This is a genomic window from uncultured Nitrosomonas sp., from assembly GCF_902826915.1.
Classification (GTDB): domain Bacteria; phylum Pseudomonadota; class Gammaproteobacteria; order Burkholderiales; family Nitrosomonadaceae; genus Nitrosomonas.
In genome coordinates this window covers 1-44,539 of the sequence record NZ_CADEGP010000017.1, presented here as the reverse complement: position 1 = coordinate 44,539, position 44,539 = coordinate 1, and the positions used below count along the sequence as shown (strand labels likewise).

The following is a 44,539-nucleotide window of genomic DNA, read 5'->3' as shown; positions in this document are numbered from 1 at the left end:
CGTTATCATCACCAATTGCTTTGACTGACTTCTTTGTCCGTCTAGGTTCAACCGTCTCTTCATCCGAGATCGATAATTTATGTTTAATAATCACCGCCCCAATCACAATTCTGGCATCTTTGGCTGGACGGCCTAGTCTTGAACATAACGTCTTATAGTAACTCTCGGACAATTCATCCCACGGTAGACAATCTCTCAGTTTTACCCAGCGATTATTGGGATCTAGAATCATGCCCGGCGGTGTATCAAATCCTTCGAGTGGCAGTTGCTTTTGGCTGATATAACGAATCATAGTGCACGGTTTTTGGTGTTAATTCACATATTTACGTGCACCATTTTACCAAATAATACAATATTGTTAAACTCAATCAGTTAGTTATGCTTTTTGAGTAAGCTCTAATTAGTGAGCACATCGCGCGCGAATAATCCATGAGCCACATTATCGGCTCATGGATTATTCGTAGTGTATTAGAACAGACTTGAGGATTAGTACAGATTGAGAACAATTGCAGCTTTCCAAAGCAATCACAATTGCTATTTAAGTAATTATGGCATTTTGATAGGATTCTCATTAACACCTCGATACAAATCAAAAATGATAATGTGCCCCTATCCCAATGTATTCCACATTATTTCTTAGAAACTGTCCACTTGGGGAATTCCCGTTAAAGTATTCCAGGAGTATCTGTAACTTCCGACCAAGCACTTGTAAATTATCGAATTCAACACCCACCCTTGCTGAAACATCAGTGTTCCAGTTATTTTCCTGAAAATTCTTGAAGTCAGCTGCAATGATAGGACGAGCAGGTGCAAAATCCAGGCGCCAAGGGCTGCGAAACTCAATGCCATATTGTGTCATCCACACTTTGAGCGAGGATGGCTCTTTATGAAATAAGCCGCCGCCTCCACCATATAAGCGTACTCCATAAGGAAATTCATAGGATAGCCTGAGATCAGCACCCTCATAACTTAAATTAATTCGTTCAAATGCAGAGTTTACTCGGCGCAGCAAGAATTCGTCACCCAGATGTGAGCTTTGATGATAAATCCGACCAAACGCTGAAAATTGCTTCGCACGTACGCTTGAATATGCTGAGGCAATAAAATCTGTATTAATGAGATCTGCAGATGGAGCACCTAAATTAAAATCACTAAAAACCCCGGCCTGAAGCCCGGCTTCCCACTGAACCAGTGAACGTCCAAAATTCCCGCGGTAGAATGGTATCGTTTCACCAAAGCTAACTGCACCAATGTCTCTTCCCTCAAAGTTATCATTTACGAAATGACGATAAGAAGCCGAAAAATGAGCCCAGCGAGGATCCGCCAATAATGGTTTAAATAAATGACCACTGGGCAACAAGCCTGTCGGCAACAATGTGGGATCAGTGTTCGTTATCGCTACCGTTTGATCAGCGAATTGCTGGATGGGCTGTGAAGGAGCTGTAGCAATTGGTAGTTCCGTTGTAATTTGCGCTATTTTAACCTGATTAACTCCGGGAATTTCCGATAGCATCTGCACCACGCGTGATTGATCAGAAATATTTAAACTATCTTCCGGCAAAATAATGACTCCATTTTGCACAATGAGAGATGAAATATCCAAATTCAATTTATACCGTAACATACTGGTTGCGTAGCCAGCAATATAGGCGTCATTCGGAGGTGTTGTCTGAGCTACAGCCGCATTAGACAGCATGATCCCAACCAAGGCGATGAATCGCAAACAAATCATTATTGTTGCTTTATTCAGGCAAAGCAACTTTGACAATCAGATTGTTTTCTACAGACTTCACATCTTTCTGGGAATAAGCCACTTCTTCTGCCCTATCAATGAGCTCCTGAGAATCAACCATGCCACTCAGTTGCACCGTTCCATTAACTGTGGTCACTATAATGTCGGATAGCTCAAGCAATGGATCATTCACAATTGCCGCCTGTACATTTGAAGTAATAACCGAGTCATCGAGGTACTGAATACTTTCTTCGACCTGATCCGCTATCGAATTACGTGCTTCGCTAACTTCTTTACCGACTTGCTCTGTAATTTGCTCCATTTTTTGTTCGGCATTCTCAACTGAGCGATCAATATTTTCTCCCATTTTCTCCGCTGTTCCCTCTTGCTCGCAACCTGCCAAACCAAAAAGAGCAACCAAACCAGCAGTAATAATAATTCTCTTAATTAAAATGTTTTGTTCGCTTTTATCTGCAATTATCATAAATTCTCCTTAATTTTTTATTTCAGCCTATCAGCTGCATTTATATTCTATTGAAATTATGGGTAGTTTATCAAGCACATATTAATTTGAATTCTAACGAGCGAATTAAAAGTGATCTGTTCGCTGTCGCACATAAGCATCAGTAATAATGATCAATCTATAATTTTTTAATTTGTACAGCACTTGTAAATCTAGTGTTGTCAAATCTAAAAGCAAAGTGGAGAATAAGTTTCAGGATCGGTAATCAAATGTCCAGATCTTAGGAAAGGTGCCATGTCAGTAAGTGACCTGATTTAATGAAACCGGACATTCCAGTTGATATAGGATCAGGGAATACCAGGCGGAGAAAGCTGATCAATTATTCCGGGGTAATGGGAAACTGACACCGGAGCAGAAAGAAATTCGACAGTTGAAGGCGCAAATCAAGCAGCTCAAACTGGAGAGGGAAATACTAAAGGAAGCGGCGGTCTTTTTCGTGAAAGAAACGAAGTGAAATATTCGTTCATCACCCAAAGGAAGAAGACCTACCCGGTTGGCTTGATGTGCCAACTGATGGGTGTAAGTCGTAGCGCCTACTATGATTATGTCCGGCGCACTGACAATTATTCTGAAAAACAATGTCACGAGGAAATACTTGAAACGGTTCGAGGCATAGCGAACTCCAGCAATCATAGCTACGGCAGCCGCAGAATCGTAAAAGCACTGAATGCGTTGGGTTATCCGGTTGGTCGCTGGAAAGCTCGAAGCCTGATGCGGGAAGCCGGCGTGCAGTTCAAACTTGAGAATGGCTATCTGGCAACACCAGTCGCAAGCAGAACTGATAGTACAGCAGGACTCACGGATCGCAATATGCCAGTAAAGAATACCGGCGGCTTCTGAAAATACATGGCTTTATGGGTGGCATGAGCCGTATTGGTGATTGTTTCGACAATGTTAATCAACATGCAAATTACCAGGGAAAGGGTGAAATTAACAATAAACAACCCCGTGGCAAGACCACGGGGAATCGCAAGTTCATTTGGTATCTGATCGAACCGAGAGCTCCGCAGAAAACTACTACATTAATATCACATCATATTGTTCTTGTGTGTAGGATTCCTCAATTTGCAAGCTTATGGGCTTGGCTATGAAGTCGCCCAACTGAGCCAAACTCTGAGATTCTTCGTCAAGAAACAAATCAATGACTTGTTGTGATGCCAGGATTCGAAATTCATTCGCATTAAACTGCCTCGATTCCCTAAGTAACTCACGAAGAATCTCGTAGCAGATGGTTTGTGCCGTCCTAACTTCGCCTCGTCCTTGGCAAGTTGGGCAAGTTTCACAAAGCACTTGCGTCAAACTTTCACGGGTACGCTTACGCGTCATTTCAACCAAACCCAGCGAACTGAATCCGCTAACAGTTATGCGCGTACGATCTTTTATCAATGCTTTGTTGAATTCAGACAGGACCGCATTTCTATGATCCTCAGATTCCATATCGATGAAGTCAATGATGATAATTCCGCCCAGATTACGCATACGCAATTGCCTAGCAATGACCTGCGCCGCCTCAAGATTAGTTTTAAACACAGTGTCGTCGAAATTACGCACACCAATAAAGCCACCGGTATTGACATCCATGGTGGTAAGCGCTTCAGTTTGGTCAATGATTAAATATCCACCAGATTTTAAATTAACTCGGTTCGCCAGAGATCTTTCAATTTCGTCTTCAACCGCACACAAATCAAATAATGGACGATCACCGGTATATAAAGTTATCCGCTCCGCAATACATGTCATGTAGCTTTGCGCAAACTTAACCAATCTTTGATAATTTTCACGTGAATCCACCAGAATACGGACTGTATCTTCATCAATAAAATCACGTAATACACGATGACTGAGATCCAAATCCTGATAAAGCAATACGGGCGCCAAGATAGTCACAGATTTTTGTTGAATGTCGCGCCATAGTCGATGCAAATATTCCAAGTCTGCACGGAGATCGTTCTCATCCGCAGTTTCTGCCATGGTTCGGATGATGTAGCCCCCTTTTTCATCCTCTGGTAGAATTTGCTGCAACTTCTCACGCAATAATTCACGTTCACTATCATCTTCAATACGCTGTGAAATACCAATATGGGATTCTTGCGGTAGATAAACCAATAAACGCCCAGCCAGACTTATTTGAGTAGAAAGACGTGCGCCTTTCGTGCTTATCGCATCCTTGATCACCTGAACCAAGATGCTATTACCTTCGTGAAGAAGCTTCTCGATCGGTCTTAAAGCATCATCTTCCGACCTGGAATCGCGAATATCCGCGACATGCAAAAAAGCCGCTCGGTCAAGACCAATATCTACAAATGCCGATTGCATACCGGGTAATACACGGCTCACACGACCGTTATAAATATTTCCTACGATGCCACGTCCACTAGTCCGCTCAATATGAAGCTCTTGCGTTACGCCTTGTTCGAGTATGGCCACCCTGGTTTCTTGTGGCGTAATATTGACTAGAATTTCGTTACTCATATCCGATACGTATTATTATTTTTGAAACCAAGCAATTGAGTTTTAAAACCAAAAATTAATACGGTATCCTTCACATAACATCCTAAGATAAATCTTTATCGAGACATTTAACAGGCCGTTAGAAAATGTTTTCGAAGCAGTTGAAGCAAGACAAAAACAGGTGGAAAAGCACAGTTTCTGCATAATAAAAGCATCTTAAGCCTGTTTTTAACACCACAGCAGCAATGTGCAGATAGGTTCGTTCTCAACGGCTTGTTAAACTAAACAACTTGTACACCCACTTCTTCAAGCAATTGTATAGTTTCGTACAGTGGAAGACCCATAATACCACTATAGCTACCTGATATCTCAGCAATAAATGCAGCTGCCACGCCCTGAATTGCATAAGCGCCTGCTTTGTCTAAAATATTATTATTTTCCAGATATCGACGTATTTCCTGCTCGCCAATTTCACGAAACCGCACAGTTGAAGTCGATAGTTTAACTTGAGTATTATCCTTGACTCCAACACCAATGGCTGTTAATACCTGATGTGATCGCCCGGATAAAGTTTTTAACATATCTTCCGCGTGCATTTTATCTTTGGGTTTCCCTAATATACAACCGTCAATCGTAACAATGGTATCCGCGACCAAAACAGGCAATACAGGTAATCGCCGTTGCAACAGCCTTTTCCAGCCTTCTGTAGCTTTAAATTGTGTAATCCGATAAATATAGTCAGTAGCCGCTTCATTTTCTAGCGACTGTTCATCGACATCAATAGCACGACCTAAGGTTTCACGCATCATCAGAAGGTTAAATCGCACGCCAACCTGTCTTAATAATTCACGTCTTCTAGGGCTTCTTGAGGCAAGATATATTTGGTTTTCAGGAAACATTTCAATCAATATGGTAATAATTAATAAACGCGGGATTCCAATATTATTAGCGGTCTATCTATGGTATCTGAAACGCGACAGAAAAGTGAATTTAGTGCATCTCTGCTTTTCAATCTCTGTGGTAAGGATGGTTTTTGAGAATGGATATTGCCCGATAGAGCTGCTCTGCCAATACTACCCGAACAAGTCCATGAGGTAAGGTAAACTCCGATACAGCAATCAATTCGTTAGTGGTATGTTTGATATCACTATGTAAGCCATCGGCTCCTCCAATAACAAAAGCAATCGCATCGCCATTATTCATCCATCCTTGCATTTCATTAGCAAATCGTTTTGTTGTCCATTGTTGACCGCCTTCATCCAAAACTTTGACGCGACAATGATGCGGCAAGACGGCACGAATCCTCTGGTACTCTGCCCACAGAAGTTGTTCGATTGGTTTTCCAACAGCACGTTTCTCCGGCTTTATTTCAATCAAATTTACCGAAATTTCCCGCGGTATGCGCTTGATATACTCAAGATAACCCGTATTGACCCAATCGGGCATCTTGTGCCCGACCGCGAGTATAAAACATTTCATAATTTAAAGAAATTGTGCATGATCGGGTAGAGACTAACCCCGCTCGGACCATAGTGCTTTCAAATTGTAATATTCACGCACGGCTGGCAACATAATATGCACGATCACATCACCCAAATCAACCAGCAGCCATTCGCCTGTCTGCTCCCCTTCCACACTGAAGACATTTCCTCCAGCAGCTTTAACCTTTTCTTGCACATTATTCGCCAACGATTTTGTCTGGCGCGTCGAATCCGCACTGGCAATAATGATGTGTTCAAACATCGAAGTTATTTTTGCAACGTTGATTACATCAATATCATGCGCTTTAATTTCCTCCAGCGCATCGGTAATGACCGTAATAAGCTTTTCAGAATTCATAAATCTCCGGTGTATAACCGATTGGATTGAATATAATCCGCAACATTCTCTGGCAACAAATAACGAATGCTTTTATTATTTTTTATCAATAATCGAATCTGCGATGCTGAAATTTCCAGCAAAGATGTCTGGGCGGTATAAATAAAACCATTGGGTTGTAATTCAAGATTACCGGCATACGTTACAGAACGAGATAAAAATTCTTTCCTTATCTCCGCCGATAAGGCTTTATCTTCGTTAATAGAAACATAGCCTGGGCGGGCAACTAAAATAATGTGACACAGCGTAAATAATTCCTGCCACTCCGCCCATTGATCTATCTTAACAAATGCGTCAATCCCTAAAATAAAACAAAGTGCCGCATTATCACCGAGCTCACGCCTGAATTCACGCAGCGACTGAATTGTTGTGCTCACACCGGGGCGGTTTACTTCGCGCTCGTCAAGAGAAAACTTAGTGTTATCTTGAATTGCCAAATGCACCATAGCTGAACGGTGACCTCTCGATGCGGCAGGAGCAACTCGCAACCTAGGCACACCGGAGGGAACAAAAAGAATCCGCTTCAGACCAGCATTATTGAGTAATTCTTCGGCGATACGCAAATGACCATAATGAATGGGATCAAATGTACCGCCATAGATCCCGATTACAGGAAATTTATCGCCAATTTCCATCCGTCTCAGTCTTTTAAAATTTAGGGTATATCATAGTAAAGCAAGCCGCATATCTGCCAACACTTCTGACAAGTGCGTGGTGAAACGCGCTGCAGTGGCACCATCAATGACGCGATGATCGTAGGAAAGTGACAAAGGCAGTATTAAACGTGGAACAAACTCGTGGTCTCGATATACCGGTTTAGTGTCAGCTCTTGAAATTCCTAAAATAGCGACTTCAGGTGCATTGATAATTGGTGTAAATGCTGTCCCACCAATCCCACCTAAACTCGATATAGTAAAACTGGCGCCCTGCATATCAGCGGGTTTTAATTTGCTCTCACGCGCCAATGCAGAAAGCTTAGTTAACTCTTCGGCAATCGCGATAATACCTTTTTTATCGACATCTTTAATCACAGGTACAACCAAACCATTACTGGTATCCACTGCAAAACCGACATGGTAGTAATGTTTGATGACTAAACTGACCTCACCGCCTGACTTATTATCGAGTGATGCGTTAAATTCTGGAAATTTCTTTAACGGTGTGATCAATGCTTTCATCAAAAATGCCAACAGAGTCAACTTCACTTTACTGCCATTCTGATTTGCGTTGGATTTTTTCCGCAACGCTTCCAAATCAGTAATATCGGCCTCATCAAACTGGGTTACATGCGGGATCATTACCCAATTCCGGTGCAAATTGGCACCAGAAATTTGTTTGATTCGTGTCAAGCTCTCTAATTCGATGGGCCCGTATTTAGCGAAATTTACTTCGGGCCATGGCAACAAATCAAGCACCGCGCCGGAACTCCCATTTCCAGGCTTTGATAATTCTGCCTTTACATAAGCCTGCACATCTTCTTTCAGGATACGATGCTTAGGACCGCTTCCTGCAATTAACTCCAGATTAACACCAAGCTCTCGGGCGAAGCGGCGAATTGATGGGCTGGCATGCGCCTTAGAAGAAACATTGTCCTTAGTCGATGCCTGTTGTAGCGCGTTTTTTTGCTCTCGCTGAACCTCGTCCGGTTTGACCTCAACTTCAGGCACAACTTCCTCGATATCCTGATGGGTGTTTTTTTTCGCTGCAGTTTGGAGCGGAGTTTCTGTTTCTGTTTCTGTTTCTGTTTCGCCAGAATATTCGATGGTTAAAATCGCTGTACCTTCCGATACCTTGTCTCCGGGTTTGACAAAAATTTCCTTGATCAAACCGGCGAAGGGTGATGGAATCTCGATGGTGGCCTTGTCGGATTCCAGTGTAATCAGCGAATCCTCTGCTTTAACAGCATCGCCCGCTTTAATTAGGATTTCAATAACAGGAACGTCTTTGAAATCTCCGATATCAGGAATAAAGACTTTTTTTAATTCAGCCACATGCTTTCCTCAAATTGCACCGCTAGAAAGAGATAATAATGCAAGGATTCGACTTAAACGATTAATGTTCTTTCGCGCCTTCACTTTAAACTCAGCTTATCGCGGGATTAGGTTTCTCAGGGTCAATGCCATATTTCTTTATGGCGTCCGCAACCTGTTTATTTGAAATTTTCTCTTCTTCCGATAGGGCTTTGAGCGCTGCAACGGTAATATAAAAACGATCCACTTCAAAAAAATGCCGTAATTTTTCACGCGTGTCAGAACGCCCAAAACCATCTGTTCCAAGAACACAATATCGTCCAGGAACAAATTCGCGAATTTGATCGGCATAAATCTTCATATAATCGGTTGCCGCAACAACAGGCCCTTTACGTCCTTTAAGGCAATTTTCTACATGAGACAATTTAGCCGGCTGCGTAGGGTGCAACATATTCCAACGCATAACACCCAGCGCCTCACGCCTTAGTTCATTGAAACTGGTGACACCCCAAATATCAGCATTAACATTATATTCCTGCTTGAGTATTTCGGCAGCTGCGATCACTTCGCGCAGTATAGCTCCCGCCCCTAATAACTGAACACGTGGCCCTTTGCTGCTTTTATTTCCTGGCTTGAACAAATACATACCCCGCAGAATATTTTTCTCAGCACCAACAGGCATTTCAGGATGCGAGTAGTTTTCATTCATTACTGTAATATAGTAATAAATATCCTCTTGCTCTTGACACATCCGGCGCAATCCATCCTGGATAATGACAGCCAGCTCATAGGCAAATGCCGGGTCATACGATACGCAATTAGGAATTGTTGACGCAACGATATGACTATGTCCATCTTCATGCTGCAACCCTTCACCGTTCAATGTCGTACGACCTGCTGTCCCACCCAGTAAAAAGCCGCGACAACGCATATCTCCGGCCGCCCAAGCTAAGTCACCAACACGCTGAAAGCCAAACATGGAATAAAAAATAAAAAATGGAATCATCTGAATTCCATGTGTACTATAAGATGTCGCAGCCGCGATCCAGGACGACATTGCGCCCGCTTCACAAATACCTTCTTGCAGGATCTGTCCATGCTTGTCTTCTTTATAATACATCAGTTGATCGGCATCTTGCGGCGTATACAATTGACCCACCGATGACCAGATCCCCAATTGTCGGAACATACCTTCCATACCAAAGGTGCGCGACTCATCGGCAACAATCGGGACGACATGCTTACCGATTTTTTTATCTTTGACCAAAATATTCAGAATACGCACATAAGCCATGGTCGTTGACGATTCATGCCCCTCTGCACTGGCTTTCAGTAATGATTCAAAAGTGGATAATGGCGGCACTTGTAATGATTGCGCCTTGGTTTTACGGCGATGAAAAGCACCTCCCAACACTTTACGTCGCTCTTCCATGTAAGTGAATTCTGGAGAATCTTTAGCAAACGTGAGATAAGGTATTTCGTCTATCTTGTCATCCGGAATATCCAAACCAAAACGATTACGGAAAGCTTTGAGTGACGTGGTTCCCATCTTTTTCTGCTGATGCGTAATGTTTTGCGCTTCCCCGGCTTCACCCATACCATACCCTTTAATAGTTTTAGCGAGTATTACGGTAGGTTGACCGGTATGTTTGACCGCCGCTGCATAAGCTGCATATACCTTATAGGGATCATGCCCACCCCGGTTTAACCGCCAAATATCATCATCCGACATATTGGCAACCATTTCCAATAATTCAGGGTATTTTCCAAAAAAGTGCTTACGCACGTATGCGCCGTCGCGCGACTTAAAGTTCTGATATTCTCCGTCCACGCATTCCATCATGCGTTTCTGCAATAAGCCTTTAGTATCCTTGGCTAATAAAGGATCCCAATAGGATCCCCAAATCACTTTGATCACATTCCAACCAGCACCCCGAAACGCACCTTCCAACTCCTGGATAATTTTGCCATTTCCTCGCACTGGCCCATCCAGACGCTGAAGATTACAGTTAACTACAAAAATGAGATTATCCAAATTCTCACGGGATGCCAATGAAATTGCACCGAGCGATTCAGGCTCGTCCATTTCACCATCACCCATGAATGCCCAGATTTTCCGTCCTTCGGTGTTAACCATTTCCCGGCTACCGAGGTATTTCATGAATCGTGCTTGATAAATCGCCATTAACGGGCCCAATCCCATTGAAACAGTTGGGAATTGCCAGAAAGTGGGCATTAGCCAAGGATGCGGATAAGAAGACAATCCATTTCCGCCGGCTTCTTGACGAAAATTATCCAGCTGTTCCTGACTTAATTCTCCAGACAGAAATGCATACGCATAAACACCTGGGGAGGAGTGCCCCTGCACATAAACTAAATCTCCGCCGTGAGTTTCACTCGGCGCATGCCAGAAGTGATTGTAACCGACATCGTAGAGCGTTGCGGCTGATGCAAAACTTGCTATATGTCCACCAACATTGGTTTCTTTATTGGCACGCAGCACCATCGCCATGGCATTCCAGCGAACATACGAGCGAACTCTGTGTTCGATCGCGTTATTGCCCGGTGAATGCGCTTCTTTGCCAGTCGGAATGGTGTTGATATAAGCAGTTCTAGCGCTATAAGGCAAATAAGCACCCGAGCGGCGTGCTTTTTCAATCAGCTTTTGCAGCAGAAAGTGAGCACGCTCCCCGCCAGCACTAACAATAACTGAATCCAGCGCATCCAGCCACTCCTGTGTTTCTTGCGGATCAATATCGGGTTGTAATTCCATTTCCAAGGACACTCATTAAAGGTTAATTGGCTTAAAATTACTTAATACTGGCCTGAGCACGTTCCGCAGCCAAGATGGTGTTACACAGCAGCATGGTAATTGTCATCGGCCCTACTCCGCCAGGAACTGGTGTAATGTAACTGACAATTTCTTTGACAGATTCAAAATCGACATCGCCGCAGAGCTTACCATCCGGCAATCGATTAATGCCCACATCCACAACTACAGCCCCTGGTTTTACCATTTTAGCAGTAATCATGCGCGGTTTCCCTGTTGCGACTACCAAAATATCAGCATTTTTAGTAAATTGCGACAAATCACGTGTTTTCGAAGTGCAGATAGTAACTGTAGCGCCTTGCTCTAATAGCATCAGTGCCATCGGTTTTCCAACAATATTGCTGCGCCCAACCACTACTGCGTGCTGACCTTCTATTGGAATATGGTTCTTTTCCAGCATTACCATCACCCCATAGGGAGTACAGGGTGAGAATGCGGTGTTTCCAGTAACTAATGCGCCAACGTTATAGAGATGGAAACCATCCACATCTTTCTCAGTGGCAATAGAGGTTATGACGCGATTATTTTCAAAATGCGCTGGGAGCGGCAATTGGACTAGAATACCGTGGATATGTGGATTTTCATTGAGCGATTGAATACACGCCAAGACTTCATCCTGTGCTGCATTCTCTGGAAAACTATGTACTTCAGAATAAATACCAATATCGCCACATGCTTTGATTTTATTTCTAACATAAATTGCGGATGCCGCATTATTGCCAACGATAATCACGGCCAGTCCTGGCTTTACGCCTAACTGAACAAGTTTGTCAGCACGAACTTTCCACTCAGCGCGCACCAATTCTGCTACTTTCTTGCCATCAAGAATATGAGTATCCATCTATTTGTCAGCAGCCAGTTGATCCATTACGGTGAATTTAATGCTATACATTGGAAAACATGAAGCATATTTATTGACAGTCATGCTTCAAAGTTAATTAACTTGTTTTGCTTTTTTAATTTTTGCACGATACATAAAGATGCCGATTAAGAATACCGGTATAACAAAAAGCGCTGCCGAAATAAGTCCTGCCGCAAGAATTGCAATCGTGCTATTTCCCGGCATAAACAAGGTTACAAACCAAATTACCAGAAAGGCTATTAACAAACCACCATAAAGCATTATTTTCCGACCGCGGTCATACAATCGCCAGAAGGCACCAGAGACTTGCGTATCGTCAACATAATGATCAAATACTTCAGCCAAGCTATTGTCGCCCATCTCAGATTCATAACCAATGGCTACTGCCAAGGCATTGTGATCATCTTCCAGTTTGGACATTTTTCTCAGAAAATCGACACGCTTGATCGCTTTCTGTTGAGGCAATTTGTCCTGAATTAGCATCGTTTGTAATGCTGCAAAAGCTAACTCACGTGCATCCTCGATGTTCCCTAAGTTTTCTGCAAATTTCCACATTGCACCGAACAAGTACAGTTGAATTGTCATTTCGTAAAATTCTGGCGCAAAGTCATAATTCTTGCTTGCTATTAGCTCAAGCTGTGTAGCCTTAACTTCTTTAGCATGTGCGATACATGCATCCACTGTCGAAACATCTGAAGTGATAATCTCTGATGCTAGCGTTTCCACAACTGGCTTATCAGCAGCGGTATTTTTCTCATTCATTTCATAACCTCGTACTTTTTTATTTTAATCAGAACATTGATGCATATTATATACCGGCTTACCCAAACAGGAAAAAAGATCATTCCGAATGCATTACCGATGCACAATTTGAACCTAATTCTCTGAAGATCACATTGGTTTTTGATTAGATTAAAGAAATAGATAAAAATTACTAAGCATATTCTTGAAGATTCAACCGCTGCCAAATAATCGAGGTTAGGTTGGCTGAATTTAATGTATAAAAATGTAACCCGGGCGCACCAGCTTTTAATAAGCGCTCGCAGAGATTCGTCACAACATCCAAACCGAATGCTTGGATTGACACGCTATCATCGCTATACCCCTCCAGTTTCTTGCGAATCCACCGGGGAATCTCAGCGCCACAAGTATCTGAAAATCTGACAAGCTGAGAGAATTTATTAATCGGCATAATTCCAGGTACTATCGGAATATCTAACCCCGCTGCCTCACAAGATTCAACGAAATGAAAATAGGCATCAGCGCTATAAAAATACTGAGTAATCGCCGAATTTGCACCAGTATCAATTTTACGCTTAAAATTCTCAAAATCCGTTTGCGCAGATCGAGCTTGCGGGTGGTATTCCGGGTACGCGGCCACCTCAATATGAAATGACGAGCCAAATTCTTTCCGAATAAAGGCGACTAGTTCACTGGCATAACGAAATTCTCCAGCTTGCGCCATTCCCGACGGCAAATCACCGCGTAGGGCAACAATGTGGCGGATGCCAATCTCAGAATATTTTTCTAGAATAGTTCGAATATTTTGCTGCGTTGAACCGATGCATGATAGATGCGGCGCAACCACATGCCCTTCCGATTGAATTTCAAGTACTGTTTCAAACGTCCGCTCGCGTGTTGATCCACCTGCACCAAAGGTTACCGAAAAAAATTTGGGATTAAATTGTGCCAGCTGCTGACGTGTAAGCCGCAATTTCTCGATACCTTGTGGAGTTTGTGGTGGAAAAAGCTCAAAACTGAAAGTTGGAGAAAATTTTTTTTGTGAGTCCATCAATGCAAGCCTATGAATTGTAATATTAACACTATTGACACTGATACTTATCACCCTGGTTTTGGGAGATCTTTATCAGCGAGAGGAACAATCAAACCAGAAAAAATTAATTGCTCCTCTGTTCAAATGATTAATATCGGTACATTTCAGGCTTATAAGGGCCATTCTTATCTAGGCCCAAATATTTTGCTTGTTCATCCGTCAGTTCTGTAAGTTTCACTCCAAGCTTACCTATATGCAATCGCGCAACTTTTTCATCCAGTCGTTTCGGTAATACATAGACACTCTTTTGGTAATTCGCGCCATTCTGCCACAACTCCATTTGCGCCAATACCTGATTAGTAAATGAACTGGACATAACAAAAGAGGGATGTCCCGTGCCGCATCCCAGATTGACCAATCTACCCTGCGCCAGCACAATAATACGCCGCCCCGTTGGGAAAATAACATGATCAACTTGCGGCTTGATATTCTCCCATTCATATTTCTGAATAGAAGCGATATCGATTTCCGAATCAAAATGGCCAATATTGCAGATTATCGCCTGATCCTTCATTTTCAACATATGATCATGCGTGATTACGCGCAAATTACCCGTTGCAGTCACAAAAATATCCGCCTGATCACAAGCATCGTTCATCGTAACAACGCGATAGCCTTCCATTGCTGCTTGTAATGCGCAAATAGGATCAATCTCGGTAATCCACACCGTTGCTCCCAAACCACGTAACGACTGAGCGCAACCTTTACCGACATCTCCATAACCGCAAACCACAGCAATTTTTCCGGCAATCATTACATCTGTTGCCCGCTTGATGCCATCAACCAACGATTCTCTACAACCATAAAGATTATCAAACTTTGACTTGGTGACAGAATCGTTTACATTAAATGCTGGAAACGGCAGCGTTCCGTTTTTATGCATTTCGTATAATCGGTGCACCCCAGTCGTGGTTTCTTCTGTTACACCTCGTATCCTAGCAAGATTCGTTGAATACCAGTTTGACCGTGAAGCCAACTTATTTTTAATCGAAGCAAACAAAGCAGTTTCTTCTTCGTTGCCCGGATTTGCGATCACCGCAGGATCTCTCTCAGCTTTAGCGCCCAGAATGAGCAATAGTGTGGCATCGCCACCATCATCCAAGATCATATTGGCGCCATGTGATAGCCCATCAACCGACCACTCAAAGATCTGATGAGCATATTCCCAATAATCACTCAGAGATTCACCCTTATAGGCAAAAACTGGAATATTTTGGGCAGCAATAGCTGCAGCTGCATGATCCTGAGTAGAAAAAATATTACAGGACGCCCAACGTACTTCTGCACCTAACGCCACTAATGTTTCAATTAATACAGCAGTCTGGATTGTCATATGCAGAGAACCTGCAATGCATGCACCTGCCAGTGGTTTCTGATTTGCATACTCATTGCGCAATGCCATTAAACCTGGCATTTCCGTCTCGGCGATCGCAATTTCTTTACGTCCCCACTCTGCCAATGAGATATCAGCAATCTTATAGTCAGTAAAGAAGCTACCGTCGGGATTAAGCACAGCGTTCATAATTATCTCCTCAAAGTATGAACGAGCGCCGTTGTAACTGTACCCGCCATGATGAGCCTCACGGAACAAGCCGTTGCAGCGCTCCTCACCACAGGGGAAGAATTGATTAAGTCTTATTAATAAAAAAGAAAAATGAGAATATAACTAAAACTTATAACCCAGCATCGATACGTAATTGCGCAGCCTTATCCGTGGCCTCCCAAGTAAACTCAGGGAGTTCACGCCCAAAATGCCCATACGCCGCAGTCTTCGCGTAGATTGGGCGTAGTAGATGAAGCGCATGAATTATAGCCCGAGGACGCAAATCAAAATGCTTTTCTATCAATTGCCCAATCTTTTCATCAGCTATCTTGCCAGTACCAAATGTATTGACCATTAGCGAAACGGGCCGTGCAACACCGATAGCATAGGCAACTTGCACTTCACATTTACTGGCAATTCCAGCAGCCACAATATTCTTTGCGACATAACGCCCAGCATAAGTTGCTGACCGATCAACTTTGGATGGATCTTTTCCAGAAAAAGCACCGCCACCGTGATGTGCCGAACCACCATAACTATCAACAATGATTTTTCGCCCGGTTAATCCACAATCACCCATCGGACCACCAACAACAAAACGCCCGGTTGGATTGACCAAATACTTAGTGTGATTACTGATCAATTCAGACGGCAACGCAGGTTTAATAATTTCTTCAATCACCGCTTCAGTCAATGTTTGGCGCGAAACATCCGGATCATGCTGAGTTGAAATTACGACAGTCTCAATACTTTTTGGTTTATCGTTTTGGTATCGTACCGACACTTGCGATTTGGCATCCGGACGCAACCAAGCCAATTGTCCCTTCTTTCTTAGCTCAGCTTGACGTTCAACTAAGCGATGCGCATAAAAAATAGGCATCGGCATTAACTGCGGCGTTTCGTTGCAAGCAAATCCAAACATCAAACCCTGATCACCTGCACCTTGCTCCATTTCTTCTTCTTCTGATCGATTGACGCCTTGAGCAATATCCGGGGATTGTTTGTTAAAAGCAGTCAGAACAGCACAAGTGATTGAATCAAAGCCTATATTTGAACTGGTGTAACCAATATTCTTGACCGTCTCACGTGCAATAATATTATAATCCACAGAAGCGTGCGTTGTTATCTCACCCGATAATACAATTAAGCCAGTACTACATAGCGTTTCACATGCGACTCGTGCATTAGCGTCTTGACTCAGAATCGCATCCAATACAGCATCTGAAATTTGATCAGCAACCTTATCAGGGTGTCCTTCAGAAACAGATTCAGACGTAAAAAGATATTCACTCATAGTTTATGATAATTAAAATTTTGAAAAGTGGCGCAACGTTGAAGGAAGATGGTTGAGAAACTTTCTACATCGCCGTACAGCATAAAAAATATGCGGGCACAAAACGCAGCACATTTATCAAATATAAACAGCGCTTCTATACCCACTCTTACTTTGTATCGATTTCTTTGAGAACGTTTTCCGACAGCCTGTTAAGTATACCTGATTGCATTTTGGGATTCAGCCAATCACAGCGATAATATTATGATCTATGTTCGGTTTTACGGATGCATTCAAACTTGGCTTTGATCTGCATCCTGATGGCCATCATTCATGACGCGTTGTAACCAATTACTGATATCGACAACCTCCTCCCCACACACGGAGTGTGCCATTGGATACTCATGCCACTCGATTCGATAATTAGCGGCGCATAACTTTTCTTTCGAAGCAATCGCATTTGCGATAGGGATTACCATATCAGAACTACCATGCGCCATGAATATGGGTATCGCAGCATTCATTACACTGGCCTCTGTCGCAAAAGCTTCAGCAAGCGGCAAGTAGCATGATAATGCGACAACCCCGCCCAATGGCAAAGGATGACGTAACCCAACATGCAATGCCAGAGCTCCTCCTTGAGAAAATCCTGCCAGGAAAATATTTTTTGCTAATATACCGCGCTGCATTTCCCTTTCAATCAAGGCAGTTATTGCAACTTGCGAGCCACGGATACCCAGCTCATCTTGATGACAACTAAAATCAGAAGAAAAAATATCATACCAAGCGCGCATAATATATCCATTATTGATACTAACTGGGCGTTCCGGTGCATGTGGAAAAACAAATCGAATCGGCTTCTCGGTTAATAACTCTAGCTCATTGACAATGGGCACGAAGTCATTCCCATCGGCACCCAGTCCATGTAACCAAATAATGGCATAAATGGGGCTAGGATTTGTTTCAATCTCAATGGCAGGTAAAAAATTAGTTGTATTAGCTATCATATAAAACAATAACTCTTGTCACATTGACATAATAAATTGATAGGATAGAATCTGCTCAACTTAATTTTAAGTGTTAGGCACAAAGGAAGCTATGAGACGCAGAGACTTTATAAAACTATTCGGAACCAGTGCACTGTCGCTTTCTGTTTCACCTTCCATCGCGACACAACTACTCTCTTCCGATTACAGCAAATGGGCCAGTTATCGTATATCCTACCAAATTGTGCTTCCAGCTAGCGGCAAATCTGCTCATTTATGGCTTCCATTACCCGACAGCAACGACTCAGACACGGTTTTTCAATTTACTCAAGGTAACAACTGGTATGGCAATGCGACTAAAGCTTCATTTTCTACGTTAGGCGCAGATCCATTTCCCATATTTAATGCGGTGTGGCATGGTAAGCAGCAAAGCGATCAGCGGCATGTCACTGTCAACTGTATTGTCAAGACGGTTCACCACGCTATTGATCCAACACTTTACCCAGAAAATAAAAGCCCAGCATTACCGAATAGTATCAGGAATTATATTAATCCAACCCAATTGAAGCAAACTAATGGCATTGTGCGCGAAACCGCACACTCAATTATCAAGGAGAAAAACGCCGCGACTCCATTAGAGCAAGCCAGAGCTATTTATGACTGGATAATCGATAATACACAATATAATGAAAACACTCGTGGACGCGGGCAAGGCAATGTCACATACATGCTCGAAAAGAATGAACTCAATGGAAAATGCGTTGATCTCAATTCGTTGTTTGTCGCACTTGTAAAAGCAACTGATATTCCAGCACGAAACCAGTATGGAATCCGCATCAACGATTCGGATTTACATGACAGTATTGGGCAATATGGTGATATCAGTCAATCTCAGCATTGCCGTGCGGAATTTTTTCTGGCAGGACGTGGTTGGATACCAGTCAATCCGTCCGATGTCCTGCAAGTATCAAAACTAGGTGGTCTGGCACTGGATGATCCAAAAATCGTTCAACTCAGAGAACAATTCTTCGGTTCCTGGGAAATGAATTGGCTGGCATTTAATCATGCCGAAGATCTAGCGCTTAGTCCTAATAGTTCTGGAAAACTTCCTTTCTTCATGTATCCACATGCAGAAATTGATGGAAACTCGTTAGATAATCTGGATCATGAGAATTTTTCGTACAAAATCACTTCTGCGGAGCTTGTTGGAACGGGCATTAAGTTTTAAACACTCTGACATTATGGCCAACGCTCCGGCCTGAGCAACTAGACCCTGCCACAAAAATCATATCAGGTTTCGATGGGAAGCGTTCCCAAGCGTTCCATCAAATAGCATAAGCAATCTTGGCGAATAATCCTGATATCTCGCGTAAGCATAGCGGGCATGACAGGACGCCGAGTCATTAACTCTCCCGCTTTGATTTCAAAATAATAATCGCTGATATCAAGATCAGCTGCGTTGCGGGTACAAAGCGGGATTAGATTCTCATCTATCACGCGCCCCAACCGTGTACCTGTCTTTAATTCACGAAAATTGTATTGATCAATACGTTCTTCCAAACATAAATCGGATACGCCGGCGCCAATGCTTAAGCTGACAGTTTCCGGCACAGTAACCACAGCCACACTATGAAACAAGTCAAGATCGTGTTTGGCAACTGGGTGCTTTGGGAAATCAGACAGATGTAATGCGCCCTCGACAAAAACTGCGGCATGATCCACGCCACTTTTTCCTCCAGGTTTCCCACATTCCAAGGTCACTGCCGGACAAAGGCAAGCAAAGGCTTCAGACTGAACCCCCTTGGGAGAAGTAAAATATACAACAATGCGTGAAAACATGGTTGCCAAGTGCAAAAAGGCATTATCCAAACGATTAATACACGCGTAGTGGGGGTTTAATCCACTGTTATTATGAATATCAATACTTGCAAATACGCCACGCTGCGCCATTATTTCGGTCACCTTCCGTGCCATGCGGTGTTCTGGAGCCGTATCATCTCTTCCTGCTGGCCAGATTCGGTTATAGTCCAATTGTTTTTCCAGACGCCGCACACCTTGACGCGCAGCGTCCACATTGCCTACAAAAAGTGAAAGTGCACGCGGCAAAGAAGCATTTTGATATTTCTTTAATACTTCCTGCATCGCTTTCAACCCGGTATCTTCATTGCCATGGAGCAAAATGGATACAAACAATGGCGCACCCTGACGTCCAGGAAGGTGAATCAAGGTTGGGCCGGGTAAAATGGTATGCAGCTCTGTAGCTTCAACTTGCAGCAAATCCTCCGGCAAACTATTCAACTCAGTCAACATGCTGATACCCCCACTCATGCACAGGCGCACCAGTGCGCTGTCTCTCAAGATAAGCAGCAACAAGTTGCAGATTGTCTGCCTGATATTTCTGGCGATAAGCTCGCTGCCAAACAGCACCGGTTTGGCCAGACTGTGTCCGCTTTTCGATAATGCCCAGATAATGATCAATATCGATTCTATCAACTTTCAAACTTCTTAGACCTTGTCGCGCCATGGGTAAAATTTCCTCCAGCAACAGCGTTTTTGCGTCAGTGGCTCTCTCATCCCACCATCCCATCTGTGCATGCAATCCTTCACGTGCCGCAGCATAAAAATTAGTGCGTGCTTGCTTAAAACTGAGCCGCGACTCGGGTGCATCGTGCATGCTCACGAGGAAACGAGCTAATCCAAAATATAAGGCCGCATTTGCCATCATGTCGACAATGGTCGGACCGGCCGGTAATACGCGCTGCTCAATGCGTAAATGCGGGGTACCATCGGGATCAAAACCAATCAAAGGCCTAATCCAACGCCAGATGGTCCCATTGTGTAGTCTCAGGTGTTCAAACTGTTGAGGCGGGGTATCCACTAACATAGGAAGCAAGACCGGGTGCGTTGCAATATTATGTGCAAAACACTCAAACAAAGATTCTCGCGCGTAATCTTGCCCAAAACTGACGCGATGATTTTCAAAATTTGCTTCGTCAACGATTTCGACCGATTGCTCAAATAATGGTACACGCGTTTCATCCCATAAGTCAGCGCCAAACAAGAAGGGAGAATTTCCTGCCGCAGCCAGCAAAGGCCCGGCCGCTATGATGGATGCATTGAAATAACGAACTGCATTGCGTTGAGCGCATTGCAAGTGAAGCTGAAATGATGTTGCAGCAGCTTCCATCATCACATCGGGATGATGGATATCCAGATTTTCACGCCCCTTAATTCGAATACGAAGTGGCCGGCCAACCCGCCGCATCACCACCTGTTCATTTAACGCGCGATAACGTTTAAGATCGGACATATTCGCAAGACTCAGATCTTTTTGCCGCACAGTGGGCAAAATCCCAATCATCATTAACATGCTATCCATTCCATGCGCAACTTCCTGACATTGCTGCCAATTTTGACTGATCTCCTTGAAAATTTCCGATAGCACATCCCCACTTAACGGCAGAGGAACCCCATTGAGTTCCGCATTAAAACAAGAAAGCTCTGGCACCACCAAAGGATTGTTAAGGCGGGTCAGAAAAGCTTGATTAATTGGGGACGGAAAATAATTGTGGTCAATCAGCCAAAATTCTAGCTCATACCCGCAAATCTCGCCAACATTCGAGAAATATCCTTGAGCTAATTGAGTTTGCAGTAATTCCGCTTCATTCTGTAAACGATGATTATATTCTTTAAAGGTTTGTTCATTAAAATGCGTCTGGGAAATCTCTTGGCCCATCTATAAATCCATAGTAAAGGTGTGAATCCATCGAATACAAGTAAGATGACAGTTTCATCACCCTAAAGCAATGTAGCAAAGATTGGTAATCAGGTCAAAACGATCACTCATCCATGATTTCGCTTGATGACAACTGCCTGCATAGTTCAAATCAATGATGCTGATAATAACAGCAGGATAAAATTTTCTTTTTCAGTGGCAACCATTTTCTTCTATAGTAAAACCACTGTATTCACGCTAACTTAATGGTATTTGAGAAATAATCTGCAAACTGAATTCCATCTATGGGGAATTTCAAAATGAAATTTCATCATCCAATATTCACTTTATTATTGTTGAGCATTGCAACCAGTGGATTAGCAGTCAATACAACACTAAAAGCTGCCGAAGTTGCAGTAAATTCTGCGGGAGAGCGCCTAGATAATCCTATCCCAAACCCGATTCAGAAAGGCTCTATTCGATTACGATTGAAACAAATTGCAACTGGCCTGATGCACCCAATTGGGCGGTTTTTGCCCCAAGCGATTCTGAGCACTTGTACACAAATGATCAAACAGGAAAATTGTGGCGTATCGATTTGACAAGTGGCGATAAGTTTTTTATGGACTTCTCCAGCTTGCTAGTTCCATTAGGAATTTCTGGTAATGATTCATTTGACGAACGCGGTTTTCTCGGTTTTGCTTTTCATCCTCAGTATGACGTGAATGAAATTTTGTATACTTATACTTCAGAGTCCGCCGAAGATACCAGTGACTTTTCCGCCATACCAACTGGTGCCAGCGCCAACCATCGCTCGGTCATCCGAGAATGGAAATTCAACTTCTCCAATATTGACCCGGATCCCGCAATACAAGAGACTCGTATATTATTGACCATTGATCAACCTCAATTCAATCACAATGGCGGCGCGCTGAATTTTGGTCCGGACGGCATGTTGTATATCGCGCTGGGTGACGGCGGCGGGGCCGATGATCGTGATTCAGATTTTATTGGCGGCCCGATGGTCGGCCATGGTGCCAATGGCAATGGACAGAATCCCGTCAATCCCTTGGGCAGTTTACTCAGAATCGATCCACTGGGAAATAATTCAGACAACGGAAAGTATGGCATACCAGTTGACAACCCTTTTGTAGATTCCGACACCATACTGCCAGAAACTTATGCCTACGGATTTCGAAACCCGTTTCGATTTTCTTTTGACTCGCTGACAGGCACACTAGTGCTTGTCGATGTCGGGCAGAACGATATTGAAGAAGTTAATCTGGTTGAATCTGGAGGAAATTACGGTTGGGGACTGAAAGAAGGCAGTTTTCGCTTTGAACCCAATGGCAATGACGCAGGATTTGTAACCGACGACACCGTAGTAGGAAATTTCATCCACCCAGTGATTCAATATGATCATGACGAAGGTATCGCCATCATCGGCGGATTTGTCTATCGCGGCAATGCCATCCCTGCCCTGCAAGGAAAATACGTATTTGGCGACACCGCCAAAACCGGCAATAGCGATGGGCGAATTTTTTATTCCGATGGCAGTAAAATTCTGGAATTAGACCTGACCGATCGCGATCAGCCTGATTTCTGGGTGCTTGGTTTCGGACAAGATGGCGATGGCGAACTCTATGTGCTAGGCAATACCACAGGCACGCCTTTTGGAAGCACGGGCACGGTGTACAAACTGATTCCCAATGCCAGCTTTGAAGATAACTTACTCGAAATACCTGCAGTCAGAATCACCTTGGCAGGTGGCGAGAACACTATTTATCGCGCTCGCCTGCAACATGTTCCAGTGAGCGATCCAATGCGCTTTGAGCTGATAGCCGCTGAGATATTAGCCAGTCGTTTTCGTGACGACAGCGCCACTTTTGATCCTTCCACTGGCAAACTCAATCTTTCCTTTATCAATGTTGCCAATACCAGCGGCCAGATATTTACCTATTCCGTTGAGTTGCAGCAAGTACCTGGGCAGCCAAACCTAACATTCGAACTCAAACAATTTGAACAAGTTAAGTGAAAACAGGTTGCTACGATGCATGAATGAGCCACCATTTTCCTTGACACACCTGCTACAGGTCAGGTAAGTTCCGTCCTCACATTTTAGGTGCCTGCAAGTGCTTTTCTTGAAGGTTAAACGGGAAGCTGGTGCGCTCTGAATAAATTTGAGCAATGCCAGCACTGCCCCCGCAACGGTAAATGAGTAAACCATCTGCTTTATGCCACTGTACGACAACACGGGAAGGCGCAGATCTGGAATTTATTCCGCTCATAAGTCCGGAGACCGGCCTGAAGTAAACATACTACGGTGTTGCGGAGGGCAATCAGTGGCATTTCGGTTAGCTTTCCTACAAGCTGTTCTGTTTGTCCATTTTCCGATTCTTCTCTGCATGCCTTAATTTTTAAATTTGACAACGCGCGGGTGTGCGCGAAGGAACCAGATCATGCAAAAATGCCACCTTCCGGCACTGGCCATGCTATGGTTGGGTATAACAACATCGATATTCGCAGCGAATGCGGATCATCAGGAAAAACCGGTTATTGTTACCGCAACACGCACAGCGCAGACTGCCGATGCTGCACTGGCTTCGGTAACAGTGATTACCCGCAAAGACATTGAGCGTCAACAGGCACGCTCGATTCAAGACTTATTTCGCGGTGTGCCAGGTGTTAACGTAGTCAATCAGGGCGGAGCCGGTAAAGCAACCTTTATTCAAATGCGTGGCACCGAGTCGGATCAAGTTCTGGTAATGATCGACAACATCAAGGTTGGATCCGCCACGTCTGGCACGACCGCGTTTGAAAACATTCCAATTGAACAGATTGAACGGATAGAGATTGTGCGCGGTCCACGCTCAAGTCTTTATGGTTCCGAGGCTATTGGTGGCGTCATTCATATCTTTACACGCAAAGGTGATGGCTCCGGATTGAAGCAGAATTTTGGTTTTGGTGGCGGCAGTTTCGGCACACTGGAAGGCTCTACAGGTTTGTCGTATGGCGGCAAACAGGGCTGGTTTAATATGACTGCCAGCGGTATTGGAACCCAAGGATTTAATGCCTGTAGCGGTTCTAGCAGTGCTGGCTGTTTTATTAATGAACCTCAACCTGATCGGGATGGCTATCGCAATGTCGCCGGTTCTGCGCGCGCTGGATATCGCTTCCAGAATGGATTAGAAATCGATGGTAGTTTTATGCAATCTGCCGGAAATTCACAATTTGATGGCAGTTTCGCCAACAAAGCCGTTTTAATGCAGCAGGTTCTGGGCGGTACAGCACGATACTCCCCGCTAGATTTCTGGCGCATTAATCTGATTGGTGGCCGTAGCAGGGAGGATTCAGACAATTTTCTTAATACTGCTACGCTTGGCACGACATTTCAAAACCGATTTAATACAATACGCGATACCATTTCAGTGCTAAATGACTTCACCGTGAATCCCAATCACTTGCTGACTATCGGCATGGATTATCAGAAAGACCATGTCAAAAGCACCGAAGCGTTTACCGTACATTCGCGTAACAACTGGGGTGTTTTTGCACAACATCAGGCCACTATTGCTAAACATGATTTCCAGCTATCATTGCGACATGATGATAATCAGCAATTTGGCAGTCGAGTGACAGGCGGAGCTGGCTGGGGCTACCCGCTTACGGAAAATACCCGCTTACTCTTTAATTTCGGCAGTGCCTTTAAAGCTCCAACGTTCAACGAGTTGTATTATCCTTTTTCCAGCAATCCCAATCTGCGCCCGGAGGATTCGCGCAGCTATGAGTTTGGCATTCGTGGCAAAATGGATTGGGGCAATTGGTCGTTAAATCTGTTTGAAACCCATATTAAACATCTGATCGCATTTGATGCCGAAACTTTTGCACCGGTTAATGTTGACAAAGCGCGTATCCGCGGATTTGAAGGTATATTCAGCACACAGATCAAAGGCTGGCAATTCAATACTAACCTGACACTCCTAAATCCAGAAGATCGTTCGTCCGGGCTAAATCGCGGCAATATATTACCACGGCGTGCCGAACAATCATTTCGAGTCGATGCAGATCGCCAGTTCGGTCAGTACACAATGGGTGCGATGCTATTGGTCGAAGGTCAGCGCTACGATAATCTCGCCAATACCCGCAAATTGGACAGTTATGTTAAATTTGATCTTCGCGCTGAATATATCTTTAATAGACATTGGCGTTTGCAGGGGCGTATTGAAAACTTATTTAATGAGCGCTATGAAACAGCAGCATTCTATAATCAGCCTGGGCGAAATTTCTTTGCCATGGTACGTTATCAACCTTAATTAAGGAGTCAATTATGTTGACTTTATCTACTCGCAGTCAAATAGCAATTGGATTATTGCTGGTATCTTTGATGATACTTACCCGTAGCCATCATTTTGCCTCCACACATAATCTGGCGGATGCTTCCTGGGTCATTTTCTTTCTTGCGGGCGTGTATCTGCCTTCCACATGGCCATTATTAGGCCTCTTTGCGCTGAGTTGGTGGCTTGACTTTGCTGCGACTAACTGGGGAGGTGTGAGTGATTATTGTTTGACTCCGGCCTATGTATTTCTGTTACCCGCGTACGCTTCCTTATGGTTGTCTGGTCGCTGGTATACCCAACGATATCAGTTCGCATCAAGCACTCTAATGCCACTTTCTATCAGTGTCATCGTCGGTTTAATCTTATGCGGACTATTCTCTAGTGGTGGTTTTTATTTCTTTTCCGGCCACATTACAGAAACAAATCTCAATGAATTCGGCGACCAACTAATCAAATACTTACCGCTCTATATCGAAACATTCGTGTTCTACCTGGGTGTCGCTGTTTTAATTCACACGCTATTTACGTTGATCTCTCAGCAATTCAATTCAAACAACACCACAGGGTGACAACATGGTCGAGTCCGACCACACAAAGCGTTATCGTACACGTATGCAACGTAAAAAAGAAGTTATTGATGAGGCAATAGCACGCGCGGATCGTGAACAAGGCTTACTGCTGATTCTAACAGGAAACGGCAAAGGCAAATCCAGTTCGGCCTTTGGCATGCTCGCACGAGCACTCGGACATGGTATGCGGGTAGGCGTTGCGCAATTTATCAAAGGCCGTTCGGATACAGGCGAAGAAGCATTCTTCAGCAAACAAGATAATGTCATCTGGCATGTATTGGGTGAGGGCTTCACTTGGGACACGCAGAACCTTGAGAGAGACACCGAAACTGCGCAACGCGGCTGGGTAATCGTGCAGAAAATGCTGTGCGATTCGTCAATAAATTTGATCGTACTTGACGAATTCACCTATCCGCTTAAATTTGGCTGGCTGGATATAGCCACCGTGCTAAACGATCTGAGAAATCGCCCGAGCATGCAGCATGTTGTCATTACCGGACGGGCTGCGCCTGACGCGTTATGTGAAATGGCGGATACGGTCACTGAAATGGCCGACGTTAAACATGCTTTTCGTGCCGGTATCCAGGCACAGAAAGGTATCGATCTATAAAAACGTGCTATCTCGCACCACTAACTCTATAGGAAGTCTCTAGTGAATGAGTTATTGCTGACTAAATGTATTAACAAAATCCAAAACTTCTTGTATATGCCCAGGTACTTTAACTCCGCGCCATTCTTTTCTCAAAATACCCTGTGTATCAATTACAAAAGTACTTCGCTCAATGCCGCGAACTTGTTTGCCATACATATTCTTCATTTTCATTACACCAAACAAATCACACACTTTCTCGTCTGCATCACTTAGTAATTCAAATGGAAACTGCATTTTAGCTTTAAAGCCTTCATGCGACTTGATACTATCGCGAGATACACCAACGATAATGCAATTCATCTCTGTAAACAGATGCCAATTATCGCGAAAATTTTGACCCTCAATTGTACATCCCGGCGTATCATCTTTTGGATAAAAATAGATAATTACATTTTTACCAGTACAATTGGCCAGCGAAAATTCTTTATCGCCAGTCGAAGGTAATATGAAATCCTCTACTGCAAGATTAATTTCCGGCATTTTTATGGTACTTGTTTATCAATTACTATTTCAACATCATTGCTGCCAAGCTTAATTGGTTTGCTAAACCCTTGTAGATCGCCACTCGAAGGAACAGCTTGTCCAGATTTAGAAATTCTTGCTTCAATAATAATTTCTGGAAAACTGGACATTTTCATTGTAGGCATCATTGCCATATCGTCTGTCAATGTAAAGACTGCTGGAAGATCACTTGCTTTCAAGCGCAGGATCGCCAAAGGCATCTTAGGTCCGGTACTCGCTCGCGCATAAATAAATAGAGTATCGTTAGGTGCCGCTTTCGTAGCCAATTCAGGTTTAATGTTTACCTGTCCAGAAACTGAAAGCGCAATTGTTTCTGTTGTACCAACCACGGTATTATTAACTGGCTGAATATCTGTTTGCGTCACTGATTCATTCACCGCAATTGACTGTTCCGAAGCACCTTCTTTCCCGCCTGAAGACAATAGTTTGGCTTCAGCAATGCTATCCTTGACAGATTTTGCCAGCGGAGAATCAGGAGGTATAGTCTCCAGCAATTTTTCCCAATGTACCGAGGCTTCATTGTATTTTTCTTGCTCAAATTCCGCATGACCTGCCAGTGCTAAAGCTGGCGGGAATTCTGGATCAATCCTAAGTGCCTCATAAAGCAATTCGGTCGGTTTTCCAGCCAGAGTTCCTTGATTTTTAAGTCCCAACACACGTGCATAGTCACTCAAAATTTGTGGATTACTAGGCACCAATTCCGCCAGTTTTGCGTACGTATTACTCGCTTCCGTATAGCGTTCCATTGCTGTGTAGGTACGGCCCAACATCACCCAACCTTCGATATCCTCTGGATTATTACTCAGCCGAGCAATTAGGGTTTCCAGCGCAGCCGAGAAATCATGACCTGCAAGATCTTCGCCACCGCTGCCACGATTCATTTGTGTTGCACTGGCAAGCTGTTCCTGCGGCAATAATCCGCGCGTATCACCGATGTTTAAATACAAAAAAACTGCGCCTAATGGTAGCATCAACGCAATCACCGTCGAAAGCGCAATATTATAAATTTTTTTATTTTTCTGAATAACTACTTCTTCATGTTCAGTTACATCCTGCAACATACGTTGCTGCAGTTCCTGCTTGCTCTTGTCATATTGTTCTTGACTTAAGATATCGTTTTCCAAGTCTTTATCGAGCTCAACGAGCTGATCACGATAAACCGTAATGTTAACCGCATCATGCTCTAAGTTTTTAAGCTGCGTGTCTTTATTCCGTAATAGCGTTGGAATAATAAATAATAGCGCTGTTACAATGAAAATTCCAGAAATAATCCAAAAAGCCGTCATACGTTCTTACCTTTTTTATCCTCATTCAGTAACGCTTCCGCTTCTTTAAGCTGCTCTTGCGAAAGCGATACATCTTCTATTTGTAAACGTCGACGCTTCAAATAAACAATCAACGAACCTAATCCGATCGCAAACAAAATAGCCGGACCAAACCATAACAGGATTGTCGTCGGCTTCATGGGAGGATTATAAAGAACGAAATCCCCATATCGATCAACTAGAAACTGCACAATTTCTTTATCCGTTTTGTTGTCCTTTATTTGCTCACGAATTTCACGACGAATATCATTAGAAAATTCCGCTCTGGAGTCTGCAATGGACTCGTTCTGACAAACCAAGCAGCGTAAGTCTACGGTCAACGCCAGCATTCTTTTTTCAATATCTGGATCTTCAGCGACAGGTATAGCTTCTTTTGCCCATGTGCTAAGTGGAAAAACTGAGAACAGTACAAAAATAAAAATAGTAACTTTTACTACATCACTGAATTGACGCATCATGAAGAATGGACCCTTACATTTAACTTACAAGCTCTTATGCCTGATTTTGTAATTCTTTAATTAGAGGAAGAATTGTTTTTTCTAGTGAATCTACTGTCACCGGCCCAATTTGCTTGTGCCTGATAATTCCTTGCTTATCGATTACATAAGTTTCCGGAACGCCATAAACGCCATAATTAATTCCAACCTTTCCATCAGTATCTACAATACTTATAGCATAAGGGTCGCCGTAGCGTTTTAACCATTGCAATGCTGTATTACGTTCATCTTTATAATTAAGACCGTAAATTGGAATAATTCCCGAATTAGCCAATTGCACCAACAAAGGATGTTCGTCTCGACACGCAACACACCAAGACGCCCACACATTAAGCATCCAGACCTTGCCGAGATTATCCTCTGAAGACATTATTTTATCGGACTCATGCAGTTGGTTAAGCTGAAATTTTGGTGCCGGTTTATCTATCAGCGGCGAAGGCACTTGCCGAGGATTTAATGTCAAACCAACTAGCAAAAAAACTGCTAACACTATGAAAATAGCTAAGGGCATCAAATACCGCATCATACTTTAGTTGTCTCCGTAGCCAACTCAACTTTAGTTGTTGCAGATGCAACTGCTGCAGGAGTACCTTCCGCTTGCTTTTCTGACTCAACAACGCTCGCAGCTGTAGATTCCTTTTTAGTAATCTTCAAACGATAACGGCGATCGGTGATTGAAGTAATACCACCCATTGCCATCAATATACACCCAAACCATATCCAATCGACAAACGGCTTATGATAAGCACGAACCACCCAGGCGCCATTTGATAAAGGCTCACCTAAAGCAATATAAAGATCACGAAAAAAACCTGTATCGATCGCCGCCTCAGTCATTGCCATACCAGAGGCATTATAGGTACGCTTTTCTGGATATAATTTGCGAACAAATTGGTCATCTTTGAGAACAGAGATTTCACCTCTGACTGCCTTATAGTTTGGACCGACAACATCACTGGTGCCATTAAACTGAAAAACATAACCACCAACGGTCACTTTACTACCAATTTCCATACGCACATCTTTTTCAGTTTCATAGCTGTTTACTAACGTTACGCCAATAATAAATATCGCCACTCCAATATGTGCGCAATGCATTCCGTAATAACTTCTTGATTGCTTAGATAGCTTAGTCAATAAACTGCCCTCACCAGAGTTATTCAGACGATGTTTTACATTAACAAATGCGCAAACAATAATCCAGAATGCTAACAATAAGCCAAAACTCACCATTGGTTTCCATTCGCCCATAAAGAATGGCGTAATCAGAGCAGAAACCACACTAATCCCAAATGCCCAGCGTAACCGAATAGCTAACGCAGGCAAACTCATTTGCTTCCAACGTGAAATAGGCCCAACACCAATCAAGAAAATCGCTGGCGTCATGATAGGCACAAAAACCGCTTCAAAGAATGGAGGGCCTACCGATAGCTTACCAAAACCAAGAGCATCGATAATCAATGGGTAAAGTGTTCCCAGCAACACGCTTGCCGCTGCAACCAGCAACAATATATTATTGGCCAACAACATTGATTCGCGTGAGAGTATATCAAATTTACCTCCTAAGCCTACCTTTGGCGCACGCCATGCAAACAATAACAAAGCACAACTAATCACAATCACAAGAAAAGCGAGAATAAATACACCACGCGCAGGGTCGGTTGCAAATGCATGAACCGAAGTTAGAACTCCTGATCGCACCAAAAATGTTCCCAGCAAACTCAGCGCAAATGTACTAATTGCCAATAAAACTGTCCAACTTTTGAAACTACCCCGCTTTTCAGTAACCGCCAGTGAATGAACTAAAGCCGTACCGACTAACCACGGTAGAAACGATGCGTTCTCTACTGGATCCCAAAACCACCAACCACCCCAACCTAATTCATAGTATGCCCACCAGCTACCGAGCATAATCCCAATCGTTAGAAATACCCAAGCAATAATCGTCCACGGTCGTGACCAGCGCGCCCAAGTTGCATCCAGCTTTCCACTCAATAATGCAGCGATAGCAAAAGCAAAAGCAACAGAAAACCCCACATACCCCATATAGAGCATAGGTGGGTGCACTACCATACCAAAATCTTGCAACAGAGGATTTAAATCGCTTCCTTCCGTCGCAGCGGGTAATAGACGATCAAAAGGATTTGAGGTAAATAACATGAATACCAAGAAACCAATACTAACAAGACCTAAAACCCCAATGACTCTTGCGACAACATCATCTGGTAACTGTTTGCTAAAAACACTGACCGCAACAGACCAACTGGCGAGCATCAAAACCCATAACAATAAAGAACCTTCGTGAGACCCCCACGTTGCTGCCAATCGAAAATGAAATGGCAATTCGGTATTCGAATTATTAGCTACGTTCAGAACAGAAAAATCACTACTGATAAAGGAATATGCCAAACAAAAGAATGCAATCAGTACAAATACAAATTGCCCCTGAACGACTGGTTTTGCCAATGCTATCCAAGAAGGAATGCCACGCGCCGCACCAATAATAGGCAACGTTCCTTGTAAAGTGGCTAAGAGGAGAGCAAGTATTAAAGAAAAATTACCAATTTCTGGAATCATGATTTTATTTATTTAAAAATTAAAAATTAAAAATTAAAAATTATTCAGGATTAAAAATTGAACTTCCCAGAGAAGATTAACTTTTCTGGGAAAACTTTATTGCACCAGAGATGCTTTTTGTGCTTTAGCAGCCCTCTCTAGGGCTTCGGCAGCTTCAGGTGGCATATAGTTTTCATCGTGCTTGGCAAGGACTTCATCAGCCAAAAAAATACCTGCATCGGATATTTTTCCTTGTGCGACAACGCCCTTACCTTCTCGAAATAAGTCAGGCAAAATACCAGTGTATACAACAGGTATTGTTTCTGCTGTATCTGTCACAGCAAAATGCACTGTAGTCGACCCATCATCACGTTTAACACTGCCTTCTGCGACCAATCCACCAATGCGAAAACTTTTACCAATTGGCGCCTCATTCGCAATAACTTGAGATGGACTGAAGAAAAACACTAAATTACTTTGAAAAGCATTCAATACCAAAATTGCTGCAACTCCTAATGCAGTAACTCCAGAGGCTATGACTATAAGCTTCTTATGACGTGGTTTCATTTTTTGTCTCATTATTATCTAAGTCTTCGATGTGACTATATTGTTTTTCTAAAGTTCGTCGACGATTCGAAATTAACAGGATTTCACCTGCTATACATATGAAAGTCACAACATATGATCCCCAAACATAGAGTCCATATCCTCCCATTGAGAAAAACTCTGACCAACTTGACCAAATCACTATATGGCTCCTTTCTTATGCAGTTCCGCTACCCAGGCGGTATGGCTTTCTCGCTCAAGGATGATGACGCGTGTACGCTTTAATATTACTGCGATGGAGTACATCCAGCTAGCTAACACCATAATTAGCATACCGGTCAACATGGTCGTCGCCATCGCAGGTGCTTGATTAAGGCTTACCGATGCACCTTGATGCAAGGTATTCCACCACTGCACTGAAAAATAAATAATCGGTATATTGATAACACCGACCAAAGCAATGATTGCGCCCGCTTTATCAGCACGTCGTGGATCGTCAATTGCTGCTTGTAAGGACATAAAGCCAATATAAAGAAAAAACAAGATTAACTCAGAAGTCAATCGCGCATCCCATACCCACCACGTTCCCCACATAGGCTTGCCCCATACCGCACCAGTCCATAGCGCAATAAAAGTAAACATGGCTCCTGTTGGCGCAATTGCAGTTGCAAACATAGAGGACAATCTTGTATTAAAAGCCAATCCTATACCCGCCCAAAATGCCATCACGACATATAAAAACATTGACATCCATGCCGCAGGTACGTGTATGAAAATAATTCGATAAGCTTCACCTTGCTGAAAATCGGTTGGCGCAACAAAAAAACCGACATAAAGCCCTACTACCAACAATATTACCGAAATAAAAACAAATACCGGAACCATTTTTCCGGCCAATAAGTAAAAGCTAGCAGGAGAAGAGTACTTGAACCAATTAATCGCCATATTTAATATTAAAATTTTTCATGTTAATTTTCATCCCTAAACTATCCCCAATTTGTACAGCCAGTAATTTTATACCAAAAAATCAGAAATTATATAAAAGGTGTAATAAATTACCCTCATTTGATCTCGCGATATTGAAACAAGCTCAAAAACAATATCTCAGCTATTCTAAAGAAACTCGCAAGGACGAAGCAGCAGCCCAAGGCGCAAATACAATCGATACTAATAGAAATGCGCCAATCAATGATAAATGCGCATCAAACGCGACCCCTGCCATATTGGCCTCAACCGCGCCAGCACCAAAAATCAGTACAGGAATATAAAGCGGCAACACTAATAGCGAAACGAGCACCCCTCCTCCTCGTAATCCTAAGGTCAATGCCGCACCGATTGCTCCAATCAAGCTTAAAACCGGCGTCCCTAATAATAAAGCCGCTGTTAAAACAAGTAATGCATCGGTTGGTAAATCATACTGAATACCCAATACTGGTGCCATTAAAACCAGTGGCACTCCAGTTACCAACCAATGTGCAAACGCCTTACCAAGCACTAACAGCGATAATGATTGAGGTGATAACAACATCTGTTCCAATGTGCCATCAACATAATCATTTGAAAACATTCTTCCCAGCGATAACATCGAAGCCAATAAAGCTGCGACCCAAACTACACCGGGCGCCATCGTGCGCAACATATTCATTTCGGGCCCAACACTTAGAGGAAACAGGCTCACTACAATGATGAAAAAAAATAACGTAGTCAACACATCTGATTGACGCCTCATTGCCAACAATAAATCGCGCTTAATTATCCACATAAACATATTAAGCCAAATGCAACTGCATTATTGATGTTGCTGTCACCTCAATTTCCTGATGTGTTGTCATCACAATCACGCCACCTCTTTGCAAATGCTGCTCCAGTAACTTTTGAATCAATTTAACAGCCATGACATCTAGCGCAACTAATGGCTCATCGAGGATCCATAATGTGGTAGTACAGACCAGTAATCGTGCTAAAGCAACGCGACGACGCTGTCCTTGCGATAAAACCTTAACGGGTAAAGCTTCCCTTCCCCTCAGCCCCATATGCTTCAGCGCATCACTGGCCTGACTAATACTAATTTCAGAACCTGCCAACGCACTTGAAATACGCAAATTCTCAATAACCGTTAAATCATCTTTGGTGCCACTCAAATGACCAATATAGGTGACTGCGGAAAAATAATCTCCGTTTAGCGATCGGATAGAAGTACCACGCCAGAGAATTTCACCAGCAGCAGGATTTGACAAACCACATAACATACGTAATAAGCTGGTCTTTCCACTGCCATTAGGGCCACGAACTTGCAGCAAACAGCCGGCTTCGAGAGAAAAATTGATATCTTTGAAGAGTTCTCGATCACCGCGAACACAGGCAAGATTAATCCCCTGCAACATTGTTTGAACCTTTCGGAAACATAAACGCAAAATTATAGCGCATCGAAGCTGAGTCCGCTTACTCAAAAGAATCTATGTAACTTCGAACATGCTTGGTTCTAGCAGATCTGTTTATATCTAAGGTGCTCACTATTTATGCAATTTTCCTGTAAATTCTGTCTCAACTTTTAGGAAATTAAAAGATAGCTTGCAAAATCTAACTGCATATCAGTAAACTTTAAATCACGTGTTAAAAAATAATTCAAAAAAAAGATTCTAATGCACTGCATGTAGAAAAACTCACTAAATATTCATAATCTTTGTAGTCTAAAATTTATAATTTTACGTTCATATAGCTAATAAGGAGCCAACCATGATAGAAAAACATGATTTACATCATGAATTCCCTGAATATTACGATCGCATTCATGAATTAAAAACCCATGATAATCACTTCGCCCGACTATTTGACGAATACCATGATATCAATCGCGAGATTCTCAGAATCGAAGAAGGTGTCGAAAACACTGCTGACGAATATCTGGAAGAATTGAAAAAGAAGCGCCTATTACATAAAGATAAACTCTACGGCATGATTACCAATAATTAATGTTGATGCATGGCGTTAACTATTAAGAACTATGGTTTTGTATAAGTCCCTAGCAACCAACCACACTATCGGAGAAAAAGATGAAAGCAGTTTATTTTGACGCAGGTGGTTCAGCGGATACTTTATGTTTTGGAGATATTGCACTATCAAGTCATTGCGATGAAAATCAAGTTCTAGTTCGCATAAAAGCAATCGGCATCAACCCGATCGACTGCAAAATTCGCGCAGCCCCTGAACGATTTCCGATCACTTTTCCAGTGATATCGGGATGCGACGGAGCCGGTATTGTAGAAGCCGTAGGAATGCGAGTGAATAAATTCAGACCTGGCGATGAAGTTTATTTTTCACAACCCGGCTTTAACAATCGCCAAGGCACTTATGCCGAATACGTACATGTCGACGCTAATTTACTTGCATTAAAACCACGCTAACTTACCTTCGAGCAGGCTGCTGCCGCACCGTTGATTTTTATCACCGCGTGGGAAGCATTACATGACCGTGCTCACATCACCCAAAATCAAACTGTACTGATCCATGCCGGTGCTGGTGGCGTTGGTCATGCCACTATTCAATTAGCCAAACTGGCTGGAGCCCGCGTCATCACCACAGTAAGCACTGAAGAAAAGGTAAATTTTGCAAAACGCCTAGATGCAGACCTAACCATCAATTACTGCACGCAGGACGTAGTCGCAGAGGTATTGCGCTGGACAAACGATAATGGCATGGATATTGTGCTTGATACCGCAGGGTCGAAAATGCTACAAAGCTGTTTTCGTTGCTTCAAGCCCTACGGTGACATCGTAACCATTCTGCAATCCGCACCGGATACTGACTGGAGAGAGGCGCGTGTGCGAAATATTCGCTTCAGTCTTGAATTAATGTTGACACCAGCTTTGTTCGAACTGGAAGACGCGAAGCGTCATCAAGGCGAAATACTGCAACAATGCGCGACATTGTTTAATACCCATAAATACAGGTGAAAATTGCGCGTACTTTTGCGCTGGCAGATGCTGCTGCAGCACAACGCTTTCTTGAACAAAACCAATTCAATAAACAACCCCGTGGCAAGACCATGGGGAATCGCAAGTTGGAAAACTCATACTGACAGTTAACTCATAGAATAAACGAACCTTCTCTAAAAATATGGACAAGCAATTAAACGTAAAATTACGCAAAAGTGGAGCAATGGAATGCGCAAAGAACGACAGTAATTCTCACAGAGAATATCCAGTCCACCATAGCTGCCCTGGTTTTGAAATTCCGCCCACCACCGGAGATCTTTGCCCTTCTCAGTGGGTCTTTGTTGGTGCAAAAATCTCAGTATAATTTGCAATTCCTTTTTCTCGAGTTATTGCCTTATTTGTTATAAAGTTTCTTCTATTACCCACAATTTCTGTGGATAACTTTGTGAACAACTCTTTGTTTGGCGGGCTAACCCGAATATTTCTAAGGATTTTTCTTGGATTGATTAATAAGTTCACAATATTATTATGGAAAATTTATCATATGGTTACGAGATATTCCTCAGCTTGGTATTAAGTTATTTCTAGTAGTCACTGTATCTTGCCAGAATTGTGGACGATTTAGAATGTCAAGAGAAATTTGCATATGCTAAAGCGCATATCCCTAGTAAAAACTGACAAAACAACCACCGCCTAAAACCGGTGGCTTTAACTTTATGATAAACAATAATAGTTAAATCTTTCTACTCGACTACAATTACAATTCAGGCAACGCATGATGCGCTTCTGTATCCAAAAATTCCTGTAAATAAGGTAATACCAGTGATGGCTCTTCTTCTTGAACAGCATGGCCGACATCGCTAAGGACAACCAGTTTTGAGTTGGGCAAATTCTCATGAAGACGCTCACCTATTGCCAGTGGCACAATTTCGTCATCACTGCTCCATATAATTAACGTAGGGAGGGTCAAACTGGCATAGTTTTCTGAGAATAGTTGTAAATCTGCTGGCAGCATCTGCCGCACGCTGGTGAGCGTTGCGTACTTTGCATTGGGCTTGCTAAGATTCTTGGCATAGTGATCGACGGCACTTTGCGGAATCATAGCATCGTTAAAATACACTTTCTTCAGCAGGCTTTTCACCTGGATAGAATTTGGAATAGCGTAAATCACTAGTGGCCCCAATACCGGAGTAGCCAATATTTTTACGAACTCTGGTAATTCTTGTGGGTAGGCAATGCTGTCTATCAACACCAGACTACGTTGTAGATTCGGATACGATGAGAACAAAAATATCGACGTAGCCAGCGCTACCCCGCCACCATAAGAATGACCGATAATATGAAGATTCTTCAGGTCGTTCTCGAGAATAAAGTTCCTTACCAATCTTGCCTGTTCATACACAGAGTAAGCGTCATCACGAGGTTTAGGTGATTCGCCAAAACCTTTCAGATCAATAGTGATTACACGGTATTTCTGCGCCAAAGGCTCAATAATATGTCGCCAGCTGTAACTACTGGCGCCGAAACCGTGAATCAGAAGCACCGGATCGCCGTTGCCGTAGCTTTTAGACGCTAGTTGCAATTTACTAATCGTCCCTGAATTACGATATTGTGGCCAACCCGGAATATCTTTGTCCATGACTGCACAGCCACCAAGACTGAGAATCGCAGACAAAAAGGCAAAAACGAAAACTCTGATTGGAAAGTTCCTCATTAATTAAAAGACCGAATAAGAATGACCATATCAAATATTCCGCCAACAGCAAAAGAAATTGCTCCAAAAATAGGAAGTACCGCAATAACCCGGCAGGCTATTTTTAAATGCTCAGCTTCCGCAATATTTTCAATCTTCATGTGACGCGGAATTGATAAGATTACATAACTAATCAAGCCAAGAAAGATGATATTTCCAATGGTAAGGGGCAGAAGATTGGTAAAATAGATTTCTATCGGCCCCAATGTTTTCTCGGCACAGTATCCGCACTCATCAATCAGCTCAAATATCAAATCACGCCGCGCATTAATGGTTTGAAAAAAACTCAGTGTCGTGTTTACAGCTCCCCATAAAGCTGCCAGCAAAACAATTGGAAGTCCCAGTCTATCCATCATTGCTCCTTTTCAACCAAGAGGCTCAGGAAGTTTCAGTGGATCTAAAAGCAACTATACATAAAGATTATCACGACGATGTTTAAAAAGAAATTCAATTTCTTTCAAATACAGGCCAGAGATTAAGCAAAAAACTGCGCGACGACCGAACATTCGAGTATCCTACGCGGTTACTCCATAATCAGTTACAAATTATGACGCAATACCAACTCTTCGCCACCACGCCAAAAGCGATGGAAGGCATTCTCGCTAACGAAATCAGCGCCCTCGGTGGGCAAGATATACACCAGAAATTGGCTGGTGTGTCTTTTCAGGGTGATTTGACTCTGGCTTACCAAGCCTGCTTATGGTTGCGTACTGCCAACCGCGTTTTATTATTGCTCAGCAGTTTCGAGGTTAAATCCCAGCAAGATCTTTATGATGGTGTCCAACGCATCGACTGGTCCGAGCATTTGAGTACTGATGACAGCTTAGCGGTATCATTCAGCAGCAAAAATAATCCGGCAATCGATAACACGCACTTTGGTGCGCTTAGAGTAAAAGATGCTATCGTCGATCAAATGCGTGCCAAGTTTGGTGGTCGACCTAATGTCGATACCGAATATCCCAGCATTCGCGTCAATGTCTATCTGCATAACGAAATTGCACAATTGAGTTTGGATTTATCCGGCGAAAGCTCTCATAAACGTGGATATCGTGACATCAATATTGCAGCGCCACTCAAGGAAAATCTTGCAGCGGCGATTTTGCTACGAGCAGGTTGGCCGGAAATCGCCCGGCAAGGTCATTCACTACTCGATCCAATGTGCGGTTCTGGTACGCTATTGATAGAAGGCGCACTGATCGCAGGTGATATCGCACCGGGCTTACAACGTGATTATTACGGCTTTCTAGGCTGGAAGCAACACGATGCTGCGCTGTGGCAAAACATTCTGGATAACGCCAAGCAACGCCGTGAAATAGGATTAGTCAAATTACCGATAATCGTTGGTTTTGATCAGGATCGCGATAGCGTCAATGCCGCATTGCAGCATATTGAGAACGCAGGATTGTCAGGCAAGATTCACATCGAAAAGCGTGATATCGCGGATGCATCTGCGGCGATAAGTTGGCCAAAAGGATTGATTGCCTGCAATCCGCCATATGGCGAACGACTCGGCGATGAAGAACAAATCGGAATGTTATACCGCGAGTTTGGAGAGGTATTGAAGCAACGTTTTACCGGCTGGCAAGCAGCAATCATTATCGGCGATCCGGAGCTTGGTTTCAGATTGGGAATACGCTCGCACAAACCGATAACGCTATTCAATGGTGCGCTGGAGTGCAAATTGTTGCGATTCACCATTGAGGAAAAATCTTTTTTTGAACCTAAAACCAAATCTCAGCAGGAACGCATTGAATTTATCAACCGCCGTGCCCAAGCCGGGCAACCCGACAGTCGGGCAGAAATGTTCGCAAACCGCCTGCGCAAGAATCTAAAAAAACTGACCAAATGGATCAAGCAGAATCAAGTACACTGCTACCGACTGTACGATGCCGATCTACCAGAATACGCGGTGGCTGTGGATGTTTATCAGGGCGAACTAACCTGGGTCAACGTCCAGGAATATGAGTCTCCCAAATCGATTGACCCCATCAAGGCTAATCAGCGACTGGCCGGAATAATGGCAGAAATACCCAAGGCACTGAAAATTCCTCCCGAGCAAGTATTTTTAAAAATACGTCGAAAACAGAAAAACACCGATCAATATGAAAAGCAGGGCGATTCCCGTCGCTTTCATGTCGTGCAAGAAGGCGGTTGCAAATTCTGGGTGAATTTTGAGGATTATCTAGATACCGGACTGTTTCTCGATCACCGTCCAATGCGTTTGCTGATTCAGCAACAAGCCAAGGATAAACATTTCTTAAACTTATTCGCATACACTGGCAGCGCCACAGTGCATGCAGCGATCGGCGGTGCGGAATCGAGCATCACGGTGGATATGTCTAACACCTATCTGGATTGGGCCAAGCGAAATTTTCACCTCAATGGCATCAGCGACGACAAACACCAACTGATTCGGGCTAATTGCACGGACTGGTTGGCACAACAGGCTCAAGCAAAGCACAAACAACAATTTGACCTTATCTTTCTTGATCCTCCCACTTTTTCCAATTCCAAGAAAATGGATGAAATCTTCGACATCCAAAAAAACCACATACCGCTGATTCGCGATTCCATAGCCTTACTAGCACCAGGCGGAACATTGTATTTCTCGACCAACTTCCGTCGTTTTAAATTCGACAAGGAGATATTAAGCGATTTGATCATTGAGGATATCAGCGCAGCGATGATCCCCGAGGATTTTGCGCGCGATGCCAAGATACATTATTGCTGGAGAATTTCTCGCTAAACATTCAACATGCATGTAAAACCAGTTTAGTTTTTTTCAGAAAAATACTACAGCATGAAAGCCTAGAGCTGATCGGGAAATCTCTAGGTAACTGCTACTTCAGGCATGACCTTGTCGCTTTGCAATAGCGCATCTCTTTATCTTTTTTAGTTCACGCCATACGCCAGTGCGAAACTCATAAATATTCCATTGGCTTCCGGTATTTCTGCTGCCATAAAACATAGAAACGATATCTTAAGTAAAGAATACTCCTACATATACCAGGACATATTCAGTACGGTACAACTACAAAATTAAGGCAGCCTGTCACTTATCGCCTGAGAACTATAAGAATATTATTCAACCTTCAAAGCGCAGAAACGAATGAAAAATTAAAAATAACAAATTGAAAAGCAATATTATTATATATGGACCATCAAACGATGCGATTTGTTATGGATAAAGTTCGGGACACAGAAATCCTAATCAATTTATTAATCTTATAGATGGCCGCATCCACAATTAATCGGGCAAACATAATTTTCTTACGTGCATACTTGCTCGCCAGATATGATACGAGTAAAAATAGATTATAAAAAAACTATCATCGGGTATTGATCGTCCCGAGAGTTGTTATACATTAACTCTAGAATCCTGAGACACTACTGACTAAATTCAAGACCACAAGGTTATGATTTTCGTAATGTTAGCAGTGTTAAGCGAACATACAATTTATATAGTCACAGTTATGAATACTGAATGTTTACAATGAATACTACTAGCAGCGATTAGGATTCCAACATTTTATAATATACAATTTAATAATATTCCAGCAGGAAGCTAAGAATCTTTTGGAGTTGTCAAATAATCAATCAATAAGACAGCATTCACACTAACCCTTAGTAAATAATAAGATCTCGCATTTTAGATAGTCGCTCAAATTTAACAACAAAAAGCGCATTAATAATTTAAAGTTAGCTAAAGATCTTAAGCGTTATCGATCATCATCAAGCAAATGCAATTATCCAGAAATAACGCATATTGCTATTTATTATTTTTAACTAGAGGTACTAGAGAATGAAAATTAGTTTTTTTCAGCGTGAAGTAACATTTTTCACCTTTTTCATATTACTTTGCGTCATCAGCAATAACCTTCACGCTCATAATCCACACGATATGGTATATGGGTTAGGCATTTCCCCTAATTTTGCCAATGATAATACGGTCTTCCTGGCCACCGATGGAGAACTGACCTCAGATCAATATACAAACATTCTGCGATCCACCGATGGCGGCACGACTTGGAGCAGACTCCCAAATGGGTTGGACAATGTTTACTCAGAGATTGGTATTCGTGTTTCACCAAACTATAGCAGTGATCACACGGTTTTTGCCACGACTAAGGGAGATGGCATCTATCGCTCAGTAGATCAGGGAGATACTTGGGAGATTTTTAATACTGGCCTTTTCAATCTGAGAGTCAATCAATTAACTATTGCAAAGTTGGGAAATAATAATTATGTGCTTTTTTTGAGTACATTGAACGGTCAACTTTACCGGCGCTCCAAAACAGATGCAGCTTGGACTAGAATACAAAATGTATCTGCGGGCATACGATTGGTTGCAGTATCACCCAGCTTCACGACTGACCTGACAGCTATTTCAGTAAATAAGAGCGGAGGTTTGCTAAAATCCATCGATGGGGGTATCACTTGGAGCAGTATCGGAAATGTTAGCGGTTCAACCGTTTACGATATAGCAATCTCGGGAGGAAATCCTAAAGAGATATTTCTAGCCACTAGCAATGGAATCTTTTATAGCAATGACACGGGTATAACATTTAACAACAAACCAGCCAATTTACCTTTGGAACCCATCAATAATGTATCACTCTCACCGAATTATTTAATTGATCGCACAGTTTTCTGCACCAGTTTAACTAAATCCGTATATAAATCAACGAATGGCGGCGACAGTTGGGTGCTTCATGCGTCTGGGGCGGCAGTCACCGGACAAACAAATCCATTAAAAGAATTCAGTGAATTACAAGTATCTAACACATTCTTGACAGACCAAACGGTATTCCTCTCTGCGTATGACGGGCTTTTCATCTCGAAAGATGGCGGCATCACCTGGATCCAAAAACAAACTCGCAAAAATCTACTCACAGGCTTGGCTTTGTCACCAAATTTCATCAACGACCAAAGCATGATTGCAACATCATACTTCGGTGGAGGCTTATACCGATCTTCCGATGGTGGTACAACATGGACTAACGATAGAACCGGTTGGCCAGTCCCAAGTAGTTTAGATCTTCCAATGAGTGCTTTCGATGTCGATTTTGCTAAAAATCAGTCAGGCCCGCCTACGGCTGTTGCCTCACGAAATACTACGCATATTGGATTTTCCAGCGATTTCGGACAAAATTGGACTACAAAGCCTATTCCGAAAATCCCTGAAATCTCACCATTTTCTGTATATATCAATTCCTTTGTTTTGTCACCCACGTATGAAAGCGACCGAGAAATTTATGTTGGCACAAGGTCACACGGAGTTCTGCAAACACTTGATGGCGGAACCAGTTGGCGTTGGCTGCGAGGCGTCCCCACCACATCGCATATTGTAGGCTTGGCTATTTCCCCTAACTATGCAAATGATCGGACTGCTTTCGCTGCAACTCGCTCCGGAAAGATTTGGCGTACAACTAACGGTGGTGACAGTTGGTTGCAATTGCTGAAATTTGATTTAATCACATTGCGCGGCCTACCGGGACAACAACATTTGTCAATTGCAGTCTCGCCGCAATTCGCCACGGATAAATTAATCTTCGCCGGTACAAGTAATGGTTTATATCGTTCAAAAAATGGAGGCATTAACTGGGTTACAATGACTCAAAACCATATAGGGCCGGGAACCGCCATCCAGCAAGTTGAATTTTCTCCTAATTTTTCTAATGATAGCCTTCTCTTTGCCATCGTTCATGGGAAAGGTTTCTATCGGATTACTCTGAATAATAAAGGGCATATAATATCCTCGGAAAATATCGGTGCTAGCCTACTGCAACAAAATATTCAATTTACAGAATTCCGCTTATCTCCTAACTTTGCAATTGATGCCACTATTATAGGTACCACACGAGCAAACGTTTACATTTCAACCGATGGTGGTTTGACTTGGGCACATGCAGGTAAAGTTGAATGGTAACGTGGTGACTCTAGAGAAAATATCTAACAGGTAAATTACCGCCAGCAACACCGAAGGTATTTATTCTTCATTAATATAGAACCCCGCCGCAAGCGGCGGGGAATATAACCCGATTTGTTGTAGCAGTAGCCTGAGCTGACAATCACCTGATTTAACAAAGTGATGCCAGACTAGAACACGGAACTACCACATCTGATTTTTATCGACATAATGATCAGGCGATATGTAGAGCTTACTCAGAAATTCAGCAATCAGATATGCACTGCTAAATAGTCGGTCCTGAAATATGCATAATCATTTGATATTATGCATGAATGCGCT

At 43.0% G+C, this 44,539-nt stretch carries 41 protein-coding genes, 2 pseudogenes and 2 riboswitches; of the genes and pseudogenes, 13 read left to right on the top strand and 30 right to left on the bottom strand.

Features of this window, described 5'->3' with window-relative positions:
• The 3 genes and pseudogenes from QZV86_RS04850 to QZV86_RS04840 form a co-directional block, all read right to left on the bottom strand.
• A pseudogene (locus QZV86_RS04850) lies at window positions 1-292 on the bottom strand (IS5/IS1182 family transposase); the annotation flags it as partial.
• Between the two features lie 297 nt (window positions 293-589).
• Window positions 590-1,732: a DUF1207 domain-containing protein gene (locus tag QZV86_RS04845; protein WP_295624594.1), complete on the bottom strand. Its 1,143-nt coding sequence runs from the start codon at window positions 1,730-1,732 to the stop codon at window positions 590-592.
• A 10-nt stretch (window positions 1,733-1,742) separates the two neighbouring features.
• A complete protein-coding gene (locus QZV86_RS04840) occupies window positions 1,743-2,216 on the bottom strand; it encodes a BON domain-containing protein (protein ID WP_295624592.1) in 474 nt (157 codons plus the stop codon).
• 325 nt (window positions 2,217-2,541) lie between these two features.
• Here QZV86_RS04840 and QZV86_RS04835 point away from each other — a divergent pair.
• Window positions 2,542-3,148: pseudogene (locus QZV86_RS04835) on the top strand (IS3 family transposase); the annotation flags it as partial.
• Window positions 3,149-3,272: 124 nt separating this feature from the next.
• Here the strand turns inward: QZV86_RS04835 and rng are convergent.
• The 13 genes from rng to QZV86_RS04770 form a co-directional block, all read right to left on the bottom strand.
• Window positions 3,273-4,727, bottom strand: a complete 1,455-nt coding sequence (rng, locus tag QZV86_RS04830) for a ribonuclease G (protein WP_295624590.1) — start codon at window positions 4,725-4,727, stop codon at window positions 3,273-3,275.
• Between the two features lie 260 nt (window positions 4,728-4,987).
• Window positions 4,988-5,605, bottom strand: coding sequence for a nucleoside triphosphate pyrophosphatase (locus tag QZV86_RS04825; protein ID WP_295624588.1), 618 nt, complete (start codon window positions 5,603-5,605; stop codon window positions 4,988-4,990).
• Between the two features lie 109 nt (window positions 5,606-5,714).
• Window positions 5,715-6,185 carry a 23S rRNA (pseudouridine(1915)-N(3))-methyltransferase RlmH gene (gene rlmH / locus QZV86_RS04820; protein ID WP_295624586.1) on the bottom strand — a complete coding sequence of 157 codons (471 nt, stop codon included), beginning with the start codon at window positions 6,183-6,185 and terminating at the stop codon, window positions 5,715-5,717.
• A gap of 33 nt (window positions 6,186-6,218) precedes the next feature.
• Entirely contained in the window at window positions 6,219-6,545 is a 327-nt protein-coding gene (gene rsfS / locus QZV86_RS04815; RefSeq protein ID WP_295624584.1) for a ribosome silencing factor, read from the bottom strand.
• On the bottom strand, window positions 6,542-7,219 hold the full coding sequence (gene nadD / locus QZV86_RS04810; protein ID WP_295624582.1) for a nicotinate-nucleotide adenylyltransferase: 678 nt from the start codon (window positions 7,217-7,219) through the stop codon (window positions 6,542-6,544). The genes rsfS and nadD overlap by 4 nt, the downstream gene beginning before the upstream one ends.
• 30 nt (window positions 7,220-7,249) lie before the next feature.
• Window positions 7,250-8,575: a dihydrolipoyllysine-residue acetyltransferase gene (gene aceF, locus QZV86_RS04805; protein WP_295624580.1), complete on the bottom strand. Its 1,326-nt coding sequence runs from the start codon at window positions 8,573-8,575 to the stop codon at window positions 7,250-7,252.
• A 91-nt stretch (window positions 8,576-8,666) separates the two neighbouring features.
• A complete protein-coding gene (aceE, locus tag QZV86_RS04800) occupies window positions 8,667-11,327 on the bottom strand; it encodes a pyruvate dehydrogenase (acetyl-transferring), homodimeric type (RefSeq protein ID WP_295624578.1) in 2,661 nt (886 codons plus the stop codon).
• A gap of 37 nt (window positions 11,328-11,364) precedes the next feature.
• Window positions 11,365-12,225 carry a bifunctional methylenetetrahydrofolate dehydrogenase/methenyltetrahydrofolate cyclohydrolase FolD gene (gene folD, locus QZV86_RS04795; protein WP_295624576.1) on the bottom strand — a complete coding sequence of 287 codons (861 nt, stop codon included), beginning with the start codon at window positions 12,223-12,225 and terminating at the stop codon, window positions 11,365-11,367.
• Window positions 12,226-12,318: 93 nt separating this feature from the next.
• Window positions 12,319-13,008 carry a hypothetical protein gene (locus QZV86_RS04790; protein WP_295624574.1) on the bottom strand — a complete coding sequence of 230 codons (690 nt, stop codon included), beginning with the start codon at window positions 13,006-13,008 and terminating at the stop codon, window positions 12,319-12,321.
• 172 nt (window positions 13,009-13,180) lie between these two features.
• Window positions 13,181-14,038: a methylenetetrahydrofolate reductase [NAD(P)H] gene (metF, locus tag QZV86_RS04785; protein WP_295624572.1), complete on the bottom strand. Its 858-nt coding sequence runs from the start codon at window positions 14,036-14,038 to the stop codon at window positions 13,181-13,183.
• A gap of 130 nt (window positions 14,039-14,168) precedes the next feature.
• The gene (gene ahcY / locus QZV86_RS04780) at window positions 14,169-15,602 is read right to left on the bottom strand and encodes an adenosylhomocysteinase (RefSeq protein ID WP_295624570.1); all 1,434 of its coding nucleotides are present in this window, start codon (window positions 15,600-15,602) and stop codon (window positions 14,169-14,171) included.
• 16 nt (window positions 15,603-15,618) lie between these two features.
• A riboswitch (S-adenosyl-L-homocysteine riboswitch) is annotated at window positions 15,619-15,695 on the bottom strand.
• Between the two features lie 58 nt (window positions 15,696-15,753).
• Window positions 15,754-16,917 (bottom strand): methionine adenosyltransferase, encoded by a 1,164-nt coding sequence (gene metK / locus QZV86_RS04775; protein WP_295624568.1) that lies wholly within the window; start codon window positions 16,915-16,917, stop codon window positions 15,754-15,756.
• Window positions 16,918-17,189: 272 nt separating this feature from the next.
• The gene (locus QZV86_RS04770; RefSeq protein ID WP_295624566.1) at window positions 17,190-17,903 is read right to left on the bottom strand and encodes a dienelactone hydrolase family protein; all 714 of its coding nucleotides are present in this window, start codon (window positions 17,901-17,903) and stop codon (window positions 17,190-17,192) included.
• A 91-nt stretch (window positions 17,904-17,994) separates the two neighbouring features.
• On the opposite strand from QZV86_RS04770, the gene QZV86_RS04765 reads away from it, so the two are divergent.
• Window positions 17,995-19,110, top strand: a complete 1,116-nt coding sequence (locus tag QZV86_RS04765; protein ID WP_295624564.1) for a transglutaminase family protein — start codon at window positions 17,995-17,997, stop codon at window positions 19,108-19,110.
• 62 nt (window positions 19,111-19,172) lie between these two features.
• Here the strand turns inward: QZV86_RS04765 and QZV86_RS04760 are convergent, their stop codons facing one another.
• The gene (locus QZV86_RS04760) at window positions 19,173-20,192 is read right to left on the bottom strand and encodes a M14 family metallopeptidase (RefSeq protein ID WP_295624562.1); all 1,020 of its coding nucleotides are present in this window, start codon (window positions 20,190-20,192) and stop codon (window positions 19,173-19,175) included.
• Entirely contained in the window at window positions 20,182-21,618 is a 1,437-nt protein-coding gene (locus QZV86_RS04755; protein WP_295624560.1) for a glutamate--cysteine ligase, read from the bottom strand. Before QZV86_RS04755 ends, QZV86_RS04760 begins: the two co-directional genes overlap by 11 nt.
• A 299-nt stretch (window positions 21,619-21,917) precedes the next feature.
• Here QZV86_RS04755 and QZV86_RS04750 point away from each other — a divergent pair, with 299 nt between their 5' ends.
• From QZV86_RS04750 to cobO, 5 genes are all read left to right on the top strand, one after another.
• Entirely contained in the window at window positions 21,918-22,199 is a 282-nt protein-coding gene (locus QZV86_RS04750; RefSeq protein WP_295624558.1) for a hypothetical protein, read from the top strand.
• A 20-nt stretch (window positions 22,200-22,219) separates the two neighbouring features.
• On the top strand, window positions 22,220-23,632 hold the full coding sequence (locus QZV86_RS04745) for a PQQ-dependent sugar dehydrogenase (protein WP_295624556.1): 1,413 nt from the start codon (window positions 22,220-22,222) through the stop codon (window positions 23,630-23,632).
• 68 nt (window positions 23,633-23,700) lie between these two features.
• Window positions 23,701-23,920, top strand: a riboswitch (cobalamin riboswitch).
• A 136-nt stretch (window positions 23,921-24,056) separates the two neighbouring features.
• Complete coding sequence (gene btuB / locus QZV86_RS04740; protein ID WP_295624554.1) at window positions 24,057-25,910, top strand: TonB-dependent vitamin B12 receptor; 1,854 nt, start codon at window positions 24,057-24,059, stop codon at window positions 25,908-25,910.
• Window positions 25,911-25,924: 14 nt separating this feature from the next.
• Window positions 25,925-26,503 carry a hypothetical protein gene (locus QZV86_RS04735; RefSeq protein WP_295624552.1) on the top strand — a complete coding sequence of 193 codons (579 nt, stop codon included), beginning with the start codon at window positions 25,925-25,927 and terminating at the stop codon, window positions 26,501-26,503.
• A gap of 4 nt (window positions 26,504-26,507) precedes the next feature.
• Window positions 26,508-27,113 (top strand): cob(I)yrinic acid a,c-diamide adenosyltransferase, encoded by a 606-nt coding sequence (gene cobO, locus QZV86_RS04730; RefSeq protein WP_295624550.1) that lies wholly within the window; start codon window positions 26,508-26,510, stop codon window positions 27,111-27,113.
• A 51-nt stretch (window positions 27,114-27,164) separates the two neighbouring features.
• On the opposite strand, the gene QZV86_RS04725 is transcribed toward cobO, so the two are convergent.
• From QZV86_RS04725 to ccmA, 10 genes are all read right to left on the bottom strand, one after another.
• On the bottom strand, window positions 27,165-27,635 hold the full coding sequence (locus QZV86_RS04725; RefSeq protein ID WP_295624547.1) for a peroxiredoxin: 471 nt from the start codon (window positions 27,633-27,635) through the stop codon (window positions 27,165-27,167).
• 2 nt (window positions 27,636-27,637) lie between these two features.
• Window positions 27,638-28,963, bottom strand: coding sequence for a c-type cytochrome biogenesis protein CcmI (ccmI, locus tag QZV86_RS04720; protein ID WP_295624545.1), 1,326 nt, complete (start codon window positions 28,961-28,963; stop codon window positions 27,638-27,640).
• Window positions 28,960-29,460: a cytochrome c-type biogenesis protein gene (locus QZV86_RS04715; protein WP_295624543.1), complete on the bottom strand. Its 501-nt coding sequence runs from the start codon at window positions 29,458-29,460 to the stop codon at window positions 28,960-28,962. The genes ccmI and QZV86_RS04715 overlap by 4 nt, the downstream gene beginning before the upstream one ends.
• Before the next feature lie 34 nt (window positions 29,461-29,494).
• Window positions 29,495-30,025: a DsbE family thiol:disulfide interchange protein gene (locus QZV86_RS04710; RefSeq protein ID WP_295624541.1), complete on the bottom strand. Its 531-nt coding sequence runs from the start codon at window positions 30,023-30,025 to the stop codon at window positions 29,495-29,497.
• A complete protein-coding gene (locus QZV86_RS04705) occupies window positions 30,022-32,076 on the bottom strand; it encodes a heme lyase CcmF/NrfE family subunit (RefSeq protein ID WP_295624540.1) in 2,055 nt (684 codons plus the stop codon). Before QZV86_RS04705 ends, QZV86_RS04710 begins: the two co-directional genes overlap by 4 nt.
• A gap of 96 nt (window positions 32,077-32,172) precedes the next feature.
• Window positions 32,173-32,622, bottom strand: coding sequence for a cytochrome c maturation protein CcmE (gene ccmE / locus QZV86_RS04700; protein WP_295624596.1), 450 nt, complete (start codon window positions 32,620-32,622; stop codon window positions 32,173-32,175).
• Window positions 32,606-32,770 (bottom strand): heme exporter protein CcmD, encoded by a 165-nt coding sequence (gene ccmD, locus QZV86_RS04695; RefSeq protein WP_293007266.1) that lies wholly within the window; start codon window positions 32,768-32,770, stop codon window positions 32,606-32,608. Before ccmD ends, ccmE begins: the two co-directional genes overlap by 17 nt.
• Before the next feature lie 32 nt (window positions 32,771-32,802).
• Window positions 32,803-33,546 (bottom strand): heme ABC transporter permease, encoded by a 744-nt coding sequence (locus QZV86_RS04690; RefSeq protein WP_295624539.1) that lies wholly within the window; start codon window positions 33,544-33,546, stop codon window positions 32,803-32,805.
• 163 nt (window positions 33,547-33,709) lie between these two features.
• A complete protein-coding gene (gene ccmB / locus QZV86_RS04685) occupies window positions 33,710-34,369 on the bottom strand; it encodes a heme exporter protein CcmB (protein ID WP_292920703.1) in 660 nt (219 codons plus the stop codon).
• Window position 34,370: 1 nt separating this feature from the next.
• Complete coding sequence (ccmA, locus tag QZV86_RS04680) at window positions 34,371-34,985, bottom strand: cytochrome c biogenesis heme-transporting ATPase CcmA (protein WP_295624536.1); 615 nt, start codon at window positions 34,983-34,985, stop codon at window positions 34,371-34,373.
• Between the two features lie 352 nt (window positions 34,986-35,337).
• Between ccmA and QZV86_RS04675 the strand changes: the two genes are divergently transcribed.
• From QZV86_RS04675 to QZV86_RS04660, 4 genes are all read left to right on the top strand, one after another.
• Window positions 35,338-35,574: a DUF465 domain-containing protein gene (locus QZV86_RS04675; protein ID WP_295624533.1), complete on the top strand. Its 237-nt coding sequence runs from the start codon at window positions 35,338-35,340 to the stop codon at window positions 35,572-35,574.
• 80 nt (window positions 35,575-35,654) lie between these two features.
• Window positions 35,655-36,005, top strand: coding sequence for an alcohol dehydrogenase catalytic domain-containing protein (locus tag QZV86_RS04670; RefSeq protein ID WP_295624531.1), 351 nt, complete (start codon window positions 35,655-35,657; stop codon window positions 36,003-36,005).
• Between the two features lie 30 nt (window positions 36,006-36,035).
• Window positions 36,036-36,554, top strand: coding sequence for a zinc-binding dehydrogenase (locus QZV86_RS04665; RefSeq protein WP_295624529.1), 519 nt, complete (start codon window positions 36,036-36,038; stop codon window positions 36,552-36,554).
• Window positions 36,551-36,679: a hypothetical protein gene (locus tag QZV86_RS04660; RefSeq protein WP_295624528.1), complete on the top strand. Its 129-nt coding sequence runs from the start codon at window positions 36,551-36,553 to the stop codon at window positions 36,677-36,679. Before QZV86_RS04665 ends, QZV86_RS04660 begins: the two co-directional genes overlap by 4 nt.
• A gap of 614 nt (window positions 36,680-37,293) precedes the next feature.
• On the opposite strand, the gene QZV86_RS04655 is transcribed toward QZV86_RS04660, so the two are convergent.
• Together QZV86_RS04655 and QZV86_RS04650 are read right to left on the bottom strand one after the other, a co-directional pair.
• Entirely contained in the window at window positions 37,294-38,175 is an 882-nt protein-coding gene (locus tag QZV86_RS04655; protein ID WP_295624526.1) for an alpha/beta hydrolase, read from the bottom strand.
• 74 nt (window positions 38,176-38,249) lie between these two features.
• The gene (locus QZV86_RS04650) at window positions 38,250-38,642 is read right to left on the bottom strand and encodes a hypothetical protein (protein ID WP_295624523.1); all 393 of its coding nucleotides are present in this window, start codon (window positions 38,640-38,642) and stop codon (window positions 38,250-38,252) included.
• 194 nt (window positions 38,643-38,836) lie between these two features.
• On the opposite strand from QZV86_RS04650, the gene rlmKL reads away from it, so the two are divergent.
• A complete protein-coding gene (gene rlmKL / locus QZV86_RS04645; RefSeq protein ID WP_295624521.1) occupies window positions 38,837-41,035 on the top strand; it encodes a bifunctional 23S rRNA (guanine(2069)-N(7))-methyltransferase RlmK/23S rRNA (guanine(2445)-N(2))-methyltransferase RlmL in 2,199 nt (732 codons plus the stop codon).
• Between the two features lie 1,056 nt (window positions 41,036-42,091).
• Window positions 42,092-44,218: a hypothetical protein gene (locus QZV86_RS04640; RefSeq protein ID WP_295624519.1), complete on the top strand. Its 2,127-nt coding sequence runs from the start codon at window positions 42,092-42,094 to the stop codon at window positions 44,216-44,218.
• Window positions 44,219-44,539 lie beyond the last annotated feature (321 nt).

Coding starts and splice junctions, on each gene's coding strand:
- ccmD (WP_293007266.1), bottom strand. CDS start 32,770: ATGGGAGGATATGGACTCTATGTTTGGGGATCATATGTTGTGACTTTC.
- ccmB (WP_292920703.1), bottom strand. CDS start 34,369: ATGTTTATGTGGATAATTAAGCGCGATTTATTGTTGGCAATGAGGCGT.
- QZV86_RS04790 (WP_295624574.1), bottom strand. CDS start 13,008: ATGAATGAGAAAAATACCGCTGCTGATAAGCCAGTTGTGGAAACGCTA.
- ccmE (WP_295624596.1), bottom strand. CDS start 32,622: ATGAAACCACGTCATAAGAAGCTTATAGTCATAGCCTCTGGAGTTACT.
- nadD (WP_295624582.1), bottom strand. CDS start 7,219: ATGGAAATTGGCGATAAATTTCCTGTAATCGGGATCTATGGCGGTACA.
- QZV86_RS04640 (WP_295624519.1), top strand. CDS start 42,092: ATGAAAATTAGTTTTTTTCAGCGTGAAGTAACATTTTTCACCTTTTTC.
- QZV86_RS04840 (WP_295624592.1), bottom strand. CDS start 2,216: ATGATAATTGCAGATAAAAGCGAACAAAACATTTTAATTAAGAGAATT.
- QZV86_RS04845 (WP_295624594.1), bottom strand. CDS start 1,732: ATGATTTGTTTGCGATTCATCGCCTTGGTTGGGATCATGCTGTCTAAT.
- metF (WP_295624572.1), bottom strand. CDS start 14,038: ATGGACTCACAAAAAAAATTTTCTCCAACTTTCAGTTTTGAGCTTTTT.
- metK (WP_295624568.1), bottom strand. CDS start 16,917: ATGAGTGAATATCTTTTTACGTCTGAATCTGTTTCTGAAGGACACCCT.
- rng (WP_295624590.1), bottom strand. CDS start 4,727: ATGAGTAACGAAATTCTAGTCAATATTACGCCACAAGAAACCAGGGTG.
- ccmA (WP_295624536.1), bottom strand. CDS start 34,985: ATGTTGCAGGGGATTAATCTTGCCTGTGTTCGCGGTGATCGAGAACTC.
- QZV86_RS04760 (WP_295624562.1), bottom strand. CDS start 20,192: ATGTTGACTGAGTTGAATAGTTTGCCGGAGGATTTGCTGCAAGTTGAA.
- QZV86_RS04650 (WP_295624523.1), bottom strand. CDS start 38,642: ATGGATAGACTGGGACTTCCAATTGTTTTGCTGGCAGCTTTATGGGGA.
- ccmI (WP_295624545.1), bottom strand. CDS start 28,963: ATGACGGCTTTTTGGATTATTTCTGGAATTTTCATTGTAACAGCGCTA.
- QZV86_RS04750 (WP_295624558.1), top strand. CDS start 21,918: ATGAAATTTCATCATCCAATATTCACTTTATTATTGTTGAGCATTGCA.
- QZV86_RS04765 (WP_295624564.1), top strand. CDS start 17,995: ATGAGACGCAGAGACTTTATAAAACTATTCGGAACCAGTGCACTGTCG.
- QZV86_RS04755 (WP_295624560.1), bottom strand. CDS start 21,618: ATGGGCCAAGAGATTTCCCAGACGCATTTTAATGAACAAACCTTTAAA.
- QZV86_RS04675 (WP_295624533.1), top strand. CDS start 35,338: ATGATAGAAAAACATGATTTACATCATGAATTCCCTGAATATTACGAT.
- folD (WP_295624576.1), bottom strand. CDS start 12,225: ATGGATACTCATATTCTTGATGGCAAGAAAGTAGCAGAATTGGTGCGC.
- QZV86_RS04705 (WP_295624540.1), bottom strand. CDS start 32,076: ATGATTCCAGAAATTGGTAATTTTTCTTTAATACTTGCTCTCCTCTTA.
- QZV86_RS04710 (WP_295624541.1), bottom strand. CDS start 30,025: ATGATGCGGTATTTGATGCCCTTAGCTATTTTCATAGTGTTAGCAGTT.
- QZV86_RS04745 (WP_295624556.1), top strand. CDS start 22,220: ATGGACTTCTCCAGCTTGCTAGTTCCATTAGGAATTTCTGGTAATGAT.
- QZV86_RS04655 (WP_295624526.1), bottom strand. CDS start 38,175: ATGGACAAAGATATTCCGGGTTGGCCACAATATCGTAATTCAGGGACG.
- QZV86_RS04825 (WP_295624588.1), bottom strand. CDS start 5,605: ATGTTTCCTGAAAACCAAATATATCTTGCCTCAAGAAGCCCTAGAAGA.
- QZV86_RS04725 (WP_295624547.1), bottom strand. CDS start 27,635: ATGCCGGAAATTAATCTTGCAGTAGAGGATTTCATATTACCTTCGACT.
- aceE (WP_295624578.1), bottom strand. CDS start 11,327: ATGGAATTACAACCCGATATTGATCCGCAAGAAACACAGGAGTGGCTG.
- ahcY (WP_295624570.1), bottom strand. CDS start 15,602: ATGAACGCTGTGCTTAATCCCGACGGTAGCTTCTTTACTGACTATAAG.
- QZV86_RS04670 (WP_295624531.1), top strand. CDS start 35,655: ATGAAAGCAGTTTATTTTGACGCAGGTGGTTCAGCGGATACTTTATGT.
- QZV86_RS04715 (WP_295624543.1), bottom strand. CDS start 29,460: ATGATGCGTCAATTCAGTGATGTAGTAAAAGTTACTATTTTTATTTTT.
- rlmH (WP_295624586.1), bottom strand. CDS start 6,185: ATGAAATGTTTTATACTCGCGGTCGGGCACAAGATGCCCGATTGGGTC.
- rsfS (WP_295624584.1), bottom strand. CDS start 6,545: ATGAATTCTGAAAAGCTTATTACGGTCATTACCGATGCGCTGGAGGAA.
- QZV86_RS04690 (WP_295624539.1), bottom strand. CDS start 33,546: ATGGCGATTAATTGGTTCAAGTACTCTTCTCCTGCTAGCTTTTACTTA.
- btuB (WP_295624554.1), top strand. CDS start 24,057: ATGCAAAAATGCCACCTTCCGGCACTGGCCATGCTATGGTTGGGTATA.
- rlmKL (WP_295624521.1), top strand. CDS start 38,837: ATGACGCAATACCAACTCTTCGCCACCACGCCAAAAGCGATGGAAGGC.
- QZV86_RS04735 (WP_295624552.1), top strand. CDS start 25,925: ATGTTGACTTTATCTACTCGCAGTCAAATAGCAATTGGATTATTGCTG.
- cobO (WP_295624550.1), top strand. CDS start 26,508: ATGGTCGAGTCCGACCACACAAAGCGTTATCGTACACGTATGCAACGT.
- QZV86_RS04770 (WP_295624566.1), bottom strand. CDS start 17,903: ATGATAGCTAATACAACTAATTTTTTACCTGCCATTGAGATTGAAACA.